The following is a 57,671-nucleotide window of genomic DNA, read 5'->3' as shown; positions in this document are numbered from 1 at the left end:
TATTCTATACCTCAATTGGGGTAGCAGATATCGTTACTTTTTGGATTTAATAAAAACCATAAAAGTGCTGTTAGTTCCTGTAGAACTAAGAACTGAATAAAGAATAGTCAAGATTTTTTGAAAGGCTTTCTTGAACCCTTAGTGTGTATAAAATCCGAAGCCGGGAGTTCCCGACTTCGGAGAAAAAATTATCTTCCGTATTTCGCGGTCAATTTTCCTTCCGCAAGTTTTAGTGAGTTAATATAAAATCCGACTAACGCACCAGAAGCTTCTCCATCCAAATCGATCTTATCCTTTAAAGCAAATACCTTGAAGATATAACGATGAGGTTTATCTCCTTTAGGAGGGCAAGGACCGCCGTATCCAGGCTTACCGAAATCAGTTCTACCTTGGACAGCACCTGCAGGAAGAGGTCCCTTATCATTTCCAGCCTTAGCAGGAAGACTTGTGACAGTTGCTGGAATATTAATTACAGTCCAATGCCACCAGCCGCTTCCGGTGGGAGCATCCGGATCGTATGCTGTTACGGCAAAAAATTTAGTTTCTTTAGGAACGCCTGACCATTGTAAGTCGGGAGAGTTATTTTCTCCGGAACATCCAAATCCTGAAAACACATGAGTATTGGTGATTGTTCCGCCTTCTTTAAGCGCGGAGCTGGTGACCTTTAGGTCCCCGGCAAACGCAGATCCAGCAAAGAATAAAACACAAAGTAACATACCGTTTTGAAACGATAGAAATCTCTTCATAAAACCTCCGAGTTCTTAGTGATGCAGAATAACACCGGAAGTCTAACTATGCATTCGAAATTTATTAAAAAAGTGGTCTTATGTTCGGACCCGATCAAGGATTGTGCCGTTCCGATCACGATTGGCTTCTCTTCGTAGCATTGTGGGAGAATGTCCGAATCTATCTCGGAATCGGACCGCAAATCTGGAAGCGGAATCATATCCTGCTTCTCTTGCGATCTCTCCAATGGTTCTATCCGTTGACTGTAATAGAGCAAGAGCCAATGACATTCTAACATCGATCAGTATTTCTGAAAAAGAAGAAAGTTCGGATGAAAGTCTTCTTCTTAAAGTAGCCTCACTCATTTCAAGAAGATTCGCAATTTCCACGGCGGACCAGTCTCTTGCTGGATTTGCAATCAAGAAAGATCTGACCTTCATCGAAATATTTTCGGGAGAAGATACTTTGAACTTTCTTCCATATTCTCCGAGCCAGATCAATATCTCTGTCGCCCTATGGATCGCTACTTGATCGGAGATTAATTTGTCAGTGGTGATAGATTCGGCTGCGAGACGGAACGCATCCGAAAATCCGGAAGTTATATTAGGGAAAATGAATGCTGGGTCTATATCTTTCAGATCAGGAATGTTCGGCTTGTAATTTCGGATCACGTTTGGATGGAATGCGATCCAGGCCGCCTCGAATTCTCCATGATCCGGTCTATTGATCACATCGAATGCTTGGTTTCCTGCAATCGCGACAGCTTCTCCTGATTTGATATCCAATTCCAGACCATTCTGTTTTAGGCTTTTGATCCCTTTTTTGACGAATACCAAAGTGGGTAGATCGGTCGCTACTCTGGAAAGGTACAATTCCCTTTTTTGGATCACTGTGGCCGAGAGTCCGACCCCTTCTCTCGATATAATGAAACGTTTCATAAGCTATAGTTTCCAAGTTTGTTGTTAGACTGTCTCTTACGAAATAACCGAGGTGGATTTTGTTTTATTTGTCTATTCTAACCCAAAAATTGGATTTTAAGTCAATAAAGCATATTGAATTTCTGCTTGGCTGAAGCGCCTGGATCAGGCTGAATTTTACTCTTCACTTTCTTGTATTTTAAGATACTCTATAAGTAAATAGAATCTCTTCGTAGATAATTTCTTTCATCATTTGCAAAAAGAATAAAAAAGTAGTTCCCAATTTTATTACTTATCGAATACCAACAGGAACGAATGTTTTGATCTATATTCATATATTTAATTTGTTTAATATACTTATAACAAGTTAAAATATATTAAACAGGACCATTTCGACATCTGAATCCTCTTATCCGTTTTTAAACGATAGATAAATGTAAAGGATCGAACATTCAGCTAATCAGGAGTTTTTAATATGGCTGAAAATAGCATTCCGCAACATTCTTTGGGAGATAACGCAGCTCGCAAACTTGCAAATACAACTAAAACACAAGCACAGTATGATTTAATCACTCCTCGTTGGTTAGTTCGTTTATTGGATTGGAAACCTTTAGAATCCGGAACCTTGAGAGTGAATAGAGTGAAAGACAATAGCTCCGTCGAAGTTCTTTGCGGACAGAAAGATGAACAACCGCTTCCGGAAACTTTCGTAGACTATGAGGAAAAACCTAGAGAATATACATTGAGTGCGATATCCACAGTATTGGATGTTCATACTAGAGTTTCTGACTTATTTAGCAATCCTCACGATCAGATCCAAGAACAACTTAGACTTACTATCGAAAGTGTTAAAGAGCGCCAAGAGAACGAGTTAATCAATAACGAAGATTATGGTTTATTGAAGAATGTTCCTAAAAAACAACGGATCCAAACTAGAAAGGGAGCTCCCACTCCGGACGATCTGGATGAGTTGATTTCTAAAGTTTGGAAAGAACCTTCTTTCTTCTTAGCGCATCCATTGGCAGTAGCCGCTTTCGGTAGAGAATGTACTCGCAGAGGAGTTCCACCGGCTACAGTATCTCTTTTCGGAGCACAGTTCTTAACTTGGAGAGGACTTCCTATCATTCCTACTGATAAACTTTTGGTAGGAGGAGAGATTGCACCTAAGGCTCCTGGTGGGATAACCAATATTCTTCTTTTAAGAGTGGGTGAAAAGAAGCAAGGTGTGATTGGATTATACCAACCAGGTTTACCTGGGGAACAAACTCCAGGACTTTCTGTTCGTTTTATGGGGATCAATCGTTCTGCAATCGGTTCTTATTTGATCTCTCTCTATTGCTCTGCTGCTGTTCTGACCGATGATGCGATCGCCGTTTTAGAAAACGTGGATGTAGGCAATTATTATGAGTACAAGTGATTTCTTTCCGGAATTGCCTGGAGAATTTTCGAATTGGAGGGATTCTCCTCCCGTGGATCCTAACTTGATCGCAGAATGGTCTAAGAAACTTTTTGGATCGTTGCCAAGTGGATCTAACGTAGACGAATTAGTTCTTTCTTCTTCCAAAATCCCAAACGAGATGCCTATGGAAAGCCAGGGAATTATTTCCCAGCCGGAATCCGCTTCTATCGGAAATTCTGCATTTTCCTTTTTGGATGAATTTAGATCTTTCGATTCCGAAGCACAGAATATCCAAATTTCTGATCCATTCACCTTCAGTCCAAGCCTGGTTCCTTCCGTAGACATTTCTTCCGGGAATTTTGATCTGAGCTACGCCAGAAAAGATTTTCCAATACTAGAAGAGAAGGTAAACGGAAGAAATTTAGTTTGGTTGGATAATGCAGCTACCACTCATAAACCTCAGGCTGTAATTGATAGACTTTCTTACTTTTACAAACACGAGAATTCCAATATTCATAGGGGAGCGCATACTCTAGCAGCAAGAGCGACTGACGCGTATGAAGCTGCAAGGGAGAAGGTGAAGGGTTTCTTAAATTCTTCTTCGACCGAGGAGATCGTATTTGTTAGAGGTGCTACGGAAGCGATCAATCTTGTCGCCCAAACCTGGGGAAGACAGAACATAGGAAAAGATGACGAGATACTCATCTCTTGGCTGGAACATCATGCTAATATTGTTCCTTGGCAGATGTTATGCTCAGAGAAGGGAGCCAAATTAAAAGTAATCCCCGTAGACGAAACAGGACAGATTATCTTAAGTGAGTATCAAAGATTATTAACGCCTAAGACTCGTATAGTTGCATTTACACAAGTTTCAAATGCATTGGGAACTGTTACACCTGCGGATACAATGATCGAAATGGCTCATAAGCAAGGAGCCAAAGTTTTATTGGATGGTGCGCAAGCAGTGTCTCATATGCCTGTGGATGTACAAGCATTGGATTGCGATTTTTATGTGTTCTCCGGTCATAAGGTATTTGCACCAACTGGAATCGGAGTTTTATTCGGTAAGAAGGAAATTTTAGATCAAATGACTCCATGGCAGGGCGGTGGAAATATGATCCAAGATGTTACCTTTGAAAGAACAGTTTATCAACCGGCTCCTTTCCGTTTCGAAGCGGGCACCGGTAATATCGCGGATGCAGTAGGTTTAGGCGCGGCTATCGATTATCTAAACAAATTCGGAATGGTACGTATCGCAGAATATGAACATTCTCTTTTGGAATATGGAACTAAGGAATTAAAAAAAGTTCCCGGCTTGAAGATGATCGGAACTGCACCGGATAAAGCCGGGGTATTATCTTTCGTATTAGACGGTTTTAAAACGGAAGATGTAGGAAGATATTTAGCTCAAGAAGGAATTGCTGTCAGATCAGGACATCACTGCGCTCAGCCTATTTTGAGAAGATTCGGATTGGAAAGTACTGTCAGGCCTTCTTTAGCATTTTATAATACTTGCGAAGATATAGACGCTCTTATCCGGGCCTTATATGATTTGAAAGCAGGCAGGACTTCCGGCCCTCTATGAGGATTGGATATTGAAATCAGTGGCCAGTCAATATTCTTCAGATGGAAAAATCGATCACATTGTCCAGCTCTTTGGAATTTCTGACTCGGATCTCGTTTTTCTGATACACAACTGAATAAGGCGGAACACTTTGAGTGAGCCAGGTATTTCCTCCTATGATACTATTTCTTCCAATTACTGTATCTCCGCCTAGTATTGTGGCTCCCGCATAAATAATCGTATTTTCTTCAATTGTTGGATGTCTTTTGATACTTGCTAGATCTTTGCTGACAGAGAGGGCTCCTAAAGTAACTCCTTGGTAAATTTTAACATTATCCGCAATTTCTGAAGTCCCGCCGATCACGATGCCGGTACCATGATCCATAAAGAATGATTTTCCTATCTTTGCTCCGGGATGTATATCTATACCTGTTTTTTCGTGAGCATATTCACTTAACATTCTTGGAAAGATCGGAATTTTCAAACGATGTAGTACGTGAGCAACTCTATGAACTGCGATTGCATAAAAACCTGAGTAGGCAAGTATCACTTCTTTTACACTTTCTGCAGCAGGATCTCCTTCATAAGCGGCGATTGCATCTTTCCAGATTAGATCATAAAGGATCGGTAATTCTTTTTTGAATTCGGAGAGCACCCAATTAATTTCAGGGCCGTTCGATGCAACTATATAAGGTTGTAACTTCTTCTTTGCATCTAAAAGAAAACGAGAGATACTATCTTCTACCTGGGTTTGGTCTCTAAAGTTTAGATCTGAGAAAAATCCCGCAAAAAGAATATCGAATAACTCTTGGATGAATTGTCCTGCGACCTGTCTTCCGCCATAACGATGTGGATCTTCATTCTGTTTTTTGAATATAGAATCCAGAAAGTTGAGGTATGTATCTTCCAAGCTTGGATCGATTTTGGGCGAGCCGTTTGTTTCCTGGATTCCCATGATATTCTCCTAATAGATCCTTTTACAGAGCAAAATCTGTTATAATAGATGAAACTAAATTTTATTTCTATAAAATCCATAATTATTTTAATATATTAAATATAATTCTGTTTTAATTGTATATTTGATGTGTTCTATTTAATAATATGGGATAGTTGCCTAATATATTCTATCCTTTTGAGAAATTGGATTCGTTTTATTGGATTTTTTAGGTGCTATGGTAGAAATTTTCGGAAAGGCTTTTCCTATCAGGGTTCTGGGAGGATCAGAGATGCAGAGAGGTTTTGTCCGAAATAGGTATTCAGTTTTTATAATATTCTTACTATTCCTTTTTGGTAGCGGAGAAGTTTTGGCGGTCGATGGACTATACTTCAATGCGATCAATTCGAGATATTTGGGTCTTGCCGGAGCGGGTTACGCGCTTGGAGGTTCTCCTGTGGATGTGGCTTTGAATCCGGCAAATTTGTCCTTGGTCAAAGGTAAAAAATTAGAATTCGGTTTGGGTGCTTCTATTATTCAAAACAGATATAGGGACCGTTTCCAAGATCCAAATCCAGAGCTTGTATATGAGAATGATAAATCGACTAACGTGGTTGGCCCTGGCCCTTATATCGCATTTAAACTTCCAGTTACTGAAACTATCAATTATGGTGTCACATTCTATGTTCCAGGAGGGGCTTCGGGGGGAGTTGATAAGATTACAAGAAATACCCCCACTGGAGAATCGGTGAACCAATGGGCGGATATTAATTTGCCTGGGCCTCTTGGAAATTCAAAACAGATCAAGGAATCTAATTCAAATACGTTTGCAGTCTTTAAATTAGTAAACGGACTCTCGGTCAAGTTCGGGAATTTATCTTTGGGTGGAAGCGTTGAACTTGCCTACGGAACTCAAAAATTGAATCAAAAATATTATGATGTTACTGGTAATATTGAGATCCCTGGCCAAGGTTATTATTATGAGAGTTCCAAAAACGCTTTCGCCTTAGGAGGAATTTTAGGAGCCAATTATTCTTTTTCAGATTCTTTCCGGATTGCGTATGCATACCAATCTCATGTAGGAATTCCTCTAAATGGCGGATACACTGTCGGAACAAACGATCCGAATTACTATCGTAAGACTGGGGTTTCTTATACGTTCGATCTTCCTGAAAAACATGTATTAGGTCTGGCATTTGGACCTGAAAATCTGAAATTCGCATTGGATTTCGTGTATACCAACTATGGTTCTTATTTAAGAAAAGCAAACCAGACCTTGGAAGATCCGTGGCTTCCTACTCCTTTAGGAAAGACAGGTTCTGCCGATGCCCATTTGAATTTTAGAGACCAATGGGCGGTCATTTTGGGGGTTGAGTATAAGGCCTCTCCTTCTTGGATACTGAGGGGAGGATATTCTTATAATTCTCCATTAGTAAAAAGTAATGCTTTAGGTGGAACAACGGGCGGATTTTTCTCTCTTACGGATGTTGTTTCTGCTGGTTTAAGTTATTTGTTCGATAGTTGGAGCTTAGATCTGGCGGTAAGTTATAATATTCCTAGAAAAACGATCGAAGGTGGAAAGGGAACTGATTGGGATCTTTCTCATGCAGTAGGAAGTGTGGGTAACGCGAATTTAACAGGTTACTCTTATAATGCAAGAGCAGCAATTCCATCCTTCAGCATTGGAGCAGTAAAAACTTTTGATTGATATAATAAGTCAATAGAAGCCGGTTTTTCCGGCTTTTTAATGAAAGGTAAAGCTGATCTGGACTTATTGATCCTTTCTAAAGAAGAATTTAAGTCCTTAAAGTTTCTTCGGCTTAGTAGACGAAATTTCTTAGCTGCTGGAATACCGAACCGGAGTGTGCCCTTACATACAGAGCGTAACTGCTAGTTAATATACTCAGAACAAGCGGTAGAAATTTGAAAAACTTATTTTTCGCAAACGAGAACAGGATAAACGCAGGAAATACTCCTACGATCGGTATTAACGATCCTATAAATAGGAAAAGATAAAATACCCAAAAGGAGGCGATTTCTTCCTCTTCCGGTTTTCCCGTTCTGTACTTGATTGGTTTCTGGGGCTGAGCTCTTGAATGAATCACGACGCCGCCCGGTTGGGTTCTCATTCGGTACTTTTGGTCCGACTTCTGGCTTCTATTATCCATTTCTTAAGTGTAGATCTTTTTGAGTAAAGGAGCAACTTGATTCGGTATATTTCCGAAATAAATAGAATATTCTAAAAATCGAAATCTAACCGAATTCGAAGAAATCGAATGAAAATGAATATTTAAGCATTAAAAACAATTCATAAGGTTTGAATTCCTACTAAAACGTAAGTTCTCGTATCTTCTCAAAAAAGTTCTTTCTGTATTACTAAGATCCGCTTACTTTTTTACGCATGTCAGATCTTCCATTGATTACGAATATCCACGAAGTTGCGGGCGGTAAAATTTTTCAGATCACTATGAATCGACCTGAGGTTCATAATGCAGTGAATAAGGAGATGGCAGATCTGTTTGTGGAGGCGTGGAAAACTTTCCAGAAAGATCCGGAACTTACCGTGGCTGTTTTGCATGGAGCAGGCGATAAGGCATTTTGCTCCGGGGCAGATCTTTCCGGTTTGGATAAAATGGCTAATTTATATCTAAACAAAGTAGAAAGGGAAGAATATGCGAAGAATGATCCTGGCCCGTTGGGAGGATCAAGGATTGTTCAAAAAAAACCTGTGATCACTGTATCTCACGGTTATACATATGCAGGTGGTTTGGAATTATTTTGTCATGGCCATATTCGTATCGCAGAACCTCAGGCAATCTTTTCTGTTGCTTGTAGAAGATGGGGAGTTCCTCTAGTAGACGGAGGCACTGTATATCTTCCAAGATTACTTGGTTGGGGATCTGCATTACCATTGATACTCACTGGACAAAGGATCCGTGCAGAGAGGGCCTACCAACTAGGCTTAGTATGGGAACTTGTCAAAAAAGGAAAAGGTTTAGAAAGGGCATTTTCTTATGCGACGCAACTTTGCAAGCAACCTAGAGATGCAATGTTTGCAGATCTGAATTCCGCTTTGGAAGGTTGGAATCTACCTATACAAGAAGCATTAACCGTAGAGGCCAGAAATACTTTTCCAGTAATGGAAAGCAAAAGCACCAAAGAAGGTGTAAAACGTTTCTTAGATGGAGATCGTTTTTGGTTTCGTTAAAATAAAACAAGTTCGGACATTCCCTATTTCCAAAATTGTATTGTTGGTTCCGAATAATACTGATCTAATCCTAAAACCATTGCGGTTCCTTATCAGTCGGATATTGTTTGAAAAAATCTATCTGCCATAATATGGAGAATGTTTATGCGAACTAAAAATAGGATTTTGATCTTACTCTTATTTCTATCTTCACTCGGCTTTGTAAATTGTGATGCGTATAACGATTTATACGGGACCGGAGGAGATGATAAGAGTGATAAGAAAAATTGCAGTGCAGCAGCTGCATTGTATTTAACCTGCTCTAACGAAAACCCAGGATATGCAAATACCGCATGTTCTTCCCAATATCTATTGGCCGTTGCTGCTTGCGGTTACGGTGGGGGAAGTGGAGGAGGAGGCGGGGGAGGTTACTAAACCTTCTCCCCAATATAAAAAAGCGGATCGGCTATTGTTCGATCCGCATGTATATTTTATTTTTGTTCGGAAAGAATTTCTACATTCCATTCTTTTAAATTAGCTAATACAAAATTCAAAAGTGTTTCCTGGGCTTTTCTGGAATCTTTAGTGTCGATCTGAGGACCAAACTTCATATGGATCTTTCTCTCCCTATAAAGGCTACCTAGATCCTTCCAGATCCTACCATTCTCCCAAAAATCGGTTTTGATCGCAAAAGGAACTACAGGAACCCCGGCTCTGGAAGCAAGTTTAACCGCGATAGAATTAAATTCTGCAGGATTAAATGTCCTTGTCCTTGTGCTTTGAGGAAACACCACGATGGAAATTCCTTTTTTCAGAAGATTTACGCCTTCTTCCAATACTTTTACTAGATCTTCTCTCGGATTATCGCGTCCTACTGCGATCGGATCCCTACTTCTCATGATAGGACCGAAGTAACCCTTTATTAAACTTTCTTTAACTACGTAGGTCACCCTTCTATGAGGCACTAAAAAATAAGAAAAAACGAAAGTTTCGAGAACACTCATATGGTTACCGGCAAAAACCACTGGTCCCTTGGGAGAAACAACATTCTCTAAATTTTCTATTTGGAATTTTCCCTCACAACCTTCTATCAAGTCTAAGATCCCGCCTGATAATTCTATCCAACGAGGATCGAAAAATTTTCCTTTCAGAGCATTCTGTCTTGCGATTATGATTTGGCGGAAATATCCGTACAAAAAAGTAAGATCGGAGCCGAATAAGATTCGATCTAAGAGCCATCTTCTTCTGTTGTGAGGAGTGACATATCTCAAGCTCACTCCCTCTCTTAGTTCGATCCTACGACCCAATTCTTCCTTGGTTAAGTCATAGATCCCGGTTTTTAGGGCTGAATCCGGGATCTTAACTATAGGTGATGTGATCTTATCATGAATGGATTCTGTTAAACTCACTCTAGGTTCCTTTTAGAAGCGAAAGAATGACGAACATATTAATTTTCCCCGAATTCTTTTCCAGCTAATAAAAGGTTTTTTAAGATCTATTGTGCAGAGCACCGTTACAAAAATTTTAGGGAGTGGATCACCAATACACTTCTAAAAAAGGCCTTTCTACTTTGCGTTTCTGTTCGAAATCAAGGATCTCTTTTGCATTTTTCAGAGTGATATCAATATCATCCCAGCCGTTTCGGATCCGATTTACGGAGGCGGAATCCAAATGAAAGAAGAATGTTTTATCTCCCGCTTGCACTTCTGAATTTTCCAGATTGATCCTAATAGGGTTTCCTGGATTTTTAGAAACCCATTCATTTAGATAAGAGATCTCTTCTTCTTTCAAACGAATGAGCGCAATTCCGTTCTTTGCAGAATTAATTGAGAAAATATCCGCAAAAGAAGGAGCCAAAATCGCTCTGAATCCGAAATCTGAAAGCGCCCAAGGAGCATGTTCCCGACTGGAGCCGCAGCCGAAATTTTTTCCTGCCACAAGAACACTTGCATTCTTAAATCCATCTTGGTTCAAAATGAATTCAGGATTTGGAATGTTTCCTTCTAGGTCGGAATATCTCCAATCGTGAAATAGATGTTTTCCAAAACCTTTCTTATCGATCAATTTCATAAATTGTTTAGGAAGGATTTGGTCTGTGTCAATATCCTCTCTTGGGATAGAGATCGGAACTCCAGTATGTATCGTCCAAATTTTAGGGTTCATGCCAATTTCCTCACATCTGAAAATTTTCCGGTAACCGCAGCGGCCGCCGCCATGGAAGGACTTACTAAATGAGTTCTTCCTCCTCTGCCTTGTCTTCCTTCAAAATTACGGTTAGAAGTAGAAGCGCATCTTTCTCCTGGTTTTAATACATCATCGTTCATCGCAAGGCAAAGGGAACAACCAGGCTCTCTCCATTCAAATCCTGCCTCTTTGAAAATTATATCCAACCCCTCGGATTCCGCCTGACGTTTTACGGAACCGGAACCTGGCACAACCAATGCCTGGACTCCGGGATGGACTTTTTTACCTTTGGCAACTTCTGCTGCGGATCTCAAGTCTTCTATCCTTGAATTCGTGCAAGATCCTATGAATACCTTGTCAATTTTGATCTCGGAGATCGGAGTTCCCGGTTTTAAACCCATATATTCCAAAGCGTTCCAAGCTGTTTCTTTAGCTCGGGTGTCTTGGAATTCCTCGGGATTCGGAACAACGCCTCCGATCGATAAAGACTGAGAAGGATTGATCCCCCAAGTAACCTGAGGTTCTATTTTAGAAATATCTAATTCTATAATCTCATCAAATACTGCGTCTTTATCCGTGAAGAATGTTTTCCAATATTCTACCGCTTGGTCGAAAGTTTTTCCTTTCGGGATCAGCTTTCTATCTTTCAAATAATCGAATGTGATTTGATCCGGTGCGATTAAGCTTGCTCTTGCTCCGGCTTCGATGCTCATATTACAAAGAGTCATTCGACCTTCCATGGAAAGTGACTCTATCCATTCTCCCTTGTATTCCATGGTGAATCCTCTTCCACCTGAGGTGCCTATCTTAGAGATAAGTTCTAAGACCACGTCTTTGGCTGTGATCCCAAAACCGGGTTTGCCAATAAAACGTACTAACATAGATTTTGTTTTGGCCTGTTTTAAAGTTTGTGTCGCAAGCACATGTTCTACTTCGCTTGTTCCGATCCCGAAGGCCAATGCACCGAATGCTCCATGAGTTGCAGTATGAGAATCTCCGCATACAATTACGGAACCTGGGATGGTAAATCCTAACTCAGGACCCAATACATGCACGATTCCTTGATCTGGATCTTCCGGACCGAAAAGACGTATGCCGAAGTCTGCACAGTTTTTTTCCATCGTATCGATTTGTAATCTGGAGACAGGTCCCGCAGCATCTCTGTTCTTACGATCTCTTGTGGAAACATTATGGTCCACCACTCCGAAAGTGAGATCTGTCCTTCTTATACTTCTATTCTTATTCCTTAAGCCTTCGAACGCTTGGGCAGAAGTCACTTCATGAAGAATATGACGATCTACATATAAAATGGACTCTGAGTCCGAATTTTCGGTGATCCGATGACTTTCCCAAATTTTGTCGTATAGAGTTTGTCCCATATTTCCCTCTTACTAAGAAGGTATCAAATTTACTAATATAATGCAAATAAATTGGTTTTATAAAATATATAACTAAAAGTTATATGTAGTTATGGAATTCAGGCAGATCGTTTATTTTCTGGAAATTTCGGAATCAGGCACATTCCAAAAGGCAGCGTCTCGTTTGGGATTAACACAGCCTGCGCTTTCCAAACAGATCTATCTTTTGGAAAAAGAATTAGGTGTAAGCGTTTTGGAAAGAGGAGGAAGGTCGGTTAGGCTCACCCATGAAGGCGAAAAATTTTACCAATATTCTATCCGAATGAAAGAATTATGGGAAGAGATACGAGAAGCTTTTTCCAAGGAGAATGAACTAAAAGGAAATTATTCCATCTCGGCAGGTGGAACAGTCTCTGCTTGGATCTTGCCTCAGATCTTAAAGGAGATCCTAAAAAAAAGACCGGGACTTTCTCTTTCGGTAAGAGAAGGAGATGCCGGAGAAACTAAAGACGCAGTTTTAAAAGGAGAAGTGGACCTGGGGATTCTTACCGGCCCGATCTCCGAATCTAGCCTGAATGTTCTGGAGTTTCTTTCCGATCGGATCTTTCCGGTAGCGTCCAAGGACCATTCCATTTTTCTAAAAAAGAAAATACGAATAGAAGATCTGAAAAAACAATCTTTCGTACTATTCCATCCGGGATCTGCGCTTAGGAAAGCGGTGGAGAAGAGGATAAAATCATTCTCCAAAGAATTCGGACCTAAGATAGCAATGGAACTTAGGAGTGTAGAATCAGTTATCAAGTCCTTGGAAGCTGGGCTTGGGATCGGATTTTTATCCGAGTATTCTATAGGTCCTAATCTCAAAAAAATAAAATTCGAAGAATGGAATACGGAGAGGAAATTCTATCTTTGTTATCGTAAAAAATCTGGACCGGGGCTCGCATTACTTGCCGAAGAAATTTTAAGATCCGCTAAAGAATGGGGATCGGAGAGAGGACCTTCTTCCCTTTGAAAGGAAGAAGGTCGTAAATTTTATTTTACTCCGGTCTTATGTAAGAAGTCTAAAACCTCTTTTTTGACCTTCTCCTTATCGGAGAATACATGTTTAGAAGTTAATACATGGCTTCCTTCTTCAATTTTAGCCTTTGTATTCAGTGGATTGGGATTATCTCCTCCGATCTGATCAAAACCTTTCAGCATTGCGTCGACGCTTGCCGTTTTGTCTTGATGTTCCTTGTCCTTATAATAATATACTAATAGAGTAGGGACCTTGATCTTCTCGAAACTATGTTGGCTGAGAACAAATTTGGTTGCGTTACTTACATGTTGGATCGCGGATAAATACTGGTCCTTATACCAATGTTCGTAATAATGTTCTCCAATCCCGTCGTCCGCCGTTTTAGGAGGAGACTTTCTGATCTTCCCTTGGATAATTTCTCCAAATGTCATTCCTCCCGGATAAAAGAATATTTTACCCAAGGGAACCGCAAAATCGAAAAATGGGGAGAATAATACCAGGTCCTTGATCTTATCCGGATATTTTCCGGCCAAATAAACGGAGATCAAACCGCCCATACTGGTTCCCATCAGTATAGTTTGATTTCCTAATTTATCCATCATTAATAGACTTTCTTCCGCCACACGAAGATACTCCGTGAAAGGAGTATCTCTATGATCTTCGTTGTTTGTTCCATGACCGGGAAGTCTTAAGTAGTAAGTATTCGCCTTGAGAGAGGCGGAAATTTTATCTACAGTCTCTTCTCCTTCTGCGCGGGACGCGCCGAAACCATGTATGTAAAGAATTGCATATTCCGTTTTACCGGGAGAGTAGCGGATCAGTTTTTCTTCCGAGCCTGGTCTACCGTGGAGTGATTTGGTTTCTTCTAATTTACTTTTATAAAACGAGTCGAAACTTTGAGTTAAGTCCGCTTTGGGATGGAATTCGTATTTGGGAAATGTAGCGTAATAGATCCCCAAATAGGCGATAAGCACTGCACCTAGGCCGATCGAAACCCGTTTGAATATTTTTTTCATCCTTTTCTCCGTGTTTTGCGGATTGCATGAGCAACGAAAAGGATATTAGGAACCCTTTATTTTGAGGCAAGGACTTTACGCCCGCTTTTTCTTTTCAGAATCCAATTGGAATAGCACATCGGAAAGATGGAATTCGCCCAGTTTTGCTTCGAGAGCGGATTGAGCTTCTTGGAAAATTCCGGTCAAAGTAGTTTGTATCTTTTTACCAACAGGGCATTTCGGATTCGGCTTGTCATGAATCGAGAATAAGGGGGCTTCCGTTTCCACTGCCTTATAGATCTGCAAAAGTTGGATCTCCTCTGGAGATCTGGCAAGTTTTGCCCCGGCCACTCCTTGTTTGGAAACAACGAGACCAGCCTTTTTTAGTTTTCCCAGGATGTTTCGGACTACAACCGGATTGGTCCCTATACTATCCGCCATAATTTGAGAAGAACTGGCTTCTTCTCCATCCCTGTCGATCAAGGAAAGAATATGGATCGCTATAGAATATCTGCTTGGAATCGACATCTTTCCTCCGTAGTTGATAATGGACGATACGATTGGATTCGCCAATCATTTTTCAGACGACTGAAAATCTTGAGAACTTCTCCAGAGAGGGAATAAAAAACAAATTCGAGCTTATTTTTTCGTTTTCCCCTGGTTTAAGAAATATATTTCTGATTTCTGCAATTTCTCGGAGGCATCCTATGTTCACTAAATATTCGACTCTATTATTAGGAGCATTGTTCTTTTTTCACTGCGGTAAAAAATTGCCTGTTTCCATGATCACAGCCACTTCCATGGATAGTGGGCTTCCATTCGAGATCTTGGACGGAAAAAAATGGAGACCGGAAGAAGGTGCCAAATTCGTTAAACTTCATTTTTATCCGGACGAGACCTTCTTATTATCAAAAATAGAAATAGAATCCTGCAATGGAGACTTTTCGGATCCTATTACTGCCTATATTAATTTTGATGAATATAGTCAGGATTTGTCCACCGGATCGACTGCTGCCGTATCCTTCGATGCACCTAAAAGCACTCGTTCAGTCACTTTTAACTTTCATAGAAATACAAATCTATGCGTGCAAAAAGTAAACTTTTACGACGACAAAGGTTCCAAAATGAAATGGAAGGGACCAAAAGTTGTAGAAGCTTCCGTGACTGCATCCGAAACTGCTAAGCCGAATCTTTCTTATGATGTGATGAATTTATTCGATTCCAGATATGAATATGCTTGGGCTTCCGATAAAAAAGGTCCGGGAGTTGTGCTGGATTTTGATTTTAAGGAAACTCAAAAAATAAAATCTATCAAGATCTGGAATGGTTACCAAAGATCCGACAGACATTGCCAGACAAATGGAAGATTAAAAACGGCAACGATCACTGGAGATAACGGCTTTGAAGAAAAGATAGAAGTGGGGGATATCATGGGACCTCAGACTATCCAATTCTCCAAAACCTTCGAAGGCAAAAAATTAAAACTTAAAGTAGATTCTATTTATACTGGAAAAGATTATAAAGGTCTCGTTATCAGCGAGATCCGTTTTTCAGACGGAGACGATTGGATCCTACCGAATCCGATGGAACAAGTTAAGAAGATCGCTAAAAATAACTTTTTCCAATTCACTGCAGCTAACGTAGATAACGTTCTGAACTGGAGTTATGTAGGAGGAGAATATACTGGAGATATTCCTACTTCCGCAAATGTAAGTGTGGAACAACCTGCTCAACCAGCGGAAGCTCCGGCAGACGGAACTACAGGAGAAGAGCAAACTCCAGAATCCGGTCTTATCTCTTCTAATTGGACTTTAAGATTGAGATCCGACGGAAGCCTTTTTTTTGAAGGGAATACGACTGAGGCAGATGGATCCGGGCAGATCAATAAGAGTTTCTTCGCATTAGGAAATTATGAAGTAAAAGAAGCAAAGCCTGACGGTTTAAAACTTCGTATATTCGGTCTTGTGCGCAAAATGAGCCAAAGAGAGTACAATGAAGATTATTACGGCGGGGATTGCAATGGTTGCGGAAGGGACTGTAATAATAGTGAAGATTCGGAGAATGGAGAGAAAATTTTTCAAGAACAGATACTTCTTCGTAAATCCGGAAATAAACTTTTCATAAAAAACGAAAACCCAGGAAAAGTTTTTCAGTTTGCAACTTTGGAATTGGTTCAGGAATAAACTTTGTTTAAGAGAGTAACCCTTCTACTTTTCGTTTTGAGTATTCTATCTTGCGAAAAGGAAAAAAGTTCTGATCCTTCTTTTTCCCTGAATCTATCCGGGAAAAAGGGGGGAGTTCCAGTTCACATAGATTGGATCTATAAGGGTTTTCCCGGGGAGATGAAAATTTATGAACTGGCTTCCCAGAGGCCGGTTCAACTCTGGGATACCAATACTGTTTCAGATTTGAATTTGGCTCCGGTTTCTAATTTGATAGAAGGTTCAAAATTAGTTTTGGGTCCTGGAGAAACTCGCAAGTTTGCATTGGTATATAAGAACGAAACAAAAGAGAAGTTATACTTCTTTGCGGCTCCTCACTCAGTTAATCCCCCTGAATTCGGTTTTGGTTTTAAATTTAAATGTCTTTGTGTGAATCATTTATTCCAGGTGGATCCTGGCGCCGTTTGGTACAGGATCGTAGAAATACGCACAATGCCGAATTGGATTAGTGACCCGTTTCAGATCGTGCATACATTGGTGAGAGTGGATCCGGCTCAGGCAAAAGAATGGAGTAATACAGGATCACATTCCCATTCTGATGAATGACTATTGCTGAGTTGGAGTGGCTGCAGGGTCCGGTTTTACGCAAACTAAAACTTTATTTTCCAGATAACATTCAGTTTCTGTTCCGTCTTTCTTTGTGTAAGGTCCAGGATTAGAATTGCTCGAGTCTGTAAATTCAGTTACTAAAATACTTCCGTCGGTAAATGTAACTTTGCCGGAACCTTTGATAATACCTTTTGCGAAATTTCCTCGGATCACTGTTCCGTTGGAGTAGAAATACATTCCATCTCCTTCTTTCAGATCGTTTACATAAATTCCTTCGAACTTATCTCCGTTTTTGTAGGTGAATTTACCTTTACCTTCTCTCATTCCGCTACTGAACCCACCCGTGTATATATCTCCAGTGGAATACACATAGGTACCGGTGCCGTTTTCACAGTTGCCTGATTCGCAACGACCGTCTTCAGTTTCTTGGTCCGGACTGAAAGATCTATTGGAAGCAGAGTTTGCACCTTCTGATCTGGATGCAGGAGCGCTGGAAGATTCGGAAGAATCCTTGGTCTCCGTGGAAGAACAATTGAATATTATGAAAAATGCGAAAATGGAACAGGTAACTGAGAAAATTCTAACCATAGTAAAATTTTTCCCCCTAAACTTAGTTTCGTCAATTAAGATTTCACTGTAATAATTCTCTGACTGGCATCCCCTGCCGGTTGATAAAATCGGGGAGTTTGTTTTTGATCCCTAGAAATACCAGATAGTAGATTTTACGCAAAACCGGATGAAACGAGATTTTGTCGCGTAGACGATAGCGGCTTCTATTCCTCAAAAATAATTTCAGTAGAAATCCTATCAAAGGGGAAGGTTTGGACTTGGATGCCTGGAACTGGAAACGAAAAGTTTTAGGATATTTCCTATGGTATTCTTTTGAGAGTCTTTTGGATTCGGCTAATAAAGCTGGATTTTCGGAATAGAGTAGTTTTCTTGCGTTTAGAATAAGCCGAAATGTCTTTTTCTGGAATTGGAAATCGTAAGGTAGATCCAGTTTTTCAGAGATCTTTTTCATACGAGAAAGTTTGGAGAATGCTTCCTCACCTAATCTCAGTGATTCTTTTGGATCCGGATTTAGAATGGAATATAAGAACCGGAATGGATCGGAAACTGTGATCTTATCCCAGGTAATATGAAGTATGGGTGGGATACGAACACGATGTAAATAAAAACTTTGTATGGCAAATCCAGGATCATACAAAAGATTCAGGATCAATTCTTCACTTAAGCGTAAAAATTCTAAAAATAGATCCGCATTCTTTTTGCCGTAGAATTTAAGAAGTATATCTTCTAAACTTCTTTCCGGTTTTGTAAATAACTGAACGGAAACGAATGTATTCAATTCATTCCAATAAGAAGAACGTTTTAAAAAAGTGATATTCTTGAATGATGACCAGCCTCCTGTTTGAGTCCAGACACTGATCCCTACAATATTAGCTTTTCCTAAAAGTTCGGATCTATATTTTTCATACATCCATCCTACGAAGCTTGGATATTCTCCGAAACCTTCATATTCTCTTCTTGCCTGTAATTCTAAAAGTTTGGGTTTATCGTCTTCGAAAAATAAAGGATTGATCGGAAGATATCTAAAAAAGTCACCTTCCCCGTATTTAAAGGAAATAATAAGGGATTTGCTTTGTATATCTTGGAATACCTTGTGATATGTCTTTGGATTCCAGATTAGATCTCCTATGTCATAAGCTCCTAAGGTCCAAGTGCGGAATATCAAGATTTTATTATGTTTTTCAAAAATAGGTAGGATTTCCTTCAGAAATGAATTAGCCTGTTTCGGAGTTTTAAGGAGAAGTTTACTTCTGAAATCTCCTGTAACATCTACTCCGTCAGATTCACCGATACGGAGCACTATTCCGGAAATTTCTGCAAAATTGGAAAATAGATCTTCTAAAGATTCTTTAAAAAGTTGGACGATCTTGTCGAGATTTCCGTCAGTATGCGCCAGAATAGAATCATTGATAGAGAAAAAATCACTCGTGATAAATACTTTTAAATCTTGGGAAGAAGCGATCTTGAATAATTTCTTATACTTTTTGCGGTAGGATGAGATCTTACGCTTTAGATCCTCCGGATAAAAATCTCTTTCGGAAAGGTAACAAAGTTCGTCCAGACTAATCGCATTAAATCCTAATTTAGAAATTCTTTTAGCGTATTTGTAAAAGGATTCTCTGATCCTTTTATGTTTTTTCTTAGAAGGGAGGGAAGATTTTTCCAAATGAGCCAATGGTGCTTTGGACCAATTCAGATGTTTTTCTTTGGATTCCAGGAAGAAAGGAGCAGATCCGTCTACAAGAGAGAGCATTCTTCTATTCCGTTTTTTTTCTGTATCTAAAAGATTCGAGGGCGGCGGCAAATAGGATCAGCGCTCCACCTATGAATTCTTCTTTTCTGGGAACTTCTTGCAAAATTGCCCAGGCAAGAATGGCAGAATATACAGGTTGCACAGTGGATAATAATCCCGCTGTTTTGACTTTCATTTTGAACACAGACTTGATATAGAATGTATGTCCTACCGCTGTGAAGAATACTCCTAACAGAATGACTAGTCCCCAATCCTTGGGAGTGATAAATAGATCTTCAAAGAATAAGACAGGACTTAAAACAATACATGTAACAGCAGTTTGATGGAATATCACTTGTGTGGATCCATGACCGGAAAGATATTTTTTAGTGAGAATGTTTCTGAACGCCATTGCCCAGGCAGAGGAAAGTCCAAGTCCCACACCCAGAAGATATTTGTTTTCAAGATCGAAACTTGGAACTAAGATCCACATTCCAAAAAGAACTAGAACTGCAAGTCCCAGATCCAGACTTCTGATCTTAGAAGGGAAGAATAAAGGTTCAAGTAATACTGTCCAGACTGGATGAGTGAATAGGGTAAGCACTGCCACTGCGATAGTAGCTTCTTGTGCGGATGCAAAGAAAGTAACCCAGTGAAATGCGAGAAGCACTCCTAAAGAAAAGGAGATCCAATTTTCTCTTTTAGTAGGAAAGAAGAACGGTCTCTTTCTGAACCAAAGAACGAAACCCAATAGACTAGCGGCGAATAATGTTCTTCCCCAGGTGATTAAAGAAGGTGAATACGAAAGAACCTGAGCAAACAAAACGTTTCCACTAATTATAATTTGGGAAACTTGAAATTCAAGATAGGTCCTAAGTCTGTTTTCCTGCATATTGCAGGACTAATTTCAGATGCCTATTCGGAACGGAAAGGAATTACTTTTGCTTTATAAATGATTTCTATGATTTGTAATAATCTAGAAATGAAGAAGGACTCAGGTTTTCACCCGAGTCCAATATCCAAGAAGAATATATTCTTTACGCCGCAGCTAAGGTTTCCTTTTCTCCCAAACGATTCGCCCTGAAAATACTTCCGAAATCGTTAAATCTGATCCCGTAACGTTTCATTGCAGGGTGAACAAAAGGAGCGACCGCTTGCCTGAGATAAAAAGGCTGGTTCACTACAAAGTGATGGATCCCATGAGTGCTTCCAAAATTAAAACAGAATAGATGAAGAGGGAATAAGAACCAACGATCCAAAACTTGGGTTTGGTCATGAAGTCCCTTTACATCCCCGTAATAATGCATATTGGAAGAAACAATCTGGATACTTGTTTGTCTGATCCAATTTGGAATTGTATAAACCACTGCTGAAATATTCAGAAAATGTCGGACAGTATCCAACCAAGCAGGGATTTCTACAGGATTTCCTAATAATTCGTTTCCGATATAGAAAAGATTTATGAATAAAAAATTGTACCAGAGATGAAAATAGATCACAAGGTAAGGCCAACTGGAACGAGTGATCTCACTTCTTTTAAATTTCGGAGCTTCTCTACGTAGGATATGTGATTGAAATAAGAAAGACATATTCCCGTCCATCATGGTGATAAAACGTTTTAATCCGAACTTCATTCCATTTCCGATCAGACGTTCTTCTATATCTTCTTTATGACCTGAAACCTTATGGTGAAGAGTATGGATCATTCTTCTGTACCAAGGACTGACAGTGTTTCCGCGAAAGATCCATACAGTCCAAAACATGAAGTTTTGGATCTTTAGATTATCTTTATAATATAAATTATGAATTAAGTCGTGTTCGACTTCATGTAGAATTGAGGCGAGCACAGCGTTTGCTACGATACATGTCCAAGCAGGAATCATCCCCGCCATATAAAGCCCCGCAAATAAAATCATCCCCGCAGCGGAACCCAAGGTGATCGCAAGACCTAACTCGTCTTGGTGTTTTAAAAATTCAAATTTGCCACGAAGTTTTTTGTCCCGGAATCGGATCCATTTCATGATCTTCTTACTCTTTTCCTTTTGGGACAATCTAGTATAAAGTTTAGTTGGAACTTGGACGGTCGGTCTTTCTGTAATTGCGATCATCGGTTTCCTCCGTTTTTGTTTTCGGTTATCCATATCTTACGGAAATTTTTGGAAAGAGTCGTCTCAATTGATCGAATGCAACCGTGTATTTGTCCCAATCTATAAATTTTTACCGGTTAATAGAAGAGATACCGGTTAGTTTGGCCTCAAATTAATTAGCTTCCTCTGAATTCGGAAGGAGTTTTGCCTGTATGCTTTTGGAATGCTCTATGAAAGGAGGACTTGGTGGCAAATCCAACTTCGAATGCTATGTCCAAAATAGATCTCTCCGGTTCTTTTTGGAGAAGTTCGCATGCTTCTCGGATCCTATAATCATTTACAAAAGCGGAAAAATTTTTTCCAAGCTCTTGGTTAATCAGTTCTGAAACCTGGTGAGTGGAAAGTGCAAGTTCGTCTGCGAGATCTGCGAGTCCCAATTTCTCATCTCTATATAATTTTTCTTTTTCCATCAGTTGGGTTAAGCTGTCTCTGAGTGCATGTCTATTTACTCCGGAGAGTAGAGAACGTGCATATTTTTGTCTGGTGGCTTGGCTCACTTCTTGGAATGCCTGGAAGAATTCCGGGCGTTTGTGTCCGATTAGATATGCGAGACAAAGGCTTATCCCCATCATTGAGGAGCAGGCGAGAAGGAAAATGGGTGACTTGCTAGATAGGTAAACCGCACCGAATCCAAGATTCAAGAATGTGGAAATTACCATGAATGCCAAGATCCTAGCAGTCCATTCTTCTTGTAGTATCTCCCACCGTAGAAGGTCCGAACTTCCTTTTAAGATCAGAAAAATATAAAAGATCAGGATCAAGATCGGGGAAGAAAGTAAGACCTCTCCCTCATTCCATCCAGTTTCTCTTAAGAAAATGGAAATTTTTTCCAAGATCCAATCTTGGGGAAGAAGTAGCACTGCCAGAAAATATGCAGCCCATACTAGGCAAGGCAGAATTAGATGTTTCTGCTCTAATCCCAAATAAGAGATTTCTTCCGAATCTCTATCCTGGCTTACGTTATGGATCCCAAATAGGATCGGGCCTACGGATGCGATCAGTGGGAATTGGATAAGAGAGATCCTGGGAAATTCTACATATAAACCGGAAACTAAGAGTAAAAAGCTCCCTTGTATCAGGCCCAAAATCAGGAAAATCAGGGCCAAAAGCCTGTTTAGAGCTGACTTTTTCTCCATAACAAGCTGCCCAAGAGACATTAGAATTCCTAGCGCAGTCCCGAACTGGGTGATTGCCCAAAGGATTTGGAACCAAATCTCCGGGTTGTAGTAACTATGACTTCCCATTCCGACTGGAGACATTGAAAACTCTGACTAAGTTGTCAAGGATTCCCTTTGCGATTTGAGGCCACTTGAACTGAGGTGAATTTTGTAGGCACTTCTACAAGTTAGAACGAAATCTAGAATAAATTATACAAAACACTTGTTATTTAAAATCTATCTCCTAAGGGATAGAACGGTAATTTCGTTTTTCGTAATATAGTTTTAATTCGAATGGACAAAATGGAAGTCTCAAAAGATAGATTGAGACTTCCAATCGGAAAGACCTATATTGAATAACAATTGTTATTTTAAAAAGAGCACAAAATCACCCGGAAACTTTTTATAGAGTCTCGCTTATTTTTTTTCAAATGCGCCGGAAATATAAGCCTGATATAAGCCTACTTTATGTAGCGATCGCTATGCTGTCCACACTTGGAAAGAAACTGTTAGGATAAGCTAATAGATATGAATATAAAGAAAGCACACATTCTTTTCTCGCTGTGTTTGGCTCTGGGGATGGGCTGTCAGGCAGGCGGTGAAAAATCAAGCGCGGATACTTTTTACGATAACGTAGATTATAAAGGAATTCGCCTTTTTAATTTGTTTGATGATTATCCTTCTATCAAATCTGGTTTCCAAAGTTTAGAACCTATTCATTTTAATCTTAAATTAGAATCGTCCATGAGTATCCCTTACAGAGAGGATATCGTGGGATTCCTAAGAGTTTCCGGAGATCTTCTTCTGAAACCGGAAGCTCATGTGCGTCAGTCTCTGATCAGAGTTCATTCTCTCTTAGATCGTATAGAGAAAGCTCCGAATAACGCGTTCGATGTTCTCCAACCGTGGTTGGAGGCATTGCGCACTTATCGTAAACCTGTACTTCGTAATATGGCACCACTTAGCCAGACTGCTTTGAAGTACATGTACACAAATTATTCCAAAGAAACCATGGAAACCAAGTTCAAAGAGATTTCTGCCGTATTAAAAGATCCTGAAATTCGGATCCTTTTCGTAGAATTGGAAGATGTGCTGGATAAGGCGATCAACCAAAACGCGAATGCAAAGCAGGCAATCGTAGGACTTTTACAAGGAATGGTAGATCCTTCTCTTATCTCCGATAGAGTGATGAAAGAGAAAATGATCCAGATTATCTCCGCTCTTGGAAAATCTTTCCGCCAAAGAGCCGGTTTCAGCGACGCAAAGTCTTCCGAGACTGTTTTGAAAAACCTAGTAGTTAATTTAGAAAAATTTTATACTGCGGGTGGATCTATTTATTCCGACCCTGCCTTTGCGGATTACAGAGATACAACGTATCCTACTGAGTTCGCTTCCGTAATGACGGAGTCATTTCGTTATCTGAGACCAATGCTTGGAAGAGGAGGGAATTATACTTCGGATCCTAACGTTATTCTTTCCTTGGAGATGGCTAAAAATTTCGCCAAGTTCGATTTCGCCTCTAGTATTACCGGCGTAGATAATTCTCTTCGCGAATTGATCCGTATGGATGCTTCCGGATTGGATAGAGCTAATCCTGCGAATGTCACAAGTAGCCCTATCACCGCATTAGAATCCTTGATGTTCATTCTAACTTTATCCGATACTTATGGGTTCCGTTGGGAAAATCCTGCAGACACTTCTATTATGAGATTGGAGCCAAATGGTTCAGGTAACGGCGGTCCTATGACCGGCGGAGTTCTCACTGTGGGAGATAGTATTTATTCCATGAGATCCGCAATGACAGGGAGCATCGGGATCAAGTCCTTTATGAACCAAAGTTCAGTAGATGGTGCGGTATTTAAGAATGCTGATGCGAGCACTCCTACTGCACTTTCTATCGGGATCAATACTCCTACTTTGACACTATTAGAATCTCCGGACATGGCGATTATTCCTGCAGCTAACGATCCTGTTTATACAAAAACAATTCCGTTCATCATGAAATTGATCCGCACTGTTTTAATCTCAGGCGGAGGACCTTACTATAATAAAAACCGTGTAGATTCAGGTGGGAATATCCTCACTCTGGATGGAAAAATTTATAGAGATTCAACCGGAGTAGACCTGATCTATAAAGAATCTTGGAATACTTCTGAATATAGAATTAAAGTTTCTAATACCGCAAGCGGTTCTTGCACCGGCGGGACGATTTGTAAATGGGTAGGCCCAGGCGGTCGAGAAACGGATGCAGTGATCGCCAATAATTCTTTCACTCCAGTCGCTGCAGGGGCAAACGCTTCCGGTGCAAAAGGGTGGAGTATTCCTGTTTGGGAAATTCCAAAAGATAATGCTACTGAAAGAGCAGTGAATACTGACGAAGAAGCGATCTACAAGAACTTCCAGTGGCTTCTTCATGAAAAACGAATGGTAGCTGTGATCCCTCTTCGGGCTTCTTTGGGTGCCGGAGTTCCATACAAGATGGCCGCTTTTGTGACCTTAATTGCAAACGGTATGACTGGCTTAATGAATGCAAGACCAGTTCTGCAAGATGGATCTACCTGTGCAGATCGTATCAATGCGATCTGGAAGATTAAAAACACTTTTATAAAACCAGGTTGCGCAAGTTCTACTCAGCCTAATTTCAGACAACCTGGAGTCCCGATTCTGCAAGAGAACTACTCTGATATTCCTGGAGATAGTATGTTCTATCTGGAAGCTTGGGATTACGGAACGAGCGGTTCCAATTCTTTGACTTTCAACAGTTTAGGTGATGCTTCCGTTTATAGTATTTTTTATCCGAGCCCTGAAGACTCTTATGGAGTAATTCCTCAGGTGATTGCGGCTAACTTTGCAGTCATGGAAAGACTTTCTTTCTTAACTACCGAAAAGGTTCTTCCTTCCGGACCAAATGTGGCTCTTTACGGAAAAACTGTAGAAGAATCTTGGGGACAGCGAAACAAACTTCTTCCTTTGATACTTTCTCTTGCATGGACCTTGGACGACCAAGCAAGTCCAAGCTTGAACAAGAATCCATTCCAGATCTTGACTGGACTCAGTGCTGCTTTGACTAGACCACTTCTCTCAAGGATCACAGATCCTGAGCCGAATAGCGGTGGAAGAACGATCGATGTTGTAAAGATCGTGAACTCTGACTCTAGTGTAAGAAGTAACTCCGCTACTGAAGGCGAATATTTCTTCCGCTATATCGATCCGGTTTCCAGTAAACCGGTACGTTCTCCGCTTTCTATTCTCGCAGAGAATGAAAGAAGATACCAAGACGGACTATTGAACCTAATGTCCAGAACGGACCTTCTGTCTACATTCGTTCAAATGCTTGCAGAGATGGGGAAACCGGAACGAGCAAGTGGCGCACTTCTTACATTCCAATCCATCGCGGATTTGATCGGAGAAGTAAAACTTTCGAACGAAAGTCCTACTGCAGTTCAATTCAACTTAGAAACATACTTGGGAGAAGTTAGAGATATGCTTGCGGCATTCCCTGACTCCCGTGTTGCAAATATCTATGATCCTGAGTGGGACAGGTTAGGAAATTGGGCAGTTCGTCTAAGGGATTATTTCGATCCGGATTCCGTTTATAGTTTGATCCCTACCTTGGATTTCTCTATGGACATGATCATAGACAATATTCCTACCAACGCTCAGTTGACAGGGATCGTGGATCTTCTGGGCGGACTTACTCGTGATCAGTCAAGCACTCAAGATTACTTAATTACGAATTTATTAAGTGTTGATACGGCGGATCTTGCGCAAGTCTCCGCTCCTTACGGAAGAAGCACTGTAGGAGTGTTGATGGGCATCGTTAAGAACGGCGAATTTTACTCTTATTTAGAAGCGGATATGAGAAGTCCGTATTCACTTAAATCCATATTCAAGGACGCCAAAAGACTTTTGATGTCGGATATGATACAAACACAAAGAGAAGACGAAAGCTCACTGATCTATACGGCAGGAGTGTTGATGGGTATTTTTGCGGATCTTGCTTCCACGGGTAAAAAACAATTCCCGGACGGATTCGTATTTTACGACAGATTTAACGCAGATGAAAACTCTGACACCTATTGGGATAGGTTTGTTACGGTGTTCACCCGGTGAGAATAATGAAGAGAAGAATTTTTTTGGGAAAAATAAATCGAGGGCTGGAAATGAATTTGAAAAATAGAAAAATTTCTAATGTCTATAAAGGAATCAAACTCGCGATCCTTTCTGTTTTGTGGGCAGGCGTTTTAGGATGTAGCCCTGAAAAATTGAAAGGATTTGCAATGTCGGATATTTTCGACCTAGGATTCTTTTCCGGAGGAAGAATATTCGATTCGAATCCGAATCTTCAGCCTCCTTACAACAGTGTGGACAATGATACTGCTGTTCTTCCTGTAGATTTCGGTTCCTCCAATCCTCAGGCAACCTTATTCATCAACTCCACTGAAAACGTGGACAGATACAAAGAGTTGGAAATCCGTTTTTCACACCCAATGAATAAGACTACAGTAGAGCAAAGTTTCGCTATTATCGGCGCTTCTGGAAATTTAACTGGGCCGACTCCAGGTGGAGAATTCTACTGGATGAGTAACCAGAAGCTTCGCTTTAACCCATATAGGGAGTTAAAGCCTGGAGAAACTTATACTCTTACAATTAATCCGAATGCTGCTACCATAGGTGGAGCGACTCTGGAAGATTATACGATCACTTTCAGAACTGGACTGGATTATAGTCTTACAAATAAGATTACCCAAGGCAGCCAATATACTCTGAACGGCACGAATGATATGACATTCGATCAGTCTGCAGCGTTAACGTTGGCTTCAACTTATGTAAATCCAATAGTCGGTGAAAATTATATCCAATCTGTTCTTTTGAAGAAGATCGGTGCAAATACTGCTCAGGATATTTGTACGACTCCTCCTTGCTCGATGAGCGCACCTATTTCTCTCAACTTGAATACTTCTCAAGTTCCTCCTACTGTTGGTGGGAATACCTACTACTATGAGATCGCCACTACGAATGGAAAGACTTTCCGTAAGTATTTCAGCTTTAACTACGGTAAATTGGAGAATGCAAATAACGTTCTTCCTTACGTAGCTAACGGTGTGATGGACGAGGCGCAAATGCTTCCATTCTTAGGGAAAGCAATCCAGAAATATACTACCGGTGCCTTCAAAGTGAAGGATTCAACCGGAGTTCCTCGTACTTTCCAAGAATTCTTATTAGGAATGCCTGATTTTCCTAAGAAAAAGTTCTACGATAACGGGGCCTGGAACATCGGCGAAGCTTGTATGAGACAAGACGCTAAGATGTCGGGTAATGCGAACGAAGCTGCATTCAAGGCCTTTGAATATATTCCTGTATTTGGTTCTAAATCCGGCGGCGGTGCAGGTCAGGGATATTGTTATGTGAGACACCCTGACTGTGTTACGGATAACGGACCTCCTTATCACCCTAAAAAAAGAGCAAGCGGCGTAAGCAGGGACGATTGGTGGAATATTTATAATGCCAATAACTGCGGGCAAAATCAGAATAATGCAAATTATCCTGCGGCTTGTAAAAACCTATTCCATTGGGGAGAGGCAGCTTGGAGTCTTTGCCATTATCCTACAGACGCAAAATCTTATAAAAACGGCGGTTATACTTCTACGGTGTTTTCTGCATTCGGTAGACCGGACGGAGATATAGGTTCTGCAGGAGACGACACGTTAGACTGCGCATTCCCAGCTTGTTTCTTCGATTCTTATCATATCGAAAAAATCGCTCCGGGACCATTCTCTAAATACAGCGCTATCTTAAATGTGGCTTCCGGTGGGATTGCAGATGGAAGCGCAGCGATTACCTTGGATGTATATGTTACGGACATGAGACTTCCTAAGACAGTTATTTGCGGATCAAATAATGCAACTCATGGTTGTGCTGCAGGAACAGGGACCCAATTAGGAAACGTTGTTGCTGACCTAAAAGTAAATCCTGGCTCCGGGGCGGTCGCTCCTGGATTGGGTCTGGATCTAAAATCCAGATACACTGAAGTGGATCTTCTCGTAGTCTCTCGTTTCGAAGACTGGTATGGAGCATTCAATGGACCGGGTGCGTTACTTGTGTTCAGAACCACTGCTAAACTGAACTGGGATCCTGCAGTCGAAGGAACTTTAAACCCAGCAGGTTACGATTGGAACAACGTAAAACTTTCCAAACCTCGTTTGGCATTAGCTCGTGCACGTAATAATATGACTGTGACTTCAGACGGTTTGATCAATATGACCGTTAGGACCCCATTCACAGTTAACGACGATTACTTCCCAGATAATCCGAGTGTTGCAAATATTCTTGCGAATACGAATAACTTCTTCATTCGCCCGTGGGCAAACCCTTTACATATGACTTTAGCAGGTTTATATCCTGGGGAAGATACTTCAGACTTCATGTATACGGAGCCTATGACCTACATTCATGGTAGTGAAAGTTTCAACACTATTATTGAGGCACTCGTAGGTAGATCAGAATTGAGTAATATGGCGAACTTAACTGTGGACCAGGTGAAGCAGATCATCACTCAATACATGCTCAGAGATATCGTGCAAAGGATCGCTCCAAACGTTCTGAACTCTGTGATCGCCGACTTAAGAGATACAGGAGTGACCATCACTTTACCAAGTTATCTTCCTGCTCCTCTTGGGAATTTCCCATTAACTGTGAAATTTAAACTGAATACTGACGCAGCTATCAAACATGACGGAACCAATAAGGGTCTTGTGACTTCTTTGGATTTTGCATTCACCAGTAATTATAACCCTGCAGGTGGACTTAGAACCCAATCGGGTAAAACCGGAATGGTTACAACCAGAACTTGGACCGCGGCGAATCCGCCTCCTTCTACTTATCAGTTCAGTCAATCTGCTGCGAACCCTGGGTTCTTGATCTCAATGCACACTGACACAATCTCTCAGGCTGCATTCCATTTATGGCAGAGAAGGGGATTGGATATTGTATTGAATAAGGCATTCATTGATGGAATGAACGCTTTCGCGGGAGCAGATCCTCTCTTTGCGTTGACCACTTCTTTCTTAAAAGCTTCTCCTTTGGTTACAATCCTTGTGCCAGGAAGAAACAAGTTACAAGGATTGAACGGATCCAATGCGATTGCACCTCCTGTAAAATCTTATGATGATATCGATATGGTGATGTCTCCAATCCATGCGCCTAACGTGAAGTTCAAACCTATGACTTCCGCAGGAATACCTAAGATGAGATTGTATTTTACTGAAATGCAATTGCAGATCATCGCTAAGAAACCTACTTCTTGCACCGGTCTCTTAGATGACGAACTCACGGATTGCCAAGCGGATACAAGAGCGAACGGTTACCAACAAACTCTTGGAACAGTTAGGATCAGTTTTGCTGCGGATGCGGACTTCCGTTTCAAAATGTTCTCTAACCCTACCAATAATCCTGCACTTGCTAACTTAAACGCACTTCAGGTGATCTTGGATCCAGTGAATAATATGGATTATGCGGTAGAAGTTTTGGAAGGACAAGCTTACAATCCGTTCGGCTTGGATCCTGATGGTATCAAGTCCGTGATCTCTCCGTTAGTCACCACTTTGGTGATCCCAATGGTAAACAGTATTATGAAAGAGATCCCAATGCCTCCGGATATCACTTTCCCTAAATTGATCAACCCTGCAGGAAACGCATCCTGCGCGATCAGTGCGAAGAGTGATAAGGTACAATTTTTCACCTTGAGTTCTCCTCAAGTTGCAGATCCGTATCTGTTAGGAGGAATGAGATTTGTAGGACAAGCTGTAACAGATCCTGCATCTCTGATTGTCTGCCCTTAAACACTCCTAGCTATTTCGAAAAACTATATGTCGAAATGACCGAAAGGGAAAAACCCTTTCGGTTTTTTTTTAAGGAAAGCTTCTCGGATAAGTAAATTAGAAAAAGCTTATGAGTGAGTCTTCACTCAATTAGTATTGTGTAATTTTGATTTTCTTTTGCTACAGTTTCGCAAAAGTTTTCGTTCGATTTCTGTCGAACAGCACCTATTATTTCATAACGATCGTTAGAACGTGCTATAAAAATGAAAAGGAAATTTATTCAAATACTTGCATTTAAAAATAGTGAGCATTTAGTCACAATTTTTGTCCTGTTTTCATAAATAGGTTGCAGGAATCCGGATAAGATAGGAAACGAAAAGTGGATATGACGTATTACCAGCTTTCATGTTACTTGGTGGTGACTGTATTAGTCTACCGTACGATTCATAATTTAGTTTTATATTTTAGAAATCGGAAACAAGCGTACCTTCTTTACTTTGCATTATTGCAAGTTGCGTATGGCGGTTATCTATTCTGTTTTATCCAAACCATTAACGTAGATAATCCTGAAAAAGCTTTGATCTGGGAAAGGATGGAGAATGCGATAGCAGCAATATTCGCTACGTTTATCGTGCTCTTCGTAAATAATTATAAAAAACTTTTCAGCAGAGATTTCATTCTTCTATACGTGTTCATGTACCTTATCCTTGCGGGAATACTCTTACAGGATCCAAACGCTTATACGATGAGTGTCGCTCATCCGAAACATTTCCCTTCTTTAGGCATAGTCATCTACGAAACAGATCAACCTACGATTATGCAGTTTATCTTCCTTTCCGGGATTATGATGATCGTATGGACAGTGATAAAGGTGATGAATCAGTTTCGTAAGAACAGATTCAGGAACCATTTCCTATTTTACGGATTGGTATTGTTCTTCGCGAGTTTGATCGCAGATATATTGGTCGCGAGCGATTTGCTTGGCATCCCATATACTTCTCATTTTAGTTTTTTGATCCTTATGTTCTGCGTGGATAGCTTCCTCACAGTGAATAAGTCTGAAAGGGAAGTCCGGATGGAATTCAAGGAATCAGTTTCCAAATGGCTTACCAAGCCGGAGACTTCTTCTTTCGGATCACAAGCAAAGAACATTAGTGGAGAAGCCCCTGAATCCAAGTCTCTCAAAGAGAAAGGCCGTAATCCTAAAAAGCTGAGCGTTAGAGCTATGGGCCCATTAGAATTGGATCTGGATGGGAAGAAGATCCCAGCAGCTGAATATTCTAGTAAGAAAAAACTTCTCAAACTCATCAAACTTCTGTTAGTTCGTTTCGGCAAAGGTGTTCATAAAGAAGAATTATTAGAGAATCTCTGGCCGGGGATGTCTGAGAAAAATGCTCTAAATAGTTTACACGCTCTACTTTTCCGTCTTCGTAAAATTTTAGGAAACCCGGAGGCGGTCGTATTCGCAGAGGATAGACTATTCTTCCATTCCGATCTAGTAGAAGCGGACTTTGTAGAATTTGAGAAAAAATTCGAGACTGCTGGGAAGTTGCTTCGTAACAAAAAAGAAGAAGAAGCGGTGCAATCTTATCGTGAAGCGCAGGAGCTGTATACCGGAGACTTCTTCGAATTCGATCTGTATTTCCCTGAATCGGAACTAAAACGTGAATATTTACGTAAGAACCTGATCGAGATTTATAGAATTCTATGCGAATATTCTCAAAAAGCAGGAGATGCAAATTCTCTACTTTCCGATTCGGAAAGCTGGATACGTTTAGATGATCTGGATGAAAGAGCCTGGAGATTTCACTTCGAATCTTTACAATCTTTAGATCGTAAGAATGAAGCTTTGCGTAAATTCGAGGATATGAAGAAGATCCTGAAAAAAGAATTAGGTGTGGAACCTGACCAAGAGACAGTTTCACTCATTGAAAAGATCCGTGTTACTTCTCCAGTGAGCTAAATGTTTTGGAAACACTGCACTATAAAATAAAACGCTCATTAGAAAAAAAATATTGGACGAAGTAAATCACTTCTGTACGTTCTTCCAGAATCCCCCATATTCTAAGTAAAAAATAACCCCCGAAATAAAATGAATAAACGAATCCTTTTTTTTGTAACGATTGTTACAATTACCATAGCAAACTGTTCCATCGTATATAGAGTTACTGGCAAAACTTTAAACTCTTATGCACAAGACCATTTGGTCCCTCATTACCTTGCATCTGACGATTTGGATGCAATCTGTACTGGAGGAACTGCGCTCGGACCTTTGGTAGCTTCTTTCGAAAGGACCGGAGCTTCTGTGGAATTGGCTACTATGGTGGCACAAATGGGAGCAGGGATGTGTGCGGAGAAACAAGCACAAGAAGCTGAACTTTTATATATCGCTGCCGTCCGCAAGGGTAAGGGAGACGAAGCGCTGGATAATCAGGCGAGACAGATCCGTTACCATGGAATCGCTGCAAAAAGATATGGGGATGCACATAATAGATTCTTGCAATACTTCGGAGAATGGAATGGAAAATGTCCTTCTATCAGTGAAGAAGAAGAGTTATATTATCTAGTAGGGATTTCTTCCGGTCTATTGGCGATCCTTCACGATTTTGCTTCCCAAGGATATGCGGGGATCACTCGAGAAGTACCAAGCGTAGTTGCAGGAGCTTCTAAATGTTTGGATCCTAAAAAATGGTGGGGAACTCCTTTGGCATTGGAAGCAGTAGTGTGGCTTTCGGTTCCAGGTGCAACCCCGGAAGGAAAAGATCCTAATAAACAAATGGAAGAAGCTGTGAAAATAGGCGACAAAGAAGGAGTTCGTCTTTCTAGAGCATTCCAGATCCAAGCTGCTGCCGGAAAAGGTGATGTGGAGAAGATCAAAAAACTTATATTAGAACATTCTAAAGTTCTAAGCCAAGTTCCTGCTAAGAAGGAATATCTTTTCTTGGAAGCGTTTGCGGAAAATTTATCGCGTCATGAATCTGATAAAATTTGGATGAAAGAGACCGGACATAGGGGACCGATTAACTTCTCCTCTTTTCCGGGAAAAAAGAAAAACAATAAAGAAGAAGACGATCTTTTAAAAGATCTTTGAGCGGGTTCTTGGGTGGAAAACGAAAAAAAAGGGACCTTAAGGAGAAAAACTATATGAAAAAGTTTCTCATTCTATCGGTAATCATTCTTGGGACTTGGATGTCCGTAGGTGTGGGAGCAGCGGAGACGGTGGATCGATCCATGTGTGTATTCGATCCTTCCGGGGCGCACGGAGACGTGTTTAAAGCGGCACAAAGATACCAAGCGCAAGCTTTAACATGGGGAATTCGTCTGGATCTGAAGGCTTATACTGACGAAGTAGTGGCAAACTCCGACTTCAAAGCTGGAAAATGTAATATGGCACTTCTAACTTCTCTTAGAGTAAGAAGTTATGTGCATGAATCTGGATCCATCGAAGCGATCGGTGCATTGCCAAGTTATGACCTTCTCCGAAAAACAATCGAAGCATTATCAAATCCTAAAGTAAGAGAGCTGAACACTGACGGAGAATACGAGACCATGGCTATGTTCCCTGGTGGCGCGGTTTATCTTTTATTAAGAGACAAGAACCTGAAAGATATCAAGGACTTGGCCGGTAGAAAGATCGCTACTTTAACTTACGACCAGGCTGCCACAACTATGGTGGATATCGTAGGAGCTTCTATGGTTCCCGCAGAGATCGCAACTTTTGCCGGTATCTTCAATAACGGAAGAGCGGACGCTTGTTATTCTCCTGCGATAGGGATCAAACCTTTGGAACTTATGAAAGGAATTTCACCGAACGGTGGTATAGTTCGTTTTCCGATCGGGCAGTTGACCTTTCAAATCGTGGCTCGCCACAAGGATTTTGCAGAAGGTTTCGGAAATAATTCCAGAGCGTGGGCGGCGACCCAGTTTGACGCTATGCTTTCTCTGACCAAAAAGGCAGAGCAGGAAATTCCTGCAAAATATTGGATAGAAGTTCCGAAAGATCTTCAAAAGAATTATTTCGAAAAATTCAGAGAAGTCAGGATCAGGCTGAGAGACAAAAAAGTATATCATCCTACCATTCTGAAATTAATGAAAAGGGTTCGTTGCAGCGCTGATAAAGAAGCGACTGAGTGTGCGGATAACCTGGAATAATTTCCAAAACTAACAGAAAAAAGGCGGGAAAAATCTTTCCCGCTTATCTTATATCAATCAATCGCAGATTCCAGAGGATATTCTATGTGGAGAAAAATCGTTTCCTGGGCGGTATTATTCTTTTTATTCGTACCCCTTGTTCAAAGTGGAAGCCAGCTAGTCCAAGCTAGACTACTCGGCTTAGGTAGCAGTATTTGGCCTAACTATGCTATGATCCGAAATGTTTGTATCGCAGATCCAAATGCGGAAGCGGATACAAAGGCGGAAGTCAGCCAAGCGGATATGGACGCTTTGGACGATATCGGTCTCGGAGATACTTCCGGCGAGAAGAATGTAGGAGCTCCAACAGGACCAACCGAAACCCAATTGGAGTTAGAGAAACTTGCGGGTTCTCTAACAGTAGGGCAAAAATTATATTGTGGATTCGAGCGTAGGCTTTCTTGGATTACTATCTCCGCTATAGATTATATTCCAATGACTATGGTATTCTTACTGATCGTAGCGGGAACTGTTTCCACGACTAGAAGATATCATATTGCCCTTAGGAATCCCGAGAACTCCAAAGAGGAAAAGATCACCGAATGGAGCCAGATCATCGCAAATACGATCATCATGGTTTCTGCCGCGTTCATGTATCCTCTCCAAAAAGGTGTGGAGGCTCAAATCCAGGTGTTGTGGGTCTTAGGGCTGATACTTTTAGCAGGATTAAATTTTTATAATTTAAAAAATCCTGTTTTTAAGAATGGAGAAGGTAAACAGAATACCAAACTTTCCCATGCATTATTATGCGTTCCTTTGTATGCATGGATGGCACTTGTTTGCGGATTCTACTTCTTCATTTTAGAAAAACATCCGGCGGGACTTGCGATCTATCTACAAAAATTGACCGCACATGCTCAGCTTTATATCCAGATCGGTCTTTATGTGTGGACCGGTATTCTTTTAAGGGATACTTCTTTAGGAAAAAGATTCTTCGATCTTTTGAACCCATGGAAACTTCCTTCAGAGCTAATGGCAGTGATCATCGTAGTTGTTGCCGCCCTTCCTACTGCATATAGCGGTGCTTCCGGGATCGTGGTTCTTGCATTAGGAGCTACTATTTTCAAGGAGTTGAGAAGAGCTGGTGCAAGCCAAGAAAGAGCTCTTGCTGCGACCGCAATGTCAGGAAGTTTGGGAGTGGTTCTGCCTCCATGTTTACTCGTGGTGATCGTTGCTTCTTTGAACTTGGAAGTGACTACCGACGAATTATTCCATTGGGGTTGGAGAGTGTTTGCACTTTCATCCACTCTATTCTTGATTGTGAGCTGGTTTAGTAGAACCGAATCCTGGAAGATCCGTCCGGAACAAGACGCATTCAAAAAATCTTTGCAGGCATTAAAATCTTTCTCAGTCTATTTGGTGATCTCTATCGCAATCGTTCTTACGATCGTTCTTGCACTCGGAACTCATTTCGACGAAAGAACTGCACCTTATATTCTGCCGATCGCAATGTTGGCGCTTCTGTTCATAGATTATAGAATTTCCAAAAAGGAAAAATTGGAGAAGGGAGAAACTCATAACGAAGAAGTGGAACTTTCCAGAACTTCTTACGATGGGGGCTCACACTTAGGAGCACTTCTTCTTCTTATGGGATTGTCCGCTTGTATGGGTGGGGTTTTCGAAAGATCAGAAGTGATCAATCTATTTCCGACTCACTTAGGCTCTCCAATGTCTGCTATGTTAATTCTGACATTTGCACTTGTGATCATTGGAATGTTAATGGACCCTTACGGTGCCGTGATCTTGGTTTCAGTAACCTTGTATCCAATCGCTAAGGCAAACGGGATCCATCCACTAAATTTCTGGATGACCGCACTTGTTTCTTTCGAGTTAGGTTATTTGACTCCTCCGGTTGCACTCAACCACTTGTTGACCAAACACGTAGTGCGAGATCTATTGATAGAGGATAAAAGTCTGGAAGGAAAAGGTTTCTTTGCGAGGCATGAACATATCGTAATTCCGATTATCGTTCTAACACTGACCTTGCTTGTGACCGCTTTCGGGCCGATCCTATATTCTAAATACGCAGGGTAATCACTCAGTTGAATCCGATGTAGGAACTCCTACATCGGATTTCTACGAAGTCTTACTTCTTCTTTTTTTTCTTATCTTTTGCTTTAGGAAATTCCAATTTGGAAGGACCGATATTACCTTTTGCAAATTGTTTCTTCTTAGTTTCTATCCAAGGCAGAACCCAGACAAGCTCTTCTGCGAGAGCGAATAGGTTTTCGTTAATATCTACCAACTCTTCTACCACTAAGAAGTAGGCCACGCTGGATTTTAATTTGCTGTCTCCTTTACGGATACGTTTCATCTGGTTTTTGTAGATGCGGACTTTGATATCAGAAAGTTCTTTTACTTTTTTACCGGATCTCGCCTTCTCCACCAAACCTGGGACCTTATCGGATTGTGCTAAAAGTTCGAAAAGATCTTCCGCTAACTTGCGTAATTCTTTTAGATCTTCTCTTTCGTCCTTTGTAAGTCCTGTTTGGAAACGATCTATCTTCTCGGAAGTGTTTCTATGTATATTTGTAAGATTTTCAGCGATACGATCTATGTAACCGAGCGCATTTGTGAAAGGATGGATGGATTGGAAATCTGACTCGTCGAAATGTCTATCCACCAAACTTAAAAAACCGGAGATAGAAGATTCATAATTTTTCTTCAGGTTCTTTAAGATCTTAGAAGCCTGTTTGAAGTCTTTTTTCTTTCCTCCGATATAGCCGGAAGAAAGTGTATTCATCGCCTTCTTCGCTAATAACAAATTTCCCAATAAAGAAGAAAGCGATTTAGTAAGTGCCTTTTCAGGATGTTTGGTGAGTAGAAGAAGTTTTTCCAGATCCTCATCGTATTCTGCCTTTCTTTTTTTGTGTATACGATTGAATGCAAGGACCAAGAAGAATGTGAAGCCTAAAACTACAACCACTGCAGCAAAGCCGAAGTAATAGAATAACGCCGCGATAAATCCACCTGTGAAGGAGGCAAAGATCGCAGTCATAAACCATCCACCTACAACGGTTAGAACCCCGCTGACACGATTGACTGCATTTTCTTTTTGCCAGGCTCCGTCTGCGAGCGAGGTTCCCATTGCTACCATAAAGGTAACAAATGTGGTAGAGAGCGGAAGTTTTTCGATCGTTCCTATAAGTATTAGCGCCGAAGCGATGAGTATATTTACGGAAGCTCTAAGTAAATCGAATGCATCACTTTCATGCAAACGAACTAACTCCAAGGTTCCACTTTGTTTGAACCTAGAAGAGATCCAATTACGAATGATAGAAGGTAAAATTCTTTTAATAGGATAATAGATCCCGACTGCAATTTGAACGAATACTCTCGCAACCAAGCTGGATTGATAAGCTTCTACAGTTTCTCCCTGGGAGCCTAAACTTACTTCAGTTCTTGTAACTGTTTCCGCTTTCTTTGATTTGAATAACGCGATGATCATGATGAGTGCAGCACCGATCAGAAGTCTATTGTCTGTAAGAACTTCTTTTCCTAAGCCAGACGCCATCGTATTTGCATCCCAGTTGGCCGCTTTGATCAATTCATGAGTTTGTAAACTTGCGATCGGAACTCCGATAAAGTTCACTAAGTCATTACTTGCAAAAGCCATTGCAAGCGCCGCAGTCCCGAATAATACTACGATCTTCAGAACGTTTATTTTGGAGAAGATCAAGATTTGGAATACGATAGAAAAACCAATAAAGCTTAATACTAGAATGGTTTTAAAATTGGTTTGGATCCAAGCTAATACATCTTTACTCAGGAAAGTCGATCCTTTCATTGCAGTGAGTAGAATGAAGAAGATCACAACTGTGACTGCGAGTCCTGAGAAAATCCCTCCGAACCATTTCATCGTTTTATCTAAACGGAAACTGAAAATCAATCGGAAGAAGAACATCAATATCATCCCCGCAAAGAAGGCGAGTATCACGGATAGCGCGATCCCGAAGATGATCTTTAATGCAGACTCCGAGTTTATGATCTTAAATGCATCGTTTAAGGTGTCTGTTTTGAGAAGCGCCAGAACCAAGGAGGCTCCTAATAATTCGAAAACCAGGGAGACGGTTGTGGAAGTGGGAAGTCCTAAAGTATTGTATAAATCAAGGAGAATGATATCCGAAACCATCACCGCCAAAAATAAGAACATCAACTCTGCAAGGCTGAAAAATTCGGGATGAAAGATCCCTTTTCTTGCGACCTCCATCATTCCGCTGGAACTCAACGCTCCGAGTAAGATACCGAATGTAGAAACGATCAGGATGATTTTTCTGGAGGCCGCTCTAGAACCGACTGCCGAATTCGTAAAGTTCACTGCGTCATTGGAAACTCCGACGAGTAAGTCCATTACTCCGAGTACAGCCATAACTGCTACGATGATTAAGAAGATATCCATGTAGTCCTATCTCGAAAGGGTGTTTTGGGTAGTATTTAAGGCAAAGTAGGAGCCTCAACCCAAATTTCCGCAGGTTTCTTTTTCAAAATACGGATTATGAAATGCGCTTTCGATTTCCCCCCGACCTGAAAGAATGGGTGATCTAACCTGTTTTTTTAGAAAGCATAAGACAGGTTAATCAATCGTCGCGAAATATAAAAGGAGGCGGTATGAAGATTTCAGTGGGCAATCTTCCCCAGGAATGGACGGAAGAAGATTTGGAAAAACTATTCTCCAAATACGGAAAGGCCGAGCATATTTCCATTAAAAAAGATAAACTCACGGGACGTTCTTTGGGTTACGGTTCTTTGGAAATGGAAGATGGGGCGGCAAAAAAGGCCCTGGAAGCTTTAAATAAGTACGAGGTTTCCGGAAAAGTTCTAACGGTGGTAGACGCCGATGAATGGAAAAAAGAATTCGATAAAAAGCAATCCGTGAAAGGTGGGCCGAGTCACAATAAAGTGCATGGAAGCCAGACCACGGGGGGTTTTGGAAGTTCTGTCAGACGTACTGGAGGTAGAGGAAAATGAATTTAAAAAGAATCCATATATTAATCGCAATTTTAATCTCAGCATTCGTTCTGAGCCTGGGAGTATTTGCTCAAGGCAACGGTCTGGTGATTAAAGACATCAAAAAGGGAACTGGGAAAGAGGCCTTCAATGGGTCTAACGTAACCGTTCATTATACCGGTTGGCTGACCAATGGAAAAAAATTCGATAGCTCCAAAGACAGAGGAACTCCGTTCCGTTTTGATCTTGGTGCTGGGCAAGTGATCCGAGGTTGGGACAAAGGAGTCCAAGGTATGAAAGAAGGCGGTATCCGTAAATTGACGATCCCACCTGAAATGGGTTATGGAAGCTCCGGAGCAGGGACTATTCCTCCAAATTCTACTCTGATTTTTGAAGTAGAATTGATCAAAGTTTACTGACATTTCTGTGTTAAATCTGTTGCTTCTATTCTAATGGATCAGAAGCAACAGTAGTAAAATATCACGATTTCATTGCAATTTACGACAAACCTGCATCCTCACTTATCCTTCTTATTCTTTTTTTTAAAAATTTGTAATATTTAAACGAGGCCATTCTTCCCATTTAATAGAGAGAAAAAGGGGAGGAGATAAGGTCTTGAATCAAGAAAACACATTAACCAACGCATCTTCTTCCCAATATCGTAGCTTATTCGAACACCAACCATTAGCTGCTTTTTTGGTAGAAGCAGATGGTACCATCGCCTTGGTAAACCAGAAGTTCGAGGATATCTCCGGAAGAAGAAAAACGGAGATAGAGGGAAGAATGAAATGGTCCCAGTTTGCACATCCTGACGATACGGAAAGCCTAATGGATGCCTTCATGGACAGATTTAAACATGAAGTTCCAAAAGTATTTTCTGCAAGAACAAGACTTCTTTCCGCAAACGGATATAAGAAAGTATATGTAAGAGCAAACAGGATACCGACAGAAGAAGGTAGAGTTCTTGTCCAATTACAAGAGTTGGATGAAGAAGGTCTTCTAAAAGATTATTCCTTAGAAGATTCAGACTATCGCTGGCGTTCCTTTCTTATGGAAGGAATGGATTTTGTAGTTATCATGGACTTGAATGGGAATGTGTTATTCATCAATAGAACATTCACTGGAGTTTCTGCAGATGAGATCCAAGGTAAAAACTTTTTCGAAGTATTAAAAACTTCTGATGCATTAAAAGTACAATCCGTGATTACTCGGGTATTGAGCACCGGTAAGCCGGAAGCATTCGAAGAATGGAGTAGCTTTACAGGCAAAAGAAGCCATTATTATATTAGAATTTCTCCCGTAACTAAACAAGGAGAGATCAGCGCGATCTTACTTGCGATCTCGGACACCACACAACAAAAAGAATCAGATTCCGATCGTTTGAGAAGAATGGAGTCCCAAAGACATCGTCAAAAATTGGAGGCCCTGGGAACCTTGGCTGCCGGTGTCGCTCACGAGATCAATAATCCTCTCACAGGTATCTTAAATTACGCGGAACTAGTTCGCACTCAGGTAGAAGAGAACGAATCCCTCTCCAAAAACATGGAAGTGATCATTCGGGAAAGTGAAAGAATTTCCGGCATCGTAAGAAGTCTATTAGGTTTTGCTCATAAAGAAGAAGGTATCAGGGCTCACGTTTCTACTGGAGAAATTTTATACTCTTCTATACAACTTCTATTGCCGTTCCTGATCAGAGACGGGATCAGGGTGGAAGGAATGGATAGTTTAGTGGATGCCGACTCAGAAGTCCCACTTGTAATTGGTGAACCTCAAAAACTAAAACAGGTTTTTCTAAACTTGATCACAAACGCGAGAGATTCGTTGAACGAAAAGTATGCTTTCGAAACGGATCATAAGAAGATCCAGGTATCTCAGTCCGTAGTCGAAAAAGGAGATACTAGGTTTGTTCGGATCACTGTCAAAGACTGGGGAATCGGAATAGGTGACGAGAATCTGAATCGGATTTTTGATCCGTTCTTCACTACAAAACCAACCACGGTCGGAACTGGACTTGGACTTTCAGTTAGCTATGAGATCGTTCGGGAAATGGGCGGCGAGATAGAGGTAGAAAGTTCAGAGGATGAGTTCGCCACATTTCATATCTTGATCCCTGCTTCGGAAAAGATTTCTTGACCTTGCCTTAGGCGAGGAGATACTTTTGATCTCCTATGTCAGAAGCAGAGGAAAAAAATTCCGGAACTCGAGCACCTTTCCAATCCGCTTCTAGAAAAGATGTAATTCGGATCTTAGAAAGAATTACGGACGCATTTTTGTCCTTAGACAGAGAACTTAAGATCTTATATGCTAACTTCGAGGCCGAAAAACTTCTGGATATTATTCGAGAGAATTTAGTCGGCAAAAGATTACCGGAGATACTTCCTCAATTCAATTACACTTCTTTGTTTCCTGCGATGATAGAGTCTATGCATTCCGGACTTCCAAAAGACCTGGAGATTTTAGATCCGAAGGAGAATATTTGGTACGAGGTTCGTATCTTTCCTTCTATCGAAGACATTGCAGTTTACTTGCGCGATGTAACTTCCAGAAAAGAAGGAGAAGTTAAACTCAAAGAATCGGAAGAAAGACTTTCCGAACTTGTGAGAACTTCTTTGGATTCTATTCTTTCTGTGAACGACTCCATGGAAATAATACTGATGAATCCGGCTGCGGAGAAGTTGTTCGGATATTCCTCTTGGGAAGTGAATGGAAAGTCTTTGGAGTTTTTACTTCCATCGAGACACAAAAAAAATATTTCCAATGTATTATATCAGATAGGAGAAAATCCGGATCGCGGGATCTTTGGGCCGCTTAGGGCCAGGCGCAAAAACGGGACTGAGCCTATTTTAGAAGCTTCCGTCTCCAAGGTAAATACATCTTCCGGAAAAGGATATACTCTCATACTTCGAGATATCACTGACAGAATTTCTATCCAAAAGAAATTAAGAGGGACTGTAGAAGAACTTAAGAACGTAGACAGGGAAAGGTTGGACCTCCTACAAAATCTGGAAGCTGAGGTAGAATCCCGCTCCAAAGAACTTACCAGATTCTATCGTTTGATGAAAGAAGAATTAAACCTGGCTAAACGAGTGCAGAATAGTTTACTTCCACCGATTGATTATTCAATTCCGGGAGTTCAAACTTTTGTAAATTATGTTCCGGTAATGGAAGTGGGAGGGGATTGGTTTGATATATTCGAATTCCGCCCTGGCGTTCTGAGAGTAATTTTAGCCGATGCTACCGGTCATGGCGTCCAAGCTGCACTTGTGACAATGACAATCAAAGGAGTTTACGAGCCTCTAAAATATTTGGCAGATTCTCCTTTGGAACTGATTAAAGGGATCAATATAGATTATTGTAGAAATTTCAAAAATCTACAGATGTATTTTTCCTGTTTTATCTTGGATGTGGATACGATAGAAAGAAAGATCCGATTTGCATCCGGAGGTCATCCTGCACTCTTATGGAAATCCAAATCAGGGATAAAACCTTTGGAAAGAACAGGATCACTTTTAGGCCTAAATGCAAAAATGGAATATCTGGAAGAAGAATACGATTATTCGGAAGGAGATTCCATACTGATGTTAACCGATGGGATCTTTGAGGAATTTGATTCGGAACAAAATCCGTTTGGTGAAGAAAGGATAGAAAAAATCTACAGAGACTCCGGACTAAGCGGGCTGGAATTACATTCTCAGATCATAAAAGAAATGAAGGCTCATCTGGCAGACAAAGAACCCCAGGATGACATCACACTGATTTCTTTGAACCTGACTTAATCTAAGTTGACCTAAGAACTTATTTAGAAGGACATTCTTTACGTGTCCGAATTTCTCATACTGTTTCCTTTACTCTTGTTTTTGTTAGGATTCGGATTTGCAGAATATATCCTTCATATTTCCAGAAGGAACAAAATCCCGGTTCGTATCCATGTAAATGGCACTCGAGGAAAGAGTTCTGTAACAAGACTTATCGCATCCGGTTTGAAAGAAGGTGGATTTCAAGTTCTCGCTAAAACCACCGGAACCGTTCCAAGGCTTATCTTACCGGATGGTTCCGAACGGAATATCATCAGATACGGCGCTCCAAATATTTTAGAGCAGAAGTTTGCGATCCAAGAGGCAGTTAAACAAGGAGCAAACGTAATCGTTTTAGAATGTATGGCACTTGTTCCGTTTAACCAGAAAGTTTCGGAAGAAAAATTGATCAAGGCTACACATTCCGTAATCACAAATGTAAGAGAAGATCATCTAGAAATCATGGGGCCGGAGAAGAAGGATGTTGCTTTAGCTCTAAGCGGTTTTATTCCAAAATCCAAAATGTTATTCACTTCGGAAGTAGAATTTTTTTCATTCTTTGAAGAGATATGTAAAAGGAAGAATACGGAAATCGTTTCAGTCAGTCCTAAAAAATATTCTCAGTTAAACTATATGCAAGGTTTTGCATATTATGAACATCCCGAGAACGTGCTTATTGCTTTAGAGGTATGCGAATCTTTAGGAGTTAAAGCGGAGATTGCGATACAAGGAATGTGGTCTCATTCTCCGGATTTGGGAGCTACTTTCTTTGCAGAATATACATTTGGTGAGAATAAGATCGCTTTTGCAAATGGTTTTGCTGCAAACGATCCGAGGTCTGCCGCAAGTATTTGGAAGAATTCGGTCCAACGGTTCCTTGAATATACTTATAAAGTCGCTCTTGTGAATTGTAGAAAAGATAGACCGGAAAGATCGGAACAAATGGCAAAAGAGATCCTCTCTTGGAATAAGAATATCCCGGACTTGATTTTGATTACTGGCGAAGGAAACGAGATATTTAAGAAGACCTGTTTGAAATTAGGTTTAGGAAATTCTAAATTAGAAGATCTAAAATATCTAGATGCAAAAGAGATCATGGAGTTTTTTCGAAAATCGCTTCCTTCTCACTCAATGGTTGTTGGACTCGGGAATATAGGTGGACTGGGTTTAGAACTTCTGGAACATTTAAAACGAAAGGAAATTCTGAAAGGGTAGTATGGACTTATTGAGTATTTCCATCGGGTTGGGCTTAGGGATCAGTTTATTCTTTTCCGAATTTTTCGGAATAGCTGGCGGGCTTGTCGTTCCTGGGTATTTCGCATTGCAGCTCCAGAATCCAATCAATATTCTTCTTACATTGTCCGTGAGCCTCTGTGTTTTTGCTTTAGGAAGATTCATTTCGAAATTTGTAATATTATATGGAAAAAGAAGGACTGCAATTCTACTTTTACTCGGATTCGTTTTGGACGCAATCGGCAATGAATGGATATTTCCAGGAATTTTTAAGGAGATAATCCACTTAGGATCGGAAGTAAAAGCGGTTGGTCATATTATTCCGGGTCTTATTGCGGTATGGATGGATAGGCAAGGTTGGTTGGAAACTCTTGCATCTTTACTTACAGCTTCCGTGATCGTTCGTTTGATTTTGATCTTATTTCTTGGAAAGGAGTTATTGCCTTGAAGGGAATGTATTGGAAATCTTCCAACAAATCCGTTCTGTATTATTTAGCCTTGGCAGTAGTTTCTATTTTTGGAATGTACTTAGTGGAATATTTTCGTTATGAAAAAGTGCAGGAATACTATTCTGAAAAAATAGAGGCTGCAAAACTTACCGCTAAGGCGTTTCAAGAGATCAAACGTTATAAAGAATCTAAAAATATAAAGATAGATCTGGATTCCGATCCTTCTGGCTCGGGATTAATCGGCGAATTTTTTACACCTGTGACGAGTAATTTAGGCTCGCTTAAAGCAAAACAAAGTTCTATCAATCCGAACTTTGGTGCTTTGGTTCTGGAGTATCTCATCCAAGCTGGGGTTAAAAAAGGAGACGCAGTCGCAGTTTCTCTCTCTGGTTCATTTCCTGCTTTAAATATTGCGGTGTATTCTGCTGCTAAAGTTTTGGAACTGAAACTTGTGATTATCTCCAGTCTAACTTCTTCTCAATGGGGAGCGAATGATCCTGAATTTTTATGGCCGGATATGGAGATATTTCTTTATACTCAGGGGATTTTTCCTTATAAGTCCTCGGGCTACAGTTGGGGAGGGATCGAGGACCAGGCATTTGGGATGTCGAAAGAAGCGTCGAAGAACCTACAAAATTCCGCCTCCAAAAATTCACTTCCGATGCTCCATTCTAAGAATTACTCAGATAGCTTGGAAGAAAGAATAGGTTTGTATTCGTCAGTCATTCCGTATTCAGAGTATAAGGCTTATATCAATGTGGGCGGCGGAACTGTTTCTGTAGGAACCAAGAAGAATTCTGGAGAATTTTCTCCTGGTCTAAATCTAAAGCATCCAATTGTCCATGACGGAAGAGATTCGGTCATGAGGCGCTTTGCAAATTTAGGAATTCCTATCATTCATTTGGTGCGAGTAGAAGAACTTGCGACCCAGAATGGATTTACGATCCAACCTAAAAAACTTCCGGAAATTGGAGAGGGTAAAATATTCAAAAGATCGGAATATGATCCTCGTTTGGCTGCCGCAGTTTTAGCGGGGATCCTAGTTTTACTTTATATATTTTTCAAAAGAGATCATTTTATAGAAGAAGATCGGGACGAATCTCTTTAAGATCTCAAAAATTTGAATATTTCCTGATCTCTATCCTTATCTTCCAATAACACGGATTCATAATGATTCTTATCCGTTAGTTCATAAACTTTCAGGTTTTTGATCTTCTCTTTCATCTTCTCTATAGCGGTAGAAGGTAAAAGTTCGTCTCCCGCTTTGAAATTCGGTTTCAGGGCGCGGATCACGAGAACCGGGCAATGCAAAGCGGAATAAGGCATGACTTTATTTTCTTTTAGAGTTTTGAAAAATTCTTTTGGATCTTTGAAGATCCTGGCAATAATTCCTGCAGGCTTCATTGCTCCACCCATATTCTTTAGTTCGGAATCGATTACAAATGGGGGAATAGAACAAAGCACCGGTCCATAAAAAGTATCTCCAGGCATTAAAGAAGTAGAAAGTGTTCCGACTAATTCTAACTCGTACAATAAGAAATTTTGAATATTCGTATTCCAAGCCGAAAGAAGGGGGGACTTTTTAGCCTCTTGCAGATATATTTCCTTACTCGGGATCCTTCTGCCCAAACGGGCTAAAGAGCCTTGGATCATCAGCAGATTTGAAATTTTACGTTTGATCGAAAGTTCTCCACCTCCGTCTATCAATACTGCCTTTTCCAGGAAACTTGCGAACTTCTCCGCAAATCTAAGAGTGATCCAGGCACCTAATGAATGGGAAAGTATAGATATTTTAGAATATCCTAATATACTAGACAGTTCTTTTAAATCTTGTGCGTGGACTCTCGCGGAATATTCTTCTTTTGGTTTATCCGAATTGCCTCTTCCTCGTAGATCATATACGATCACTGTGATCCCTTTTTTGGAGAGCCCTTGTGCAATTGGTTCGAAGTTTTTTAGATTTCCTGTCAAGCCGTGAACACAGAAAAGAGGGACTTTTGATTTGCCTGGAAAGATCCGATAGGAGATTCGGATTCCGGAAGGTAGAGTAGCTATTTTGGAATCCGAACCGAATTGTAACATTCTGTAATATTTAGGAAACTTCTGCTCCTAGTCGGATCAGAATATTCTCCAAATTTTTTTCCATTTCTGATCTGAATGCTAAATGTAGTAAAGCAATCTTTTCCCTTTTTTTGACTGCCGAGAATCCTTCTCCTTCTCTTTGTAACTTAAACCAGATCCTGGATTCACCCAATCCTGAAAATTTGATGCAAAAATCGTCTTCTTTCAGATCGAATTTTGTGACTGCACCCAATTCTCCTCCGGAGATTGCTTTGGTTAATTTCCGGAGGAAAGATTCAGGATCTGATTCTGTTACCTTGATCAGATCCATATTACACCGCGATCATGTAGATGCCTTGTACAAGACCTACGATTGCTCCCAAAACGGAACCGATCAGGATAAGGACATATTCATCTTCTTGGAAAGCCGATCTTAAGATAGGTTCAAATTCTTCCGGTGGGAGATCCTTCATACGTTTGAACATATTATTCTCTATGCTCATCGCTCTTCCCATATAAGTTTCGAGTTTCAAAGAACTTCCCGCTAAAGAATCGCTTACTTTACGGATGACTTCTTTTTTGGTGTTCTCGAAATCTGAATCTTCTCCTTTATTCTCTGCATCTAGTTGTCCGGATAAGTTTAATCGAGTAGCAGCGGATTCAGTTTCTGCTTGGATGGTTTCTACTAAAGTTCTTGCAGCTCTCTTATATAAGATCTCTTCCAATACGTTTCTTGCTGTGAGAACTTGTGTAGCGAATACGTTCGAATATTTTTTAGAAACTTCTTCCTGTCTTGCTATGAATAAGCCTCTGTATTTTATCGGGCCCACTTTTTTTTCATAAAGAGGGCGAAAGATCATAGTGAGTGCAACCCAGTTTGTGATATATCCTACGATAATTCCTTGGATAGGAAGTGTCCACCAGATAGGAAGATAATTCCATAGGAATGCCTGAGCGATACCGAGCGCTCCTCCGAGTGCCCAACCGCAATGTTCTATAAATTTGAATTCTTTAGAACCGACTTCTTCGAATATGTTTACGATCCTTTCTACATTCGGACCTGTGAGTTTACGTAATACCAGGGATCTGAAATTGAAAACGGAAGATACATTCTCCTTCACCTGGGTTATGATATTCTTCACTGTATGAGCGCATTTTTCTTGGACTGCTCTTACGATCTCTTCTCCATGTCCGTTCTCTAAATGTTTTCTGAGAATTGGATTGATATGATGAACAATCTCATGAGTTGCAGAAGGGATCAGATCATTCAGAACAGGTTGGAACTCAGTCTCTAATTGGTCCGGGTCCACTTTGGAGAAAAAGTCCTCCACCTTGATCAGCCTTTCGGTCATGATATTGACCGATTTTAGGGCCAATTTCTGGGCCTTCTTCGGAACAATCCCTTGCCACCCTAAATAAGGAGGAATTCCCACAAATTCCAGAGGGTAGAATGTCATTTTTAAGGCCACCACATTGGTAAACCAGCCTACGAACCCGTAGGTTAAGGGCATCATCAAGACCCCGATCAATTCTTTGTTTTGGCTGAAGAAGGACAGATCCATATTTTCAATTCCTGTAGCGTGCGCTATACAATTCGGTTCTATTGCAAAGTCCTTTTCGACCCAGCGCACTGCAAGTTATTTTTCCGTCAGTTTTCTGGATCTGGAGCGAAGGTTTTGAAAAAAGATTTTTCAGAGTCCAATAAATTCCGGAAATAGTTCTCTCCAGTTTTAAAATATGAAATCTTCCTTCTTTCCATACTGGTGCATTCTTCTGGACCCTTCCGGATTGATCATCGAGACCAATCTTCCCTTGGATTCCTGGAGACAAAATCCACTTTCCTATTTTTTGGATGGAACAGAGAAAATCCAAGGGGAGAAGGGCAGCACAGTCCTTTCTTGGCAGCCCGGAAAAAGTCCTCTTTCATTTCCAGGGAACATCGGGATCATCGCGAGTTGGACCCTTACTCATGGAATATTTTGGATTAGAATGGATCCAATGGAAGAAGGCTCCGATTCTCTTCTAGAAAATTCTTTTTGGAAGGAATTCCTATCTAGCGACAGACCATTCCGTCAAATTTTTGAGACCAACCAGGCGATTAAATGGATCTTAGATCCTGATTCAGGGGATATTTTATACGCGAACCAAGCAGCGATCCAGTTTTACGGATATAGCCAAGAAGAACTCCTTCAAATGAAGATCACCGATATTAATATCTTCACGAAAGAACAGATTTTCGAAGAGATGAAACAAGCTGCTCTCGAGGCCAGACAATACTTCCGATTCAGACATAAATTAAAAAGCGGAGAAATTCGCGAGATGGAAGTTTATAGCGGACCTTTACAGTTCGGTGGTAAAAGGGTGCTATTCTCCATTCTATACGATGTTACGGAAAGAGTGAAGGCAATTTCTTTATTAGAAGAAAGTGAAAGAAGATATCGTTCCTTAGTGGAGAGCGCTTCCGATTCGATCATCATTACAAATTTTGAAACCAAAATTTTAGAAGTGAACAAAAGGATTTGCGAACTTCTGGAATACACAAAAGAAGAACTCCAAACTTTCAGTTTAAAGGATATTCTCGACAAAGATAGTTTAGCGGATGCTTTGCAAAGAATTCCGGTATTAGAAATCGGTAAACCCGTAATCTTAAATAGAAAATTCAAAAGTAGATCCGGTAGGATCATAGAAGCTGAAGTGAATGCAGTTCGTATAGATGAGTCCCGTTACATGGGAATCGTACGTGATGTGACCGAAAGAAATTGTATGACCAGGACTTTGGAGAGATCTTTAAAAGAAAAGGAGGCGATGCTACAAGAAATCCACCATAGGGTCAAAAATAATCTCCAAGTTGTTTCCAGTCTTCTCGGCCTACAATACGAGAATACGGAGGACCCAAATCTAAAAAGGATCTTGCAAGAATGTGAGAATAGAGTCAAATCAATGGGATTCGTTCACGCGGAACTCTATAGATCTGAAAATTTCGCTGCAGTAGATCTAGAAAATTATTTCACAACAGTTTCTTCTAATTTGATCCGAGCCTATGGGGGTGTTCCTCGTATCCAACTCCAACTGAATGTTCGTCCCTTGGAAGTGAGTATAGAAAGAGCGATTCCTTTAGGGTTGATCTTAAATGAACTTCTCACCAACTCCTTAAAATATGCATTTCCGCAAGACCGTACCGGAAAAATTCAAGTCAGTATCTTTAAAGAAGAACAGAATATCATCTTCTCGTACTCTGACAACGGGGTAGGTTTCCGAAAAGAGAATCATAATGGCTCAGGGACGATCGGCATCCAGCTTATTGAGATCTTGTCTAGGCAGCTAAAGGCAAGCTCCGAATTTACTTCGGAAAATGGAGTTGTTTTTCGTCTTAGAATTCCGGACCGGAATGTAGGAAAGTAGCTTGATGGTTTTTTTCTAGGCTCAATACTCGGTCTTTGGTAAGGAACACATGCAACACACTACAGAAGAAATCCTACACCAGATTTATTTATTTTCCAGCTTCTCTATGGATGAATTGGCTAAAATAGCGGAGAAGACAAAATACAAGGTGCTTGAACAAGGGGACGCGGTTTACCAAGAAGGGAACGAGGCAAAAGCGTTCTATGTGGTAATGTACGGAACCCTAAAAATTTTGACCTCCACCGAAAAAGGGAACGATGTAAACGTAACTACGATCGCAACCGGAGACCATTTCGGAGAATTCCCATTTTTGGATCAGGGAAAAAGAGCCGGGACAGTAGAAGCAATGGAACGTTGCGAACTTTTAGAAATTCCTTTCGAACATCTGCAACATATTCTGGATTCCGATAAGGAACTCGCTCTGAAATTTTATAAAGGTATCACCACCTACTTGGTGAAAAGAATGAGACTTTTGACTCATGACTTGGCTTACGCAAGAGAATTAAAAAAACGTTATTCGTGACTTGACTATGAACCGCAAATTTTTCCCAATCTACCTTTTTCTAATTTTATTCGGACTGACCTATTGCTCCGAGACGCTCGTCAAAACTGGCATCGGTTATGAAAGATGGAAAGCCGGTCTCGAAAAGAAACAAACCAAGATAGAACCTTGGAATTGGGTGTATTTAGAAGGTGGAGAAGGTAGCGAAAAAATCCTGATGGTCCATGGATTCGGCGGGGACAAGGATAATTGGACTAGATTTTCCAAATGGCTTACACCTACATATACCGTAGTAGCAGTGGATCTTCCCGGTTTTGGGGAGAATGACAGAATTCCAGATCAGGATTATAATATTGCTCAGCAAGTAAAACGACTGGATGAGTTCGTTACGAAGTTGGGCTGGGAAAAATTTCATATCGTAGGTAACTCCATGGGAGGAGCGATCTCCGGAGTGTATGCTGCTACTTATCCGCGAAAAATATTGTCTCTCGGATTATTTGCTCCTTCCGGCGTGAATAGTCCCGAAAAAAGTGAGCTTTCTAAAAATTTGGAGAAAGGAAAAAACAATTTAGTTGCGACTAACGCAGAAGAATTTCAAGAATTAATGAAATTTATTTTCGTAACACCACCTCCAATTCCTTCCTTTTTAGCTTCTTATTTTGCGGAAAGAGCAGTCAAAAATTCTGAATTTAATAAATATATATTCAAACAGATCAGATCTACAGGTTATCCGTTGCAGGAAAATATGAATAAGATCCAAGCAAGGACCCTAATCCTTTGGGGAGATACTGATAGAGTATTGAGTGTCTCCGGAGCCGGGGTCTTGGAAAAGGGGATTGCGGGATCTAAAAAGGTGATCTTGAAAGATATGGGCCATGTCCCTATGCTGGAAAGACCCGAAGAAGTAGCGAATACTTACAAAGAATTTTTAGCTAAGTAAAGCTCCCGGAAAACTTCGGTTTTTTAGGAGTTGTTCGGAGTTGCGATGGCTCTTGCCAAACTTCTAAAATGGTTTCAAAATCGGAATCTTCGAAAAAAAATAGAAAAAGAGATCCGTGCTCTCGCGCCAGAAGTATTTAACGATTATCTTTACCGAGTAGACGTATTAGATAACGGAAATCTAATATTAAGCTGGGCAAACGAAGGATTTTTAAAATTCTGCGGGATCAGTGCAGAAGACCTGAATCAACCTTGGGCGGCTGCAGATCCTAAATATTTTCACCAAGACGATCTGGATATGATCAGACAAAGAGTCAGATCATTACTATCCGGATCTTCTCGAACAGACGAATATAGAGTATATGGTCCCGATGGACAGATCCGTTGGTTGAGAGATCATGCTCATCCCATCTGGGATCCTGTCCAAAAAAGAGTCTCCCAGATCTATGGCTCCATTCAAGATCTAACTCCATTAAGAAAAAGTGAAATAATCCTACAGGACCAACTTTCCTATACAAATATCCTTTTGGATAGCACAGAAGAATGGGTTATTCGTGTAAACCAAACAGGGAAGATACAATATGTAAATTCTTCCGGAAGGTCCGAGGTCAGAAGACAATTCGGGATAGAATTACTTCCGGATTCTAAGATTCTTTCTTTGATCTCTGAAACTCATAGAGAAATTTTTCAAGCACAGTTAAACAAGGCATTTTCAGGTGCCAAGGTCAAATGGCATTTCTCAAAATTATTCCCTGTCCAGCCTAATTCAGAACTGGAAGTATCCTTTGCCCCTTTATCTAAAGAGGGAACGATTAAAGAAGTCGTAATATTCTTAAAAGACGTGACTCTGCGAACCGTTTGGGAAACAGCTCTGCTTGCAAGCGAAGAGAAATATAGAAAATTAGTAGAAGTTTCTCCGGATGCAATCGGCTTACATGCTGACGGAAAAGTAATCTATATCAACCAAACCGGTCTTAAAATGCTCGGTTATGAATCCATGGAGGAAGTAGAAGGAAGACCGATCGCAGAATTTATACATCCTGATTCCAGACAGGTCGTAGCAGAAAGAGTTCTGAAAGCGATGCTCAAATCCGAACCTTTGGAACCGATCGAAGAAAAATTCATCCGAAAAGATGGAACAGAGATCTCTGTAGAAGTTTCCGGAGTTGCATTCGAACAAAGGGGTCAAAAATTAATGCAGGTGATTGTCCGAGACATCACTGAAAGAAAAAAAGCTGAACTCGAATTAAGCGAACTCAGAAAGAAGATCCTACAAACAAACGATAGGCTCCAAGCAATCATCGAAGGTGTGAAAGAGTCTATATGCGCAGTGGATATGGATTTAAGAGTCATCTCCTGCAATACGGCGTTCGAACTTATGGTTTGGAAACTATATGGTAAAAGGATCACGGTAGGCCAATCGATTTGGGATATTGCGATAGATAATCCGGAAGAAAAGGAAAGAATTATTCGAAATTGGAGTAGAGCCCTGACTGGAGAAGTTTTCAAAATGGAGAGAAAAATTTCAGGTCTCATCAAAGATTCCATAGTGCTCGAGATCAATTATAGTTCGATCCGAGACGAAAGCCATAATATGATAGGTGCCACTCAGATCATTCGTGACGTGACTGATAGATACCAATATGAAGAAACTTTAAGAAAATCCTTGGAAGAGAAGGAAGTGATGTTGAAGGAGATCCATCATAGGGTTAAAAACAATCTTCAAGTAGTTTCCAGTCTTTTGAGCTTACAGACAGATTTTACCGACGATCCAAAGTTAGTTTCTATTCTGAAAGAATGTGAGAGAAGGATCCAATCCATGGCTCTTGTCCATAAGGAACTTTATCAAAACGATACGATTGCGGATGCTGATTTCACGGAATATCTAAACAATTTACTCGTAGCGTTAGTCCAGTCGTATGGTGCAAACAAAAAAGTGGGTTATTCTATAGAGTCCCAAGATATACGTTTAAATTTGGATTTCGCGATCCCGCTTGCATTGGTGTTCAACGAACTAGTTTCAAATTCCTTAAAATACGCGTTCCCTGGAGATCGAAAAGGAGAGATTTTCATTTCCATCTCCAAAAAAGACAACGGACTTTCTATTTCCATCGGAGACAATGGAGTTGGACTTCCTAAAAACGTAAACGTAAGAAATTCGGAAGGATTGGGATTACAATTGGTAGGAATGTTATTGGATAAACTAAAAGCAAAATGGGGGCTGGAAACGGTAGATATAGGAACCAGATACAAAATAGAACTTCCAATCCCTAAATGAATTGCTTCTCACCTGCTTTTAAAAAGGCTGGAAGCGATGAATCTAATCTCTGTAGATAAGGTCGGCAAATCTATCGGCGAAAAACAACTCTTCCAGGGCTTAAGCTTCGGGATAGACGAGGGAGAAAAAACAGGATTACTCGGGATCAACGGATCGGGAAAATCCACCTTACTTAGGATCTTGCTCGGAATAGAAGAACCGGACACAGGCAAAGTGGTCCGCAACAAAGAACTCAAAATTTCATTCTTATCCCAATTCCCTGAATTCGATCCGAACAAAACCGTATTAGAGCATATACTTTCCGGTTCAGGAATACTTTTAGATACAGTCAGAAGATATGAAAAAGCGTGCATTGAATTGGAAAAAGGCGGAGAAGAAGCCGAAAAAGAATATCATCTCGCAATGGAAGAAATGGATTCCAAACAGGCATGGGAACTGGAATCCAAACTTAAAAATATATTAAGAGAACTGAATATACCCGATCTTTCCCGAAAAATGGGAGAACTCTCGGGCGGAATGGCCAAAAAAGTTTCCCTCGCACAAGCCTTGACAGACGAATCCAATTTTTTGGTATTAGACGAACCTACCAACCACCTGGATATAGATGCAATCCTTTGGCTCCAGGACTTCCTAAAAAGTACGGACAAAGCGGTCTTACTTGTCACACACGATAGATACTTTTTAGAAGAGATCGCAAACCGTATCTTAGAGATAGATAGAGGAAACTTCAGAGTTTATCCCGGAAATTATGATCTATATCTGGAAAAAAAAGTAGAGATGCAGGTTATCGAAGAAAAGGAAGAAGCAAAACGAAAATCTTTTCTTAGAACGGAACTTGAATGGTTGAAACGTCAGCCTAAAGCCAGGGGCACAAAACAAAAAGCTAGAACCGATCGTGCGATTGAAGTAATGGAAAGAAAGAAGGCAGGCAAAGATATCGTCCTGGATATTTCCGTTTCCGGCAGAAGACTCGGTGGCAAAATATTAGAATTAAAGAATATTAAAAAATCCTATCCTAGGATAGAATTGATCTCAGGATTTTCCTATGTATTCAAGGCTAAAGAAAGAATCGGAATTGTAGGACCTAACGGTGCGGGAAAGACCACACTTCTGAATTTGATCACAGGAAGAGAAAAGGCCGATTCAGGAGATGTGGCCGCAGGTCTAAATACAAGTTTTGGATATTTCGATCAGTTGGGAAAAGAACTCCCCGGTCCTAAGAAAGTATTGGAATATGTAAAAGAAGAGATCGCGCCAACGATTAAGATGAACGACGGAACTTCTTGGACTGCTTCCCAGTTCTTGGAAAGATTTTTGTTTCCTCCTCAATTGCAACAGACTAAGATCGAAAGATTGTCCGGAGGGGAAAAGAAAAGACTTTATCTCATTCTACTTCTTATGAAAAATCCGAACTTCTTGGTTTTGGATGAACCTACCAACGATTTGGACATTCCTACACTTTCAGTACTCGAAGAATTCTTGGACGATTTTCCCGGAGTGGTTCTTGTAGTTTCTCACGATCGTTACTTCATGGATCGGGTCACTGACTATCTATTCGTGTTCAAAGGAGAAGGTAAGATAGACAGATTCCCCGGCAACTATTCGGAATATCTGGAATATAGAGAATACGAAGAAAAAGAAACCAAGACAAACACTCCTAAACAACCTGAAAAGCAAACGGACAATAAGAAGAAGGGCCTAAGTTACCAGGACAAAAGAAAACTGGAGATCTTGGAAAAGGAGATCCTTTCGCTCGAAACAGAGGAAAAGGAATTGGTCCAGAACTTACAGTCTACCGATCCTGAACTTGCCAGAAAATCAGGAGAAAGACTGAGTAACCTACAAGAAGAATTACAGAGGAAGGTTGCTGAATGGGAAGATCTAGCTTCTAAAGAATAGAATTTGCTCTAATCTAACAATGGGCAGCTGATCCTTTACACTTACTCAAATTTTTAGCCCTATTAAACAGTGTTAAACGAACTAAGCCAAAGTGATTAGTTGTCGCGGTCGTATATTCCTAATCCTATGATTTTTATTCCTTAGTGTCGCTCGATGCTTGACTAAAAAATGAAAGGAAGCATCTTCCTCCTATGAAACGTCTGACTGTGTTATTCTTATTCTCTTATCTTTCCTTAATCAATTGCGGCAGTGGACCCAGCCAAGATCTAAGCGGTTTACTGTTGTTACTAGCAGGAGGAGGAGGTAATTCTTTCCATTGTGGTCAGACGGTGGCGAATCCTGTGAGCTTTGCTTCGGCTAACGGCAATTTTGTTGACGAGACTAGTTTGCTTACAGCATTAGGGGGAGACAATTGTAGCACCCCTAGTCTTACAAATAATGAGAATGGTACAGTTATCGACGCGACAAACAAGTTTCTCTGGACCTTATGCGTAATTGATGGTAATACCGGCTCACCCCATACCTATAGTACTCCGAATTGCGGAGTTTTCACCGGTGCTGACGTAGGCTATGACCAAAGTGGAGGTGCAACAGTATGTTCCAATTTAACATATGCAGGTCATTCAGACTGGATATTACCTGATGCAATCCAATTGCATGTACTTCGAACCGCTAGCACACCTTTCGCATTGGGAGCATTTGGATCGGCTAATAATTCCATTGCAGACGGGGGCACCCCTGTTTGGTCTAGCACGATTATTTCTTCTTCTTTGGGGATCACCCCACTTTATGAAGCTAATAATGTGTTTCAGGCTTTCACGGTGACCTCTGTTTCCCAAGCAATTGTAATCTGTATGGCAAAATTATAGCTATGAGTCGCTCTTTTCGGTTTCTACGGTTAGATCACAACTTTATTAAGGCACGCAGCTTGTATCATCCACTTCAAAGGCTCCGATAGAATATCCATAGGAGCCTGGCGGAGTCTGAGATTCTCCACCAACTCTGGTTACCGGACTGACTATTGTAGCATCTAATAAGTATTCAGAATCAAACGAACCTAAGGAGGAAAAGGTATTCACGCCTCCATAAACAATATTGCAAGATCCCCCTGAGCCGGTTGCTAACCCTAAAGCCAACCAAGGTTGGAGAGCTGGATAAGCGGCAAATATTGGAGTATTAGTAAAGTTCTGAACTCCTCTAGTATTTACAATAATGTCATTCAAGAATGTAGTTGTTAATGAACAAAGAGCGGAGGTACTAAAAGCTCCAGAGGTGCAATAGACGTTAAAAGAAGTACCAGAGCTAATTACTTTTGTGCCTGTACTACAATCTAAGTCGTTCCCTTGGAAGACGGAAGACGTAGTCGGAGTATTTGTAAAATGTGCACAGGTTGGACTCGCGGATCCGCTTGGAATATGGACCAAGTTATTTAGCATTTGGGCTTTTGTGGAAACTCCATACATATTAATTCCGGTATTTGAATTAATTCCGCCGCTG

The 57,671-nt window shown here is 40.6% G+C and carries 46 protein-coding genes (2 of these 46 cut by a window edge); 27 read left to right on the top strand and 19 right to left on the bottom strand.

All coding sequences use genetic code 11. The features are described 5' to 3' along the window. The 3 genes from CH352_RS07280 to CH352_RS07270 form a co-directional block, all read right to left on the bottom strand. Window position 1 carries a 1-nt sliver of a hypothetical protein gene (locus CH352_RS07280; RefSeq protein WP_100706152.1) on the bottom strand. 479 nt of this gene lie to the left of the window's left edge, so just 1 of its 480 coding nucleotides falls inside the window; its start codon straddles the left edge of the window (only 1 of its three bases is visible, at window position 1); its stop codon lies beyond the left edge, outside the window. 187 nt (window positions 2–188) lie between these two features. Further along, window positions 189–746: a YbhB/YbcL family Raf kinase inhibitor-like protein gene (locus tag CH352_RS07275; protein ID WP_100706151.1), complete on the bottom strand. Its 558-nt coding sequence runs from the start codon at window positions 744–746 to the stop codon at window positions 189–191. A gap of 78 nt (window positions 747–824) precedes the next feature. Continuing rightward, window positions 825–1,664 (bottom strand): helix-turn-helix transcriptional regulator, encoded by an 840-nt coding sequence (locus tag CH352_RS07270; RefSeq protein ID WP_100706150.1) that lies wholly within the window; start codon window positions 1,662–1,664, stop codon window positions 825–827. Between the two features lie 454 nt (window positions 1,665–2,118). Here CH352_RS07270 and CH352_RS07265 point away from each other — a divergent pair, with 454 nt between their 5' ends. Together CH352_RS07265 and CH352_RS07260 are read left to right on the top strand one after the other, a co-directional pair. Further along, window positions 2,119–3,060, top strand: a complete 942-nt coding sequence (locus CH352_RS07265) for a family 2A encapsulin nanocompartment shell protein (RefSeq protein ID WP_100706149.1) — start codon at window positions 2,119–2,121, stop codon at window positions 3,058–3,060. Further along, complete coding sequence (locus CH352_RS07260; RefSeq protein WP_100706148.1) at window positions 3,047–4,627, top strand: family 2A encapsulin nanocompartment cargo protein cysteine desulfurase; 1,581 nt, start codon at window positions 3,047–3,049, stop codon at window positions 4,625–4,627. Before CH352_RS07265 ends, CH352_RS07260 begins: the two co-directional genes overlap by 14 nt. A 37-nt stretch (window positions 4,628–4,664) precedes the next feature. Here the strand turns inward: CH352_RS07260 and epsC are convergent, their stop codons facing one another. After that, window positions 4,665–5,561 carry a serine O-acetyltransferase EpsC gene (epsC, locus tag CH352_RS07255; protein ID WP_100706147.1) on the bottom strand — a complete coding sequence of 299 codons (897 nt, stop codon included), beginning with the start codon at window positions 5,559–5,561 and terminating at the stop codon, window positions 4,665–4,667. A gap of 271 nt (window positions 5,562–5,832) precedes the next feature. Between epsC and CH352_RS07250 the strand changes: the two genes are divergently transcribed. The 3 genes from CH352_RS07250 to CH352_RS07235 all read left to right on the top strand — a co-directional run bounded on the left by CH352_RS07250 (window position 5,833) and on the right by CH352_RS07235 (window position 9,162). Continuing rightward, the gene (locus tag CH352_RS07250; protein ID WP_100706259.1) at window positions 5,833–7,248 is read left to right on the top strand and encodes an OmpP1/FadL family transporter; all 1,416 of its coding nucleotides are present in this window, start codon (window positions 5,833–5,835) and stop codon (window positions 7,246–7,248) included. A gap of 693 nt (window positions 7,249–7,941) precedes the next feature. Then, window positions 7,942–8,748: an enoyl-CoA hydratase-related protein gene (locus CH352_RS07240; protein ID WP_100706145.1), complete on the top strand. Its 807-nt coding sequence runs from the start codon at window positions 7,942–7,944 to the stop codon at window positions 8,746–8,748. 144 nt (window positions 8,749–8,892) lie between these two features. After that, complete coding sequence (locus tag CH352_RS07235; RefSeq protein WP_100706144.1) at window positions 8,893–9,162, top strand: hypothetical protein; 270 nt, start codon at window positions 8,893–8,895, stop codon at window positions 9,160–9,162. A 56-nt stretch (window positions 9,163–9,218) separates the two neighbouring features. Here the strand turns inward: CH352_RS07235 and CH352_RS07230 are convergent, their stop codons facing one another. The 3 genes from CH352_RS07230 to leuC all read right to left on the bottom strand — a co-directional run bounded on the left by CH352_RS07230 (window position 9,219) and on the right by leuC (window position 12,290). Then, window positions 9,219–10,136 (bottom strand): lysophospholipid acyltransferase family protein, encoded by a 918-nt coding sequence (locus CH352_RS07230; RefSeq protein ID WP_100706143.1) that lies wholly within the window; start codon window positions 10,134–10,136, stop codon window positions 9,219–9,221. Between the two features lie 127 nt (window positions 10,137–10,263). Then, window positions 10,264–10,890, bottom strand: coding sequence for a 3-isopropylmalate dehydratase small subunit (gene leuD / locus CH352_RS07225; RefSeq protein WP_100706142.1), 627 nt, complete (start codon window positions 10,888–10,890; stop codon window positions 10,264–10,266). Further along, complete coding sequence (gene leuC / locus CH352_RS07220) at window positions 10,887–12,290, bottom strand: 3-isopropylmalate dehydratase large subunit (RefSeq protein WP_100706141.1); 1,404 nt, start codon at window positions 12,288–12,290, stop codon at window positions 10,887–10,889. The genes leuD and leuC overlap by 4 nt, the downstream gene beginning before the upstream one ends. 91 nt (window positions 12,291–12,381) lie before the next feature. On the opposite strand from leuC, the gene CH352_RS07215 reads away from it, so the two are divergent. After that, a complete protein-coding gene (locus CH352_RS07215) occupies window positions 12,382–13,281 on the top strand; it encodes a LysR family transcriptional regulator (RefSeq protein WP_100706140.1) in 900 nt (299 codons plus the stop codon). Window positions 13,282–13,301: 20 nt separating this feature from the next. On the opposite strand, the gene CH352_RS07210 is transcribed toward CH352_RS07215, so the two are convergent. Together CH352_RS07210 and CH352_RS07205 are read right to left on the bottom strand one after the other, a co-directional pair. Next, window positions 13,302–14,303, bottom strand: a complete 1,002-nt coding sequence (locus CH352_RS07210) for an alpha/beta hydrolase (RefSeq protein WP_100706139.1) — start codon at window positions 14,301–14,303, stop codon at window positions 13,302–13,304. A 75-nt stretch (window positions 14,304–14,378) separates the two neighbouring features. Then, complete coding sequence (locus CH352_RS07205) at window positions 14,379–14,810, bottom strand: Rrf2 family transcriptional regulator (RefSeq protein ID WP_100706138.1); 432 nt, start codon at window positions 14,808–14,810, stop codon at window positions 14,379–14,381. Window positions 14,811–14,989: 179 nt separating this feature from the next. Here CH352_RS07205 and CH352_RS07200 point away from each other — a divergent pair, with 179 nt between their 5' ends. After that, window positions 14,990–16,465: a discoidin domain-containing protein gene (locus tag CH352_RS07200; protein ID WP_100706258.1), complete on the top strand. Its 1,476-nt coding sequence runs from the start codon at window positions 14,990–14,992 to the stop codon at window positions 16,463–16,465. Window positions 16,466–16,468: 3 nt separating this feature from the next. Next, complete coding sequence (gene lsa20 / locus CH352_RS07195; protein WP_100706137.1) at window positions 16,469–17,050, top strand: LIC11469 family lipoprotein adhesin Lsa20; 582 nt, start codon at window positions 16,469–16,471, stop codon at window positions 17,048–17,050. Here the strand turns inward: lsa20 and CH352_RS07190 are convergent, their stop codons facing one another. From CH352_RS07190 to CH352_RS07170, 5 genes are all read right to left on the bottom strand, one after another. Next, a complete protein-coding gene (locus tag CH352_RS07190; protein ID WP_100706136.1) occupies window positions 17,051–17,641 on the bottom strand; it encodes an MORN repeat-containing protein in 591 nt (196 codons plus the stop codon). Between the two features lie 43 nt (window positions 17,642–17,684). Continuing rightward, a complete protein-coding gene (locus CH352_RS07185; protein WP_100706135.1) occupies window positions 17,685–19,376 on the bottom strand; it encodes a glycosyl hydrolase family 67 in 1,692 nt (563 codons plus the stop codon). Window positions 19,377–19,380: 4 nt separating this feature from the next. After that, a complete protein-coding gene (locus tag CH352_RS07180; RefSeq protein WP_100706134.1) occupies window positions 19,381–20,247 on the bottom strand; it encodes a DMT family transporter in 867 nt (288 codons plus the stop codon). 145 nt (window positions 20,248–20,392) lie between these two features. Then, window positions 20,393–21,463, bottom strand: a complete 1,071-nt coding sequence (locus CH352_RS07175; RefSeq protein ID WP_100706133.1) for a fatty acid desaturase — start codon at window positions 21,461–21,463, stop codon at window positions 20,393–20,395. A gap of 155 nt (window positions 21,464–21,618) precedes the next feature. Further along, window positions 21,619–22,761 carry a helix-turn-helix domain-containing protein gene (locus CH352_RS07170; RefSeq protein ID WP_100706132.1) on the bottom strand — a complete coding sequence of 381 codons (1,143 nt, stop codon included), beginning with the start codon at window positions 22,759–22,761 and terminating at the stop codon, window positions 21,619–21,621. 426 nt (window positions 22,762–23,187) lie between these two features. On the opposite strand from CH352_RS07170, the gene CH352_RS07165 reads away from it, so the two are divergent. The 6 genes from CH352_RS07165 (at window position 23,188) to CH352_RS07140 (ending at window position 36,704) form a co-directional block, all read left to right on the top strand. After that, entirely contained in the window at window positions 23,188–26,772 is a 3,585-nt protein-coding gene (locus CH352_RS07165; protein WP_100706131.1) for a hypothetical protein, read from the top strand. A 50-nt stretch (window positions 26,773–26,822) separates the two neighbouring features. Continuing rightward, on the top strand, window positions 26,823–30,500 hold the full coding sequence (locus tag CH352_RS07160) for an Ig-like domain-containing domain (RefSeq protein ID WP_207766655.1): 3,678 nt from the start codon (window positions 26,823–26,825) through the stop codon (window positions 30,498–30,500). 364 nt (window positions 30,501–30,864) lie between these two features. Then, window positions 30,865–32,442, top strand: a complete 1,578-nt coding sequence (locus tag CH352_RS07155; protein ID WP_100706129.1) for a BTAD domain-containing putative transcriptional regulator — start codon at window positions 30,865–30,867, stop codon at window positions 32,440–32,442. Window positions 32,443–32,571: 129 nt separating this feature from the next. Further along, window positions 32,572–33,570, top strand: a complete 999-nt coding sequence (locus tag CH352_RS07150; protein ID WP_100706128.1) for a hypothetical protein — start codon at window positions 32,572–32,574, stop codon at window positions 33,568–33,570. A gap of 53 nt (window positions 33,571–33,623) precedes the next feature. Continuing rightward, window positions 33,624–34,631, top strand: coding sequence for a putative solute-binding protein (locus CH352_RS07145; protein WP_100706257.1), 1,008 nt, complete (start codon window positions 33,624–33,626; stop codon window positions 34,629–34,631). Between the two features lie 84 nt (window positions 34,632–34,715). Next, window positions 34,716–36,704: a TRAP transporter large permease subunit gene (locus CH352_RS07140; RefSeq protein WP_100706127.1), complete on the top strand. Its 1,989-nt coding sequence runs from the start codon at window positions 34,716–34,718 to the stop codon at window positions 36,702–36,704. Window positions 36,705–36,756: 52 nt separating this feature from the next. On the opposite strand, the gene CH352_RS07135 is transcribed toward CH352_RS07140, so the two are convergent. After that, on the bottom strand, window positions 36,757–39,069 hold the full coding sequence (locus tag CH352_RS07135; RefSeq protein WP_100706126.1) for an inorganic phosphate transporter: 2,313 nt from the start codon (window positions 39,067–39,069) through the stop codon (window positions 36,757–36,759). A gap of 209 nt (window positions 39,070–39,278) precedes the next feature. Here CH352_RS07135 and CH352_RS07130 point away from each other — a divergent pair, with 209 nt between their 5' ends. From CH352_RS07130 to pgsW, 7 genes are all read left to right on the top strand, one after another. Further along, complete coding sequence (locus tag CH352_RS07130; protein ID WP_100706125.1) at window positions 39,279–39,638, top strand: RNA recognition motif domain-containing protein; 360 nt, start codon at window positions 39,279–39,281, stop codon at window positions 39,636–39,638. Beyond that, entirely contained in the window at window positions 39,635–40,036 is a 402-nt protein-coding gene (locus CH352_RS07125; RefSeq protein WP_100706124.1) for an FKBP-type peptidyl-prolyl cis-trans isomerase, read from the top strand. The genes CH352_RS07130 and CH352_RS07125 overlap by 4 nt, the downstream gene beginning before the upstream one ends. A gap of 196 nt (window positions 40,037–40,232) precedes the next feature. Further along, window positions 40,233–41,750: a PAS domain-containing sensor histidine kinase gene (locus CH352_RS07120; RefSeq protein ID WP_100706123.1), complete on the top strand. Its 1,518-nt coding sequence runs from the start codon at window positions 40,233–40,235 to the stop codon at window positions 41,748–41,750. A gap of 35 nt (window positions 41,751–41,785) precedes the next feature. Continuing rightward, the gene (locus CH352_RS07115; RefSeq protein WP_100706122.1) at window positions 41,786–43,393 is read left to right on the top strand and encodes a SpoIIE family protein phosphatase; all 1,608 of its coding nucleotides are present in this window, start codon (window positions 41,786–41,788) and stop codon (window positions 43,391–43,393) included. A gap of 42 nt (window positions 43,394–43,435) precedes the next feature. Beyond that, complete coding sequence (gene pgsB / locus CH352_RS07110) at window positions 43,436–44,626, top strand: poly-gamma-glutamate synthase PgsB (protein WP_100706121.1); 1,191 nt, start codon at window positions 43,436–43,438, stop codon at window positions 44,624–44,626. Window position 44,627: 1 nt separating this feature from the next. Beyond that, window positions 44,628–45,092, top strand: a complete 465-nt coding sequence (gene pgsC / locus CH352_RS07105; protein ID WP_100706120.1) for a poly-gamma-glutamate biosynthesis protein PgsC — start codon at window positions 44,628–44,630, stop codon at window positions 45,090–45,092. 5 nt (window positions 45,093–45,097) lie between these two features. After that, window positions 45,098–46,201 carry a poly-gamma-glutamate system protein gene (pgsW, locus tag CH352_RS07100; protein ID WP_243396257.1) on the top strand — a complete coding sequence of 368 codons (1,104 nt, stop codon included), beginning with the start codon at window positions 45,098–45,100 and terminating at the stop codon, window positions 46,199–46,201. On the opposite strand, the gene CH352_RS07095 is transcribed toward pgsW, so the two are convergent. Genes CH352_RS07095 through CH352_RS07085 form a run of 3 tightly spaced genes read right to left on the bottom strand, consistent with a single transcriptional unit; the run spans window position 46,198 to window position 48,716 of the window. Then, on the bottom strand, window positions 46,198–47,175 hold the full coding sequence (locus CH352_RS07095; protein WP_100706118.1) for an alpha/beta fold hydrolase: 978 nt from the start codon (window positions 47,173–47,175) through the stop codon (window positions 46,198–46,200). The two genes, pgsW and CH352_RS07095, sit on opposite strands and share 4 nt — an antisense overlap. 10 nt (window positions 47,176–47,185) lie before the next feature. Beyond that, complete coding sequence (locus tag CH352_RS07090) at window positions 47,186–47,485, bottom strand: hypothetical protein (protein ID WP_100706117.1); 300 nt, start codon at window positions 47,483–47,485, stop codon at window positions 47,186–47,188. A gap of 1 nt (window position 47,486) precedes the next feature. Further along, on the bottom strand, window positions 47,487–48,716 hold the full coding sequence (locus CH352_RS07085; protein ID WP_100706116.1) for a DUF445 domain-containing protein: 1,230 nt from the start codon (window positions 48,714–48,716) through the stop codon (window positions 47,487–47,489). A 175-nt stretch (window positions 48,717–48,891) separates the two neighbouring features. Between CH352_RS07085 and CH352_RS07080 the strand changes: the two genes are divergently transcribed. The 6 genes from CH352_RS07080 (at window position 48,892) to CH352_RS07055 (ending at window position 57,043) form a co-directional block, all read left to right on the top strand. Beyond that, window positions 48,892–50,556 (top strand): sensor histidine kinase, encoded by a 1,665-nt coding sequence (locus tag CH352_RS07080; protein ID WP_100706115.1) that lies wholly within the window; start codon window positions 48,892–48,894, stop codon window positions 50,554–50,556. Window positions 50,557–50,605: 49 nt separating this feature from the next. Beyond that, window positions 50,606–51,079 (top strand): cyclic nucleotide-binding domain-containing protein, encoded by a 474-nt coding sequence (locus CH352_RS07075; protein WP_100706114.1) that lies wholly within the window; start codon window positions 50,606–50,608, stop codon window positions 51,077–51,079. A gap of 7 nt (window positions 51,080–51,086) precedes the next feature. Continuing rightward, a complete protein-coding gene (locus CH352_RS07070; RefSeq protein WP_100706113.1) occupies window positions 51,087–51,998 on the top strand; it encodes an alpha/beta fold hydrolase in 912 nt (303 codons plus the stop codon). A 45-nt stretch (window positions 51,999–52,043) separates the two neighbouring features. Next, complete coding sequence (locus CH352_RS07065; protein ID WP_100706256.1) at window positions 52,044–54,275, top strand: PAS domain-containing sensor histidine kinase; 2,232 nt, start codon at window positions 52,044–52,046, stop codon at window positions 54,273–54,275. A gap of 36 nt (window positions 54,276–54,311) precedes the next feature. After that, the gene (locus tag CH352_RS07060; RefSeq protein WP_100706112.1) at window positions 54,312–56,174 is read left to right on the top strand and encodes an ABC-F family ATP-binding cassette domain-containing protein; all 1,863 of its coding nucleotides are present in this window, start codon (window positions 54,312–54,314) and stop codon (window positions 56,172–56,174) included. Between the two features lie 191 nt (window positions 56,175–56,365). After that, window positions 56,366–57,043 (top strand): hypothetical protein, encoded by a 678-nt coding sequence (locus CH352_RS07055; RefSeq protein WP_100706111.1) that lies wholly within the window; start codon window positions 56,366–56,368, stop codon window positions 57,041–57,043. Between the two features lie 45 nt (window positions 57,044–57,088). Here CH352_RS07055 and CH352_RS07050 read toward each other — a convergent pair whose 3' ends face one another. Then, window positions 57,089–57,671, bottom strand: the 3' end of a protein-coding gene (locus CH352_RS07050; protein ID WP_100706110.1) for a hypothetical protein. It continues 1,913 nt past the right edge of the window; 583 of the gene's 2,496 nt are visible here — the last part of the coding sequence; its start codon lies beyond the right edge, outside the window; it ends in the stop codon at window positions 57,089–57,091.

The organism is Leptospira hartskeerlii, assembly GCF_002811475.1.
GTDB classification, from domain to species: Bacteria; Spirochaetota; Leptospiria; order Leptospirales; family Leptospiraceae; genus Leptospira_B; species Leptospira_B hartskeerlii.
This window is presented reverse-complemented; position numbering and strand designations above follow the sequence as displayed.

Coding starts and splice junctions, on each gene's coding strand:
- CH352_RS07275 (WP_100706151.1), bottom strand. CDS start 746: ATGAAGAGATTTCTATCGTTTCAAAACGGTATGTTACTTTGTGTTTTA.
- CH352_RS07270 (WP_100706150.1), bottom strand. CDS start 1,664: ATGAAACGTTTCATTATATCGAGAGAAGGGGTCGGACTCTCGGCCACA.
- CH352_RS07265 (WP_100706149.1), top strand. CDS start 2,119: ATGGCTGAAAATAGCATTCCGCAACATTCTTTGGGAGATAACGCAGCT.
- CH352_RS07260 (WP_100706148.1), top strand. CDS start 3,047: ATGAGTACAAGTGATTTCTTTCCGGAATTGCCTGGAGAATTTTCGAAT.
- epsC (WP_100706147.1), bottom strand. CDS start 5,561: ATGGGAATCCAGGAAACAAACGGCTCGCCCAAAATCGATCCAAGCTTG.
- CH352_RS07250 (WP_100706259.1), top strand. CDS start 5,833: ATGCAGAGAGGTTTTGTCCGAAATAGGTATTCAGTTTTTATAATATTC.
- CH352_RS07240 (WP_100706145.1), top strand. CDS start 7,942: ATGTCAGATCTTCCATTGATTACGAATATCCACGAAGTTGCGGGCGGT.
- CH352_RS07235 (WP_100706144.1), top strand. CDS start 8,893: ATGCGAACTAAAAATAGGATTTTGATCTTACTCTTATTTCTATCTTCA.
- leuD (WP_100706142.1), bottom strand. CDS start 10,890: ATGAACCCTAAAATTTGGACGATACATACTGGAGTTCCGATCTCTATC.
- leuC (WP_100706141.1), bottom strand. CDS start 12,290: ATGGGACAAACTCTATACGACAAAATTTGGGAAAGTCATCGGATCACC.
- CH352_RS07215 (WP_100706140.1), top strand. CDS start 12,382: ATGGAATTCAGGCAGATCGTTTATTTTCTGGAAATTTCGGAATCAGGC.
- CH352_RS07210 (WP_100706139.1), bottom strand. CDS start 14,303: ATGAAAAAAATATTCAAACGGGTTTCGATCGGCCTAGGTGCAGTGCTT.
- CH352_RS07205 (WP_100706138.1), bottom strand. CDS start 14,810: ATGTCGATTCCAAGCAGATATTCTATAGCGATCCATATTCTTTCCTTG.
- CH352_RS07200 (WP_100706258.1), top strand. CDS start 14,990: ATGTTCACTAAATATTCGACTCTATTATTAGGAGCATTGTTCTTTTTT.
- CH352_RS07190 (WP_100706136.1), bottom strand. CDS start 17,641: ATGGTTAGAATTTTCTCAGTTACCTGTTCCATTTTCGCATTTTTCATA.
- CH352_RS07185 (WP_100706135.1), bottom strand. CDS start 19,376: ATGCTCTCTCTTGTAGACGGATCTGCTCCTTTCTTCCTGGAATCCAAA.
- CH352_RS07180 (WP_100706134.1), bottom strand. CDS start 20,247: ATGCAGGAAAACAGACTTAGGACCTATCTTGAATTTCAAGTTTCCCAA.
- CH352_RS07175 (WP_100706133.1), bottom strand. CDS start 21,463: ATGATCGCAATTACAGAAAGACCGACCGTCCAAGTTCCAACTAAACTT.
- CH352_RS07170 (WP_100706132.1), bottom strand. CDS start 22,761: ATGTCTCCAGTCGGAATGGGAAGTCATAGTTACTACAACCCGGAGATT.
- CH352_RS07165 (WP_100706131.1), top strand. CDS start 23,188: ATGAATATAAAGAAAGCACACATTCTTTTCTCGCTGTGTTTGGCTCTG.
- CH352_RS07160 (WP_207766655.1), top strand. CDS start 26,823: ATGAATTTGAAAAATAGAAAAATTTCTAATGTCTATAAAGGAATCAAA.
- CH352_RS07155 (WP_100706129.1), top strand. CDS start 30,865: ATGACGTATTACCAGCTTTCATGTTACTTGGTGGTGACTGTATTAGTC.
- CH352_RS07150 (WP_100706128.1), top strand. CDS start 32,572: ATGAATAAACGAATCCTTTTTTTTGTAACGATTGTTACAATTACCATA.
- CH352_RS07145 (WP_100706257.1), top strand. CDS start 33,624: ATGAAAAAGTTTCTCATTCTATCGGTAATCATTCTTGGGACTTGGATG.
- CH352_RS07140 (WP_100706127.1), top strand. CDS start 34,716: ATGTGGAGAAAAATCGTTTCCTGGGCGGTATTATTCTTTTTATTCGTA.
- CH352_RS07135 (WP_100706126.1), bottom strand. CDS start 39,069: ATGGATATCTTCTTAATCATCGTAGCAGTTATGGCTGTACTCGGAGTA.
- CH352_RS07130 (WP_100706125.1), top strand. CDS start 39,279: ATGAAGATTTCAGTGGGCAATCTTCCCCAGGAATGGACGGAAGAAGAT.
- CH352_RS07125 (WP_100706124.1), top strand. CDS start 39,635: ATGAATTTAAAAAGAATCCATATATTAATCGCAATTTTAATCTCAGCA.
- CH352_RS07115 (WP_100706122.1), top strand. CDS start 41,786: ATGTCAGAAGCAGAGGAAAAAAATTCCGGAACTCGAGCACCTTTCCAA.
- pgsC (WP_100706120.1), top strand. CDS start 44,628: ATGGACTTATTGAGTATTTCCATCGGGTTGGGCTTAGGGATCAGTTTA.
- pgsW (WP_243396257.1), top strand. CDS start 45,098: ATGTATTGGAAATCTTCCAACAAATCCGTTCTGTATTATTTAGCCTTG.
- CH352_RS07095 (WP_100706118.1), bottom strand. CDS start 47,175: ATGTTACAATTCGGTTCGGATTCCAAAATAGCTACTCTACCTTCCGGA.
- CH352_RS07090 (WP_100706117.1), bottom strand. CDS start 47,485: ATGGATCTGATCAAGGTAACAGAATCAGATCCTGAATCTTTCCTCCGG.
- CH352_RS07085 (WP_100706116.1), bottom strand. CDS start 48,716: ATGGATCTGTCCTTCTTCAGCCAAAACAAAGAATTGATCGGGGTCTTG.
- CH352_RS07080 (WP_100706115.1), top strand. CDS start 48,892: ATGAAATCTTCCTTCTTTCCATACTGGTGCATTCTTCTGGACCCTTCC.
- CH352_RS07075 (WP_100706114.1), top strand. CDS start 50,606: ATGCAACACACTACAGAAGAAATCCTACACCAGATTTATTTATTTTCC.
- CH352_RS07070 (WP_100706113.1), top strand. CDS start 51,087: ATGAACCGCAAATTTTTCCCAATCTACCTTTTTCTAATTTTATTCGGA.
- CH352_RS07065 (WP_100706256.1), top strand. CDS start 52,044: ATGGCTCTTGCCAAACTTCTAAAATGGTTTCAAAATCGGAATCTTCGA.
- CH352_RS07060 (WP_100706112.1), top strand. CDS start 54,312: ATGAATCTAATCTCTGTAGATAAGGTCGGCAAATCTATCGGCGAAAAA.
- CH352_RS07055 (WP_100706111.1), top strand. CDS start 56,366: ATGAAACGTCTGACTGTGTTATTCTTATTCTCTTATCTTTCCTTAATC.